This window comes from Sphingobacterium paucimobilis HER1398, from assembly GCF_000416985.1.
In the GTDB taxonomy this organism is placed as follows: Bacteria; Bacteroidota; Bacteroidia; order Sphingobacteriales; family Sphingobacteriaceae; genus Sphingobacterium; species Sphingobacterium paucimobilis.
In genome coordinates, this window is the sequence record NZ_ATDL01000007.1 from 57,672 (window position 1) to 115,342 (window position 57,671).

At 42.2% G+C, this 57,671-nt stretch carries 45 protein-coding genes (2 of these 45 cut by a window edge); 29 read left to right on the forward strand and 16 right to left on the reverse strand.

Features of this window, described 5'->3' with window-relative positions; translation table 11 throughout:
• Positions 1-786, forward strand: the 3' portion of a protein-coding gene (locus M472_RS29110) for a CapA family protein (protein ID WP_021069387.1). Its footprint begins 309 nt before the window's first position; 786 of the gene's 1,095 nt are visible here — the last part of the coding sequence; its start codon lies off the left edge, out of view; the stop codon is at positions 784-786.
• Positions 787-842: 56 nt separating this feature from the next.
• Here the strand turns inward: M472_RS29110 and M472_RS29115 are convergent, their stop codons facing one another.
• From M472_RS29115 to M472_RS44400, 5 genes are all read right to left on the reverse strand, one after another.
• Positions 843-1,586 carry a DeoR/GlpR family DNA-binding transcription regulator gene (locus M472_RS29115; protein WP_021069388.1) on the reverse strand — a complete coding sequence of 248 codons (744 nt, stop codon included), beginning with the start codon at positions 1,584-1,586 and terminating at the stop codon, positions 843-845.
• Between the two features lie 36 nt (positions 1,587-1,622).
• Complete coding sequence (locus tag M472_RS29120; protein ID WP_021069389.1) at positions 1,623-3,077, reverse strand: hypothetical protein; 1,455 nt, start codon at positions 3,075-3,077, stop codon at positions 1,623-1,625.
• A gap of 40 nt (positions 3,078-3,117) precedes the next feature.
• Positions 3,118-3,843, reverse strand: coding sequence for a YebC/PmpR family DNA-binding transcriptional regulator (locus M472_RS29125; RefSeq protein ID WP_021069390.1), 726 nt, complete (start codon positions 3,841-3,843; stop codon positions 3,118-3,120).
• Between the two features lie 2 nt (positions 3,844-3,845).
• Entirely contained in the window at positions 3,846-4,796 is a 951-nt protein-coding gene (locus M472_RS29130; protein WP_021069391.1) for an NAD-dependent epimerase/dehydratase family protein, read from the reverse strand.
• Between the two features lie 158 nt (positions 4,797-4,954).
• On the reverse strand, positions 4,955-6,610 hold the full coding sequence (locus M472_RS44400) for a lamin tail domain-containing protein (protein ID WP_081643106.1): 1,656 nt from the start codon (positions 6,608-6,610) through the stop codon (positions 4,955-4,957).
• Between the two features lie 296 nt (positions 6,611-6,906).
• Between M472_RS44400 and M472_RS29135 the strand changes: the two genes are divergently transcribed.
• On the forward strand, positions 6,907-7,896 hold the full coding sequence (locus M472_RS29135; protein WP_021069393.1) for an aspartate-semialdehyde dehydrogenase: 990 nt from the start codon (positions 6,907-6,909) through the stop codon (positions 7,894-7,896).
• A 304-nt stretch (positions 7,897-8,200) separates the two neighbouring features.
• Here M472_RS29135 and M472_RS29140 read toward each other — a convergent pair whose 3' ends face one another.
• On the reverse strand, positions 8,201-9,190 hold the full coding sequence (locus M472_RS29140) for a Kelch repeat-containing protein (protein WP_021069394.1): 990 nt from the start codon (positions 9,188-9,190) through the stop codon (positions 8,201-8,203).
• Positions 9,191-9,194: 4 nt separating this feature from the next.
• On the reverse strand, positions 9,195-10,475 hold the full coding sequence (locus M472_RS29145) for a DUF4270 family protein (RefSeq protein ID WP_021069395.1): 1,281 nt from the start codon (positions 10,473-10,475) through the stop codon (positions 9,195-9,197).
• A gap of 202 nt (positions 10,476-10,677) precedes the next feature.
• Between M472_RS29145 and M472_RS29150 the strand changes: the two genes are divergently transcribed.
• The 3 genes from M472_RS29150 (at position 10,678) to pncA (ending at position 13,496) form a co-directional block, all read left to right on the forward strand.
• Positions 10,678-12,102 (forward strand): sensor histidine kinase, encoded by a 1,425-nt coding sequence (locus M472_RS29150; protein WP_021069396.1) that lies wholly within the window; start codon positions 10,678-10,680, stop codon positions 12,100-12,102.
• Positions 12,099-12,776, forward strand: a complete 678-nt coding sequence (locus M472_RS29155; protein WP_021069397.1) for a response regulator transcription factor — start codon at positions 12,099-12,101, stop codon at positions 12,774-12,776. Before M472_RS29150 ends, M472_RS29155 begins: the two co-directional genes overlap by 4 nt.
• Positions 12,777-12,905: 129 nt before the next feature.
• Positions 12,906-13,496, forward strand: a complete 591-nt coding sequence (gene pncA, locus M472_RS29160) for a bifunctional nicotinamidase/pyrazinamidase (protein WP_021069398.1) — start codon at positions 12,906-12,908, stop codon at positions 13,494-13,496.
• On the opposite strand, the gene M472_RS29165 is transcribed toward pncA, so the two are convergent.
• On the reverse strand, positions 13,468-16,290 hold the full coding sequence (locus M472_RS29165; protein WP_022829284.1) for an outer membrane beta-barrel protein: 2,823 nt from the start codon (positions 16,288-16,290) through the stop codon (positions 13,468-13,470). The genes pncA and M472_RS29165 overlap by 29 nt on opposite strands.
• A 247-nt stretch (positions 16,291-16,537) precedes the next feature.
• Here M472_RS29165 and M472_RS29170 point away from each other — a divergent pair, with 247 nt between their 5' ends.
• The 11 genes from M472_RS29170 to M472_RS29220 all read left to right on the forward strand — a co-directional run bounded on the left by M472_RS29170 (position 16,538) and on the right by M472_RS29220 (position 32,387).
• On the forward strand, positions 16,538-17,080 hold the full coding sequence (locus M472_RS29170) for a TetR/AcrR family transcriptional regulator (protein ID WP_021069400.1): 543 nt from the start codon (positions 16,538-16,540) through the stop codon (positions 17,078-17,080).
• Positions 17,081-17,177: 97 nt separating this feature from the next.
• Positions 17,178-18,881, forward strand: a complete 1,704-nt coding sequence (locus M472_RS29175; protein ID WP_031301464.1) for a glycoside hydrolase family 3 protein — start codon at positions 17,178-17,180, stop codon at positions 18,879-18,881.
• Positions 18,882-19,195: 314 nt separating this feature from the next.
• Positions 19,196-20,623: an L-serine ammonia-lyase gene (locus tag M472_RS29180; RefSeq protein WP_021069402.1), complete on the forward strand. Its 1,428-nt coding sequence runs from the start codon at positions 19,196-19,198 to the stop codon at positions 20,621-20,623.
• Between the two features lie 253 nt (positions 20,624-20,876).
• Complete coding sequence (locus M472_RS29185) at positions 20,877-21,698, forward strand: MBL fold metallo-hydrolase (protein WP_021069403.1); 822 nt, start codon at positions 20,877-20,879, stop codon at positions 21,696-21,698.
• A 48-nt stretch (positions 21,699-21,746) separates the two neighbouring features.
• A complete protein-coding gene (locus M472_RS29190) occupies positions 21,747-23,063 on the forward strand; it encodes a chloride channel protein (protein WP_021069404.1) in 1,317 nt (438 codons plus the stop codon).
• A complete protein-coding gene (locus tag M472_RS29195; protein ID WP_021069405.1) occupies positions 23,060-23,611 on the forward strand; it encodes an RNA polymerase sigma-70 factor in 552 nt (183 codons plus the stop codon). The genes M472_RS29190 and M472_RS29195 overlap by 4 nt, the downstream gene beginning before the upstream one ends.
• Before the next feature lie 52 nt (positions 23,612-23,663).
• Positions 23,664-24,770, forward strand: a complete 1,107-nt coding sequence (locus M472_RS29200; RefSeq protein ID WP_021069406.1) for a FecR family protein — start codon at positions 23,664-23,666, stop codon at positions 24,768-24,770.
• Positions 24,771-24,920: 150 nt separating this feature from the next.
• The gene (locus tag M472_RS29205; protein ID WP_021069407.1) at positions 24,921-28,460 is read left to right on the forward strand and encodes a SusC/RagA family TonB-linked outer membrane protein; all 3,540 of its coding nucleotides are present in this window, start codon (positions 24,921-24,923) and stop codon (positions 28,458-28,460) included.
• 11 nt (positions 28,461-28,471) lie between these two features.
• Positions 28,472-29,791 (forward strand): RagB/SusD family nutrient uptake outer membrane protein, encoded by a 1,320-nt coding sequence (locus M472_RS29210; protein ID WP_158499879.1) that lies wholly within the window; start codon positions 28,472-28,474, stop codon positions 29,789-29,791.
• Positions 29,792-29,985: 194 nt separating this feature from the next.
• A complete protein-coding gene (locus M472_RS29215) occupies positions 29,986-31,173 on the forward strand; it encodes a TlpA disulfide reductase family protein (RefSeq protein ID WP_144062653.1) in 1,188 nt (395 codons plus the stop codon).
• Between the two features lie 434 nt (positions 31,174-31,607).
• A complete protein-coding gene (locus M472_RS29220) occupies positions 31,608-32,387 on the forward strand; it encodes a hypothetical protein (protein WP_021069410.1) in 780 nt (259 codons plus the stop codon).
• A gap of 52 nt (positions 32,388-32,439) precedes the next feature.
• Here M472_RS29220 and M472_RS29225 read toward each other — a convergent pair whose 3' ends face one another.
• From M472_RS29225 to M472_RS29235, 3 genes are read right to left on the reverse strand one after another with little or no spacing between them, the layout of a single operon-like run.
• Positions 32,440-34,152: a HEPN domain-containing protein gene (locus M472_RS29225; RefSeq protein WP_021069411.1), complete on the reverse strand. Its 1,713-nt coding sequence runs from the start codon at positions 34,150-34,152 to the stop codon at positions 32,440-32,442.
• 11 nt (positions 34,153-34,163) lie between these two features.
• The gene (locus M472_RS29230; RefSeq protein ID WP_144062654.1) at positions 34,164-34,715 is read right to left on the reverse strand and encodes a hypothetical protein; all 552 of its coding nucleotides are present in this window, start codon (positions 34,713-34,715) and stop codon (positions 34,164-34,166) included.
• A 29-nt stretch (positions 34,716-34,744) separates the two neighbouring features.
• Positions 34,745-35,965, reverse strand: a complete 1,221-nt coding sequence (locus tag M472_RS29235; RefSeq protein ID WP_144062655.1) for a hypothetical protein — start codon at positions 35,963-35,965, stop codon at positions 34,745-34,747.
• Positions 35,966-36,147: 182 nt separating this feature from the next.
• Between M472_RS29235 and M472_RS44405 the strand changes: the two genes are divergently transcribed.
• The 8 genes from M472_RS44405 (at position 36,148) to M472_RS29265 (ending at position 46,832) form a co-directional block, all read left to right on the forward strand.
• A complete protein-coding gene (locus M472_RS44405; RefSeq protein ID WP_021069414.1) occupies positions 36,148-36,552 on the forward strand; it encodes a hypothetical protein in 405 nt (134 codons plus the stop codon).
• 19 nt (positions 36,553-36,571) lie between these two features.
• Complete coding sequence (locus tag M472_RS44410; protein WP_021069415.1) at positions 36,572-37,036, forward strand: hypothetical protein; 465 nt, start codon at positions 36,572-36,574, stop codon at positions 37,034-37,036.
• Between the two features lie 26 nt (positions 37,037-37,062).
• The gene (locus M472_RS29240) at positions 37,063-38,295 is read left to right on the forward strand and encodes an SH3 domain-containing protein (RefSeq protein ID WP_144062656.1); all 1,233 of its coding nucleotides are present in this window, start codon (positions 37,063-37,065) and stop codon (positions 38,293-38,295) included.
• A gap of 156 nt (positions 38,296-38,451) precedes the next feature.
• Positions 38,452-38,973 carry an RNA polymerase sigma-70 factor gene (locus tag M472_RS29245; RefSeq protein ID WP_021069418.1) on the forward strand — a complete coding sequence of 174 codons (522 nt, stop codon included), beginning with the start codon at positions 38,452-38,454 and terminating at the stop codon, positions 38,971-38,973.
• Between the two features lie 84 nt (positions 38,974-39,057).
• Positions 39,058-40,182, forward strand: coding sequence for a FecR family protein (locus tag M472_RS29250; RefSeq protein WP_021069419.1), 1,125 nt, complete (start codon positions 39,058-39,060; stop codon positions 40,180-40,182).
• Between the two features lie 133 nt (positions 40,183-40,315).
• The gene (locus M472_RS29255; RefSeq protein WP_021069420.1) at positions 40,316-43,849 is read left to right on the forward strand and encodes a SusC/RagA family TonB-linked outer membrane protein; all 3,534 of its coding nucleotides are present in this window, start codon (positions 40,316-40,318) and stop codon (positions 43,847-43,849) included.
• Positions 43,850-43,861: 12 nt separating this feature from the next.
• On the forward strand, positions 43,862-45,631 hold the full coding sequence (locus tag M472_RS29260; RefSeq protein WP_021069421.1) for a RagB/SusD family nutrient uptake outer membrane protein: 1,770 nt from the start codon (positions 43,862-43,864) through the stop codon (positions 45,629-45,631).
• A gap of 175 nt (positions 45,632-45,806) precedes the next feature.
• A complete protein-coding gene (locus M472_RS29265; RefSeq protein WP_144062657.1) occupies positions 45,807-46,832 on the forward strand; it encodes a hypothetical protein in 1,026 nt (341 codons plus the stop codon).
• An 80-nt stretch (positions 46,833-46,912) separates the two neighbouring features.
• Here M472_RS29265 and lipB read toward each other — a convergent pair whose 3' ends face one another.
• Genes lipB through hflX form a run of 3 tightly spaced genes read right to left on the reverse strand, consistent with a single transcriptional unit; the run spans position 46,913 to position 49,232 of the window.
• Complete coding sequence (gene lipB / locus M472_RS29270) at positions 46,913-47,611, reverse strand: lipoyl(octanoyl) transferase LipB (RefSeq protein ID WP_021069423.1); 699 nt, start codon at positions 47,609-47,611, stop codon at positions 46,913-46,915.
• Between the two features lie 34 nt (positions 47,612-47,645).
• A complete protein-coding gene (locus M472_RS29275; protein ID WP_021069424.1) occupies positions 47,646-48,005 on the reverse strand; it encodes a four helix bundle protein in 360 nt (119 codons plus the stop codon).
• Between the two features lie 36 nt (positions 48,006-48,041).
• A complete protein-coding gene (gene hflX / locus M472_RS29280; RefSeq protein ID WP_021069425.1) occupies positions 48,042-49,232 on the reverse strand; it encodes a GTPase HflX in 1,191 nt (396 codons plus the stop codon).
• A 194-nt stretch (positions 49,233-49,426) separates the two neighbouring features.
• On the opposite strand from hflX, the gene M472_RS29285 reads away from it, so the two are divergent.
• The gene (locus M472_RS29285) at positions 49,427-50,413 is read left to right on the forward strand and encodes a hypothetical protein (protein ID WP_021069426.1); all 987 of its coding nucleotides are present in this window, start codon (positions 49,427-49,429) and stop codon (positions 50,411-50,413) included.
• A 47-nt stretch (positions 50,414-50,460) separates the two neighbouring features.
• Complete coding sequence (recG, locus tag M472_RS29290) at positions 50,461-52,566, forward strand: ATP-dependent DNA helicase RecG (protein ID WP_021069427.1); 2,106 nt, start codon at positions 50,461-50,463, stop codon at positions 52,564-52,566.
• Here the strand turns inward: recG and M472_RS29295 are convergent.
• Positions 52,563-53,270 (reverse strand): hypothetical protein, encoded by a 708-nt coding sequence (locus M472_RS29295; protein ID WP_022829287.1) that lies wholly within the window; start codon positions 53,268-53,270, stop codon positions 52,563-52,565. The genes recG and M472_RS29295 overlap by 4 nt on opposite strands.
• 131 nt (positions 53,271-53,401) lie before the next feature.
• Positions 53,402-53,788 carry a RidA family protein gene (locus M472_RS29300; RefSeq protein WP_021069429.1) on the reverse strand — a complete coding sequence of 129 codons (387 nt, stop codon included), beginning with the start codon at positions 53,786-53,788 and terminating at the stop codon, positions 53,402-53,404.
• Positions 53,789-54,594: 806 nt separating this feature from the next.
• On the opposite strand from M472_RS29300, the gene nagA reads away from it, so the two are divergent.
• The 3 genes in view from nagA to M472_RS29315 are tightly spaced (at most 31 nt apart) and all read left to right on the forward strand, a layout consistent with a single transcriptional unit that may run on beyond the window.
• Positions 54,595-55,707, forward strand: coding sequence for an N-acetylglucosamine-6-phosphate deacetylase (gene nagA / locus M472_RS29305; RefSeq protein ID WP_021069431.1), 1,113 nt, complete (start codon positions 54,595-54,597; stop codon positions 55,705-55,707).
• Positions 55,708-55,738: 31 nt separating this feature from the next.
• Entirely contained in the window at positions 55,739-57,403 is a 1,665-nt protein-coding gene (locus M472_RS29310; protein ID WP_021069432.1) for a glycoside hydrolase family 10 protein, read from the forward strand.
• A 27-nt stretch (positions 57,404-57,430) separates the two neighbouring features.
• On the forward strand, positions 57,431-57,671 hold the beginning of the coding sequence (locus M472_RS29315) for an N-acetylmuramoyl-L-alanine amidase (protein ID WP_021069433.1). 467 nt of this gene lie beyond the right edge of the window; 241 of the gene's 708 nt are visible here — the first part of the coding sequence; the start codon lies at positions 57,431-57,433; its stop codon lies beyond the right edge, outside the window.

The window sequence follows — 57,671 nt, forward strand, 5'->3', positions numbered from 1 at the left end:
GGACCAGAGGAAGAAGCGTATGCCCTACTGGTAAGAACAATTGACGGCGTTCGATATGGGTTTTTAGCCTATGGAGAAAATGGATATGGTGCACTGAATGGAGACCGATCGGTCGGACACGCATGGGTCAATAGGCCCGGATTGGATCGGGATATCCAAGCCTACAAAGAGCAGGTAGATATCCTAATCGTACAGGTCCACGCCGGTGTAGAGCTGCTGGATGTGCCGATTCCCGAGTGGAGAGACCGATTCCGACAAATTATAGATAGCGGAGCTGATTTACTGGTCGCCCATCACCCACATGTGGTACAGGGGGTCGAATACTATAAGGATAAAGCAATCTGTTACAGCTTGGGCAATTTCTATTTTGACTATCCTAATAATCATCCCGAATGGAATAAGGGCGCTATATTGACGGTGGATGTGGCAGATAAAAAAATACAGACCGTTCATTTCGATATTGTCGAAAAGAAGGGAGAACATATTGGCTATTGTACAATCGAACAATCGAGCAAGAAGATGAAGACATTGAATGAAAGATTGTTGGGAGAGGGGTACCAAGACTATGTCGATCAGCAGGCGGTCGTGTTATGGAATCGCTATCATAAAGCTTATTATGCGAAAGTAACGAATGGACTGGTCGACTATTCGCTAAAGGGTATACTCAAACATATTAAAAGGGTCCTCTTTAATAGACAGGTAGACTATAATATGCTATGGCACAATCTTTTTATTGAGAGTAATATTTGGTTGGTACAGCGTGCTGGCAATCTACTGAAGAAATAGTAAAAAGGCATCAATTTTCTATCAATTGATGCCTTTTTTATAGTGAAGTATAGTTCTTAAATAACTTTAATACTACTTGCAAAATCTTTTAGCGATCTGTCATTTGGCGCAAGATCAGTAATAAGGTAGGTTACTTCCTTAAGCGGAACTACCCGCATTTTTTGATTGGAATTAAGTTTCTCTGCTATGCTTAAGATAGCGAGACTCTTGGAGCATTTGATCATCGCTCTCTTGATTTGTACAACTTCCCAATCCGAATCTGTAATTCCCTCCTCAATAGAGAGACTATTTGTCCCCAATAAGCAAAGGTCTACACGGATATCAGCCAGCTCATTGACTACTTGTGAACCCGTTACGATATTCGTGTTACGGGATAATTTTCCACCCAGTAAGAATACATCAATATTGTCTTTCTCTGCTAATTCGAGAGCGACTAACGGGCTTATAGTAAAAAAAGTACACTGTAGGTCATTAGGCACAAGGCGGGCCAATTCGATCATGGTTGTCCCACCTCCAATTAATACACTCATTCCGTTTGCGATCAAAGAAAGGGCCTTACTGGCTATTTCTTTTTTCCCTTCTTTGGCATATACGTTTCCCTCTTGAAATGGGAATTGGAAAGATTTTGATAAGGCACCGCCATACACTTTGATAACTTGGCCATTTTCTGCAAGTTCATTCAGGTCGCGGCGTATAGTATCCTCAGATACATTTAATTGTATGCTCAGGTCTGATGATAATACTTTGTTGTGAAGGTTTATTTGATGAACAATATAAGCCTGTCTTTCTTCTTTTAACATAATTTTAGCGAATTATATGAGGTTGCTTGTTTATTGCTATGCGTTGTCAGTAGGAGGGATGTTTTTAGTAACTCCAGCCTTAAACCTGGGCTTGAATCCTGTCGGTTTGTTGCTCGGCTCAGGCGTAGTTTTGACGCCCTCAGGAGTTTCCTCCTGTGCTTTTTGATCAGTTACCGCAGCCTCCGTTGGAGCTGTTTTGGTAACTCCAGCCTTGAACCTGGGTTTGAATCCTGCCGGTTTGTTGCTCGGTGCTGCTGTACTTTCTGCGTTCTCGGGAGTTTCCTCCTGTGCTTTTTGATCAGTTGCCGCAGCCTCCGTTGGAGCTGTTTTGGTAACTCCAGCCTTGAACCTGGGCTTGAATCCTGCCGGTTTGTTGCTCGGTGCTGCTGTACTTTCTGCGTTCTCGGGAGTTTCCTCCTGTGTTTTTTGATCAGTTGCCGCAGCCTCCGTTGGTGCCGTTTTGGTAACTCCAGATTTGAACCTGGGCTTGAATCCTGCTGGTTTGTTACTCGGTGCTGCTGTACTTTCTGCGTTCTTGGGAGTTTCCTCCTGTGCTTTTTGATCAGTTGCCGCAGGCTCTGTTGGAGCTGTTTTGGTAACTCCTGCCTTGAACCTGGGCTTGAATCCTGCCGGTTTGTTGCTCGGTACTGCTGTACCTTCTGTGTTCTCCGGAGTTTCCTCCTGTGCTTTTTGTTCGATCGGCGCAGCCTCTGTTGGTGCTGTTTTGGTAACTCCAGCCTTAAACCTGGGCTTGAATCCTGCCGGTTTGTTGCTCGGTACTGCTGTACCTTCTGTGTTCTCCGGAGTTTCCTCCTGTGCTTTTTGTTCGATCGGCGCAGCCTCTGTTGGTGCTGTTTTGGTAACTCCAGCCTTAAACCTGGGCTTGAATCCTGCCGGTTTGTTGCTCGGTACTGCTGTACCTTCTGTGTTCTCCGGAGTTTCCTCCTGTGCTTTTCGTTCGGTCGGCGCAGCCTCTGTTGGTGCTGTTTTGGTAACTCCAGTCTTGAACCTCGGCTTGAATCCAGCAGGAGCAGAAATCGATTGGCTTTCCTGTGTTTGTTCCTCGTTTGGTTTAGCGAAAGATTTAGAAATAGATTTTGGTTTGAAACCCAAAGTACTCACCTTGGTTGTCGGTTCCGCTGTTTTAGCGGTGCTCTCTTCGCGTACAGCAGTAGGAGCAGCTACAGTGTCCGTGAGTAAGTAACTTTTTCTGAGTTTGTTGAACCAAAATTTTTTGGTGTGGTCAAAACTCTTTTCACCCATGGAATTATAATGAACCCTAAATTCATTATACAGCTCTTCGTTTGCAGATTTCAATGCAAAAAGATCTATTTTCTTTTTTATAAAAAATTCTTCAAAACTGAGCATATTCAAACTTAAATAAAATGCTTTGCATTCGCACAATGTATCCTCGAAAAAATACCATAACCTGATCGCTGTCAGCAGTTCAATAATTGAAGTAGCATTGGCTAGGTAATTAAAAACCTTCATACGTATGAAGGTTCATATAATACAATTTTATTGCCTCTGCTTATTCCATGTTGTGATACACGGCTTGCACATCATCGTCTTCTTCGATCTTGTCGATAAGTTTTAACACATCGGCTGCTTGTTCTTCGCTGAGTGCGGTATGTGACAGGGAGATACGCTCCAGCTTGGCTGATGTTGTCTCGATGCCTTTCTCCTCTAAGAGGCGTTGCATATTACCAAAATCTTCGAAAGAAGTCTGAACGACAAAAACATCATTACCTTCTTCGTCAGACTCTACATAGAGTTCTTCCAGTCCACCATCGATAAGTTCAAGTTCCAACTCTTCCTCATTCATCTCATCAGTAGCCAGAAAGCGAAAGATAGATTTACGTTGAAATATAAAATCTAAGGATCCCGTTTTACCCAATGAACCACCCGATTTAGTGAAATAACTCCGAATGTTTGCAACCGTTCTATTGGTGTTGTCTGTAGCGGTTTCGATCAATACAGGAACACCGTGAGGGCCATACCCCTCATATACATATTCTTCATAACCTTTCGAATCCTTCTCAGAAGCACGTTTTATAGCTGCTTCTACGCGGTCTTTAGGCATATTTACAGCCTTTGCATTTTGGATGGCAGTACGTAAACGTGCGTTGTTTTCAGGGTGAGGGCCTCCTTCTTTTACAGAAATTGCGATTTCTTTCCCTAAGCGTGTAAATTGAACGGCCATTTTGGCCCAACGCTTAAATTTTCTTTCTTTTCTAAATTCAAAAGCTCTACCCATTTTTAATTGTTTGTTTTAAGATTTTTGATCATGTCCTTAGTCATGGCTTCCAGGTCATAAGCTATGTCCCAGTTCCAATCCTTACGGGCATATTCATCGTCAATACTTTGCGGCCAAGAGTCGGCAATAGCTTGGCGAGGATCTCCCGAGCTGTAGGACATCCCAAAATTAGGAAGAATTTTTTTAATTTCTTCGGCAATCATCTCTGGAGTGAAAGAAACACCTGCAAGATTATAACTTGAGCGGATACTCAGACTCTCTGCAGGAGCGTCCATAAGCTTTATGGTGGCGCGTACGGCATCGTCCATATACATCATCGGAAGTGCTGTCTGTGCAGAGAGAAAACTTTCATAGCTGCCTTTTGCCAATGCTTCAAAAAAGATGTGCACAGCGTAATCTGTAGTACCGCCGCCTGGAGCTGTTTTCCAGGATATAATACCCGGATAGCGGATGCTGCGGATATCCAGACCGTACTTCTCATGATAATATTCACAAAGGCGCTCGCCAGCTAATTTACTGATACCGTAGATACTGTTGGGATCCATGACACAATACTGAGGGGTGTTCACCTTTGGAGAGTGTGGACCGAAGACAGCAATGGAGCTCGGCCAAAAGATTTTCTTGATATTGCCCAGTTCGACAGCTAGATCCAACACATTCAACAGACCGTTCATATTCAAGTCCCAAGCTTTTTGCGGATATTGTTCGCCTGTCGCGGATAGCATAGCCGCTAATAAATAAACCTGTGTAGGCTTATGTTTCTCAAAAAGTGATTTCAAGGCTGCTTTATCAAGAACATTGATCGTCTCGAAATTTTGAATAGGAGATGGCGTCTGAGGCTCTCTAATATCAGTTGTGATAATGTTCTCTGCACCAAATTTAGTTCTTAAGGCTTCGGCTAATTCTGTGCCGATCTGACCGTTGGAGCCTAAGATTATAATAGTTTCTTTCATCAAATAAATATTTACGAGGGCATAGCTTTTAGTAGGATCTATGGTACTCGGTTTTCTGTTTAAAGCAATTAAGAGATTTGTGCTGTTTTCCTTTTTTTTATTCCAAATACAACCGCTCTGTTCTTGCCTTGCAAAGATAGGTGTTTTATAGCGTTTTTTTAATATTGATGTGATTTATGAACAATAACAAAAGCTCCCTTAAAGATCTCACGAAAGCCGTTTTCTCGGTATATTTCCGCCCAATAGATATAGTGACCGGGAGCTGCTTTTTGTGTGTTTTCATCCCTACAATCCCATTTGATTTTTCCATCAAAACCTACACTCTGTTGTTGAATCAATCGGTTGACTAGGGTTCCTTTTTCAGCGTAAATATTAAGGTTGAGCATGTAGTCCGCTCCGTTCAATCTATAGTTTATTTCCAGCTCATCTTCGAAGCCATCATCATCTGGAGAAACAGTTTTTGAAGTTAAAAACAGATCAATTTTTTTATTTGGATTGTCCGTATGTGTTGAATTTCGAAATCCCGGTGTCGATCCACCTGCTATTGTGGCTGCGGATTTAAAGTTTTCCGGAAGATTGCTGTCTTCTTCATACGATTGACGCTCCAAAGATATTCCCTTGGGATTTTTGATCCAGGAGGAGTGCATCGCGGCATGATAGTATACCGAGTCCACCAGACCCCCAGGCGAATATAAAGTGACGACTCCCTGTTGGTTGGGGTAGGCAGGGAGACTCGTCATCTCATAGACCCGATCAACAACTGCGTTAGCGTGTGTACGAATGATTTTTTCCTTCTCGGCCGTCAATACCAAAAAATCCTGAGACTCCAGCAAGAGTAGTTCGTCCGATATCGTACGATTGCCCAGAAGCCATCCCTGGAGGTTGATCGGTAGGTCCGTCCGGTTATAGATTTCAATAAAGTCGCTGCCTTCCTTTTGCGGGTTAAAGAGAATTTCATTGATTACAATATCATTATAACGTACCTGCGGCTGATCGAATAACAAATATTCGGGAACCTGAAGGAGCTGTCCGCACAGTTCGATTTCGTTGACGGTCAATGTGTAAATCTCTTGCGGGTTGATCGTTTGATCGAAATTCAGCAGAAGGAAATCCGAATCTTCCATCCAAGATATGGATACCGGAGTATTTACCCCGTGGTCGATGCTAAAATCTTCTTTTTGAAATTCAGGAAGAAACTGCCGTTCTATGTTAAAGCGCATACGGATTGCTTTTTCTAGTATTTCCATTTGAGCAATTGCTACTTTCGGCAAGTAGGTCTTATCCGTTATGGAGTTTGGACTCCCGGGTGTTCCTCCTTTACGCGCGATAGAAGAGGACCAATTGGATTTCATATTGCATGTCCAGTTCGGGTTTATTCGTTCCAGACTCCAACCGCCGCTTTTTTTTGAACTGTTTTGGTGCCAACTGTCTTTGTAGACAACTTCGTCCAGCAGCGTATTGCCCCGATACAATTGTATCGTAGCTCCTGAATTGTTTAACTGAGGCCAGTTTACCAATGGAATGACATTGCCATAGATAGCCAATTGCTCCTCTCCATCCTGTGCACATAGAATGACAAACTGCTGTGGGGCGAGTAGGTAGGTCGGAATCTGTAGGTTTTTCTTGTTGATATTTAAACTTAGTTTTCCGAGATCTTGAACCGATGTAGAGTTGTTCATGAGTTCGATATATTCCACGGCAGGAAGCTCACCATTTTTAGGGTTAGCCATTATTTCGTTGATCATGACATCTTGGCTATACGTATTTGTTGTTACTATTAGCCACATGCACAGTGCATAAAACTTGATTTTCATCCCGTTTATAATTGGTTCTCCTTACGAAGGTATAACTTCGCTATCTTATGCAATATAAAGAATATATTTTGCCTAAAGGCCGTATATGTATAGCAAATATTCGGTTCGGTAGCTGTTTGTATTGATAATTTAGTAATTTAAACAGGTTAAATATTGGTTTTGTGTCAATATTTAGCGCTATAAAATGATAAAAATGTAATTTTTGTATAAAATACTCCTGTTTATTTGTTATGTTTGGCATCGTGAAACTAAAAACAAGAATTCACGATACATACTAAACAGTAAAATTATATACAATGAAAGTAGCAGTAGTTGGCGCAACAGGTCTTGTTGGGTCCGAAATTTTGACGGTATTAGCGGAAAGAAACTTCCCCGTGACAGAATTGATTCCTGTAGCCTCCGAAAGAAGTAAGGGGAAGGAAATCGAATTCAAGGGTAAGAAGTTTAAGACGGTGACACCAGATGAAGCTATTGCAATGCAGCCAGATGTAGCGTTGTTCTCGGCAGGAGGAAGCGTGTCAACTGAATATGCGCCTTTGTTCGCATCTGCCGGAATTACCGTAGTTGACAACTCTTCGGCTTGGCGGATGGATCCATCAAAAAAACTTATCGTACCTGAAGTCAATGGAGATGTGTTGACGTCTCAAGATAAAATTATTGCGAATCCAAACTGTTCGACTATTCAGATGGTAGTGGTGTTAAAGCCTCTGCATGAAAAATATAAGATTAAACGTGTAGTCGTGTCTACCTATCAGTCGGTAACAGGTACTGGTGTTAAAGCGGTACAACAATTGAAAGATGAACGGGCTGGGGTAGAAGGAGAGAAAGCTTATCCTTATCAGATTGATTTGAATGTGATCCCTCATATTGATGTATTCCAGGAAAACGGATATACCAAAGAGGAAATGAAGATGATTCAGGAAACCAATAAAATCATGCAGGATGATGCTATTAAGGTTACCGCTACCACTGTACGTATTCCGGTGATGGGTGGACATTCCGAGTCTGTCAATATAGAGTTCGAAAATGATTTCGATGTACAGGAACTGCGTCAAGCGTTAGCCGCTCAGGAAGGCGTAATCGTAGTGGATGATCCGAGCAACCTGGCCTATCCAATGCCTAAAGATGCACACGGTAAAGATGAGGTCTTTGTAGGACGTATACGTAGAGATGAATCGCAAGCGAATACCGTAAACCTTTGGATTGTTGCGGACAACTTGAGAAAAGGGGCAGCTACCAATGCTGTACAAGTTGCTGAACTGTTGAATAAAAAAGGATTAATATAACGAACTAACCGTAATCATATATATACCAAAAAACGTCCTCCCAGGAGGACGTTTTTTATTGCAGTTAATTGGCGAATATAGAGTGCTTATTCGTTTCGAAAGCCTTCTGGTTTTAATCTTTACTCTGAAATGAGGCCGATTAGGAAACTACCTGTACAATATGCTTCAGGTCATCATAGCTCCCTAATACAAAGCTTAGGGATACTATATGTAGATGCAGTTATGTATTCGCAAAACCGTATCTTCATAAAAAAGGCGGATACTGCATGCAGTATCCGCCTTTTAAAGAATATTGTAATGTTAACTATCTGACTTGCGTGAATACCCAAGTATCGTCAAATTTTGTAGCACTGTTCATACCTGTTGTCAGGTAGCCTTTACCACCGATAGAAAATGAAACGGCACCTTCTCTTGCGTTCTGAGGCAATGCTTGGTGTTTGCTTTCCCATTTGTTAGCAGCTACATCGTATTTCCATACGTTACCTAATACAGAGCCTTTTTTACCACCTACTACATAACCGAACTTACCGATTACAAATGTAGATGCTGATTGACGAGTCAGGTCGTATGTATTAGATGCATCTTTCAAAGGAGCAACACCTTCATTCCAGTTACTTCCGTCAAAAGAATAGAAGTCTTCTGGGAACTGGTTGTTGTCCATACCACCACCGATATAAGCTTTACCGTCTACAACAAAAGCAAATGCGTTTACGCGTTTGTTTTTCAAAGGAGACGTCACATTCGTCCAAGTGTCTGTTTTAGGATCGTATTTCCAAAAATCCTTTAATGTTTTCTGTGTTTTAGTCGCTCCTGTACCTACGTAACCAAATCCATTTAATGTAAACGCAACTGCACCGTAACGAGCTTCTCCAGGGAAATCAGCGATTGGTGTCCATTTATTAGCAGCTGGGTCATACATGTAGAAGTCCTTCAACACGTCTGTACCGTTGAATCCTGTACCCACATATCCTTTGCCATCGATTGAAAAGCCTACAGCGCCATTACGTGCTTCGCCTTCAAACTCTGCAACTTCTTCCCATAAATTGTTTTTAAAAGACCATGCATCTTTAGTTCTTTCGTTTGTTGATAAGATACCTGTTGCCAAATATCCCACTTCGCCGATCTGGAAAGATGCAGCAGCAGATCTTGGATCTCCGTCAAAAGCTGAAGCTTTTACCCACTCCGTCGGGCCAGTATCCTCGGTGTCATTATCTTTGCTTTTTTTACAAGAGTTGAAAGCAGTTAACGAAAAAACACAGGCTACAACTACCAAAAGCCAATTTTTCTTATTCATACGATTATTTGAATTTAGTATATACAATGTTTAATTTAATTTTCGGTTTGCCATTTTCTGTCGCAATAATAGTATTATTTACAGTTCCAAACAAGGCTGGCGATGCAACTGACAACAATAATGAAGTGCCACGATAATCGGATTGATTGATGTTTTTGGTATAATCGATCAGATTAAAGATATAACGGCCATTTGTTCCGGAGTCGTTCCCTGGAATAAAAGTTGCCTGTTGAATCGTAGTAGCGAACGGTGCACGCACATAAGAGATTGGAACTCCATTGCTGTTTGCAATAAGTAACATCAACGCATTAGGGACAGGGTAATAACCATAATTATGTCCCTTTGTCTCTACGATCAGCTCCACTTTATTTATCGCTAAATTTTCTTCATGCATAAAATCATTTAACGATGGAATGTTGATTTTTGCTACAAGTCCCGAGCCAGCTTGCAATAATACTTCTCCGTTAGTTGCAGCACTTTTGAGCTCTCTGTTGACAGCATCAATACTCGCATATGCGGTACCTGTACGATCGTACTCAATATTGTTGTACTGAAAGGCTTTATGACTGGATGTTATTACTTTTGCGCCTTTCTTCATGAAACCATCCGATCCCATATAGGAGTAGTTAACATTGACTTGTACAGTGTCGTTCAACCCTAATATGGCGGTGTTTTGGTTCCCTGGAGTCAGTACCAAGCCTTTTAAGTATTGTTGAAAAGACTCGTTGGTCGTAACATTGTAGTCATTTGCTTTAACCATATCATAGATTTCTTGCCCAAAAGCATGATCAAGTTTGATACTGATACTATCTAGAGAGTTGACTCTAGGAACAAATGAATGTACACCAAGTGGAGTGCTGTCAAACGTAAACTTCTTGTCGTTGAAAATCGTAGGGCCAGTTACATATATTGGCGTATTGTATGGCTCTATGCTATTTGTGATATCTTTAAGAACAATCTCCTCGGTCACGCGGTGAACCGATATGGTTTGCGTTTTAGTGGTGTCGCCATAAAAATATTTATTGCTGCTGGGGCGTACGACCAGATTGATCGAGTCAAATGCTGCATTGGCAGGGATATCATTGATTAATGTTTGCAACTGTACGCGGAAGTAAGACGAAGAAGTGATCGATCCGCTTTCCGCTTGCGTAGACTTACCAACTAAAAAAGAACCCGTACCAGTGGACGGTAAATTCAGAAGTTGATACGTAGAGGTGTTGATGGTCATTGAATCAATAACAACGACCCCTAAATTATCATTGGAATTATCCAAAGAAACACTCATATCTTTATCACAGCTATAAAAGGAAACTGTTGTAGCAAGTAAGGATAAAAAGAAAAGGTATCTAAAATGTAATAATTGCCTCATATATATTAGTTGACATGCAAATGTAAGTAATACGTATTGTTAATATGTGTTATAATTTGTTAAATATGACCCTAAACAATTCGTCGTGCAAATCTAAGAATTTAAATTTGTTTTAATCATGTTAAAAAAGTATAAAATATTGGTGCTTATGATTGTTCTGTCCCTCGTGGGAATTGGAGGAATCGTGGTCGTTTGGTTGTATGGAGGATATGTAAATAAGCGCGAAGTTTTCGTAACAGAAGTCGAACGCAGCCTGTTTAATGCCATACAGGCTTATTATGATGAGCATCAGAATATGCTCAACGAAAAACGTGATCAGAACATTTCTAAAGAAGGAGCATTGTTTGCTGCACGCATCAAGACACTATATAATAATGTCGATGAAGACCGCATACAGACTCTTTGGGATAGCTTGGCACGAGAGCGGATGTTGCGGTATGCCAAGCGTAGGGAGGCTAAGAAAGAGGTTGGGGAACCGATGGCCATTATGCCTTCTTTTATGCTCCAAAACATTACCTTTAGTAAGGAGACCCTTGCAGAAATCAATATATTGTTGGCCGATATTTTGGAATCAAAAGGTATAACTACACCGGTACGGATTACGATCAAGACCATAAAGGAGGGGCATCGTGGGAAAGGGAAATACCAGCTCAGTGTCGGTTCAGATGGCACGATAGCCACGCGTCCCATACTGGTCAACCCCACAGAAGACGAATATCTTGTTGCTCAGTTTGAACATCCCGTTTTTTATCTCTTGAGCAAAATGGTAGTCCAGGTATTACTTTCGATTTTCTTGATTTTGGCGCTTATTGGTGCTTTTATATACTTGTTATGGACGATCAATCGACAGAACAAGTTAGCTTTGTTGCGCAAATCTTTTGTAAACAACATGACCCACGAACTGAAGACACCTGTCGCTACGGTGATGGCTGCATTGGAGTCTATTCAGCGTTATGGTGCGAGGGACGATAAAGAGAAGATGGAGCAATACTTGCGTATTTCTCATCGAGAGCTGGAGCATCTGGCCAATATGATAGAAAAAGTGCTGCAGCTTGATATCGATGAGGTGACAGGAGTGAATCTAAGAAGGGACCCCATAGACATCGTACAGTTGTTGGAAGAAGGTGTCGAAATTGCGCAATTGGGAGCCAAGAAAAATGTAAGTATTGATTTTGTGGGTAGCTTGCCGAGACTGACCCTTGTCGCTGATGCCGCTCATCTCAAGAATGTGATCAGTAACTTATTTGATAATGCAATCAAGTATTCTGGAGATACCGTCAAGATACAAGTCGGATTAAAGGAAGAGGCAGGAATGGTTATACTTTCGGTTTCTGATAATGGACATGGTATAGATCCCATTTATTTTAAAGATATATTCGAGGTGTTCTTTCGGGTGCCAAACGGAAATTTGCATCCTGTCAAGGGGTTTGGCCTAGGTTTGGCATATGTCAAACAAGTGGTAAAACAGCATCGTGGTACTATTAGAGTGGATAGTGTCTTGGGAAAAGGCACCGTATTTATTTTATCAATTCCAAAACAATGAGCAAAGTAAAAGTACTATATGTCGAAGACGAACTGAGTTTAGCCTTGATTGTTGCAGACAGTCTTGAAGACCACGGGTTTGAGGTGGTACACCGGGAGAACGGACAAGACGCATTGAATTATTTTAAAAAGGAAAATGCAGACGTTATTATTCTAGATGTGATGATGCCATTGATGGATGGTTTTACTGCCGCGGCTGAAATTCGAAAGACCAATCCCCATGTACCTATATTGTTCCTTTCGGCACTCACCCAGACGGAGGATGTAGTCAAAGGGTTCCATTTAGGGGCCAATGATTATATCCGTAAGCCTTTTAAGATAGAAGAACTCATCGTACGCATCGAAGCACTTTCTAGGCGAGTCAAGAGGCCTGTTCACGCGACGTATGTAATCGGGGACTATGTGTTGGATACGAATAAAAATGTCCTGAGGCATGCCGATGCTGAGGAAAAGCTGTCCTATAGAGAGATAGAGCTGGTTCGTAGGTTGTTTGAGAATAGGGACAACGTGGTGCCACGCGAAGATATTATTAAAGCCTATTGGGGAGACGATACCTATTTTACAGGACGTAGCCTCGATGTGTTTATCAGTAGAATACGCAAATATTTTGCACGAGATGCACGTATCAAGATTACCAACGTGAGAGGAATTGGCTATATTATGAATATTGACTAACTTAATGTTTTGAAATAGGAGTATATGGTGCTAAGGGGGCATGTACTTTGAGAACAATTATGGTATAAAATTTGGATGCCATTCCTGGTTAATATCTCCTGAATAGGAGATCCGTTAAAAAATATACAAATGAAGGCATTATTAATTGTTGATATTCAGAACGATTTCCTGCCCGGAGGAGCACTGGAAGTTCCCAATGGAGATCAGGTCATAGAAGTAATAAACAGCGTCCAGTCCAAATATGATTTGGTCATTGCAACCCAAGATTGGCACCCCTCTTTACATCAAAGCTTTGCCTCCCAACATATAGAGCACAATGTCTTTGATCAGATTGATCTAAATGGTTTGGAGCAGGTGCTATGGCCAGATCACTGTGTACAGGGGACCAAGGGAGCCGAATTGTCGGATAGTCTTGAACAGAGAACCATAGAAGCAGTGTTCCGAAAGGGCGTAGATCCTTTAATTGATAGTTACAGCGGATTTTATGACAATGGACGACGTAAAAACACCGGGTTGCATGGTTATTTGCAGGATCGATCCATAGCAGAAGTTCACGTGTGTGGTTTAGCAGCAGATTTTTGTGTACACTTTACCGCAATGGATGCGCTTAGTCTAGGGTATAGAACCGTTATCCTCTCGAAAGCGACAAAGCCTATAGATAGAGAACAATACATGGATAAAAAGCAAGCTTTTATTCAAGCAGGGGGGCTTTTTTTCTAGAATCCTTTTTTCCACCCATTGCATTATTGCCAAATTGACGTAGATTATAAGTGAAGGACAGTAAGAAATAGCGGTTTAATGTATTTGAGGTCACATCCGAAATGTTATCGATATTGACACGTCTACTGACATTTTGAGCATTGTTTAGCAAATCAAAACCCTTTAGTGCCAGTTCCGCATTTCTGCGTTTAAGAAGTTTGTAGCCTATAGAAGCTTGCCATAAGGTCGTTTCTATAGCAGAGGCGCTCCCTATTCCGCCGTTCAGCAAATATGTAAGTTGAGAAGACAGTACAAGTTTCTTGAGGAGTTCGATGGTAATATTGTTGTTGAGCCTATGCGTAAAGACCTCATATCGCGGTAACGTACCCAGGGGGTTGCGTGTGTATCTGCCATTGATATTGTAGCTTAGGGAAAAGATATATTCCTTGCTAAAGTTCGAGTTGACCCCGATACTCTGTCCAAATCCATAAGACGTACTATTGACCAGTTCGCCATTGCTTTCAGCGAGATCGTTGTCAAAAAACACTCTTGTGTTGGCATGTACATTGACTTTAAGCGGTTTTATGGGCAATCCGTAACTGTTCGTGAGTTTGAAGCTATAGGCGCCGTTGATATTGATGGGCACGGTGTATTGCCCGCCAGCACCCAGTCGGAAAGATGTATCTTTAAAAACCAGTGTCGTATCCCGGTTGGTCGTTAATATGGAATTTGTGATTTTGTTATTAACATACTCAAAGTTTACATTCGTCGTTAGTGTACGCCCCGAATTCTTGTTGACATCTTTATATTGAAGCTTTAAAGTATGCGCATATTCCTGATTAAGGTTAGGGTTGCCATTAGTAATGCGTAGTTCGTTGCTATTATTGACAAAATCCTGAAGCTGGTTGATATTCGGTGTATTGGTTTGGGTGTTATAATTGAATTCCACATTTCTGTCCTTGGAAAACTTATACACGGTGGTGAATTCAGGGAGTAAACTGTTAAAATCTGCAGTCGTCCGAAGGTTGATAGGGACAGTGCGATTATTAATGCGGATACCATTCTGATAGTTCAGCCCCATTTGTATACGTAATACATCTTTTCGGTTGTAGGAATAGGACAGTCCGCCACTGTGGTAATTGTAATCATTTCGGAACTCGTTGGAAAGGCGATCTCTTAATTTGCCCAATTGTCCCGTTTCGGCCAGAAACTGGAACGTCTCTCGATTGGAATAGTTTGCTGTGTTCCTAAAGTTATAATTAGCCTGCAGCCGACTGTATCGAGAGATCGATTCTGTAAAGGAAAGACGGCTATTTATACCGGATCCGTACCCCTCTGTCAAACTGCGGTTGTTGTTCGTGTCAATTCGACTTATAGTGGGGTCTGTATCGCCCCAACCTCCTGTGGGCGCATTTTTGTAGTAAGACGTGGTGGCGAGTGTAAGTCCCAGTGCATCGTTATTACTTTTGTTGCCGCTCATACTCAACGATAGTGAACGTCCCTTTTTGGCAAACCGATGCATGTAAGTGAGAGATCCGCCGATATTAAAACTTTTATTGTTACTATCGCCCGAACGTATAGAATGGTTGATCGGGTCGGTGTGATAACGATCTGTTCGGTTATCCGAACTATTCTGTTTGTGTACTTCGGTGTACCGGAAGTTTGGTGAAAAGTCAATCCGATTAGTCGAATCGATATTCCATTTTAAGCGAGCGTTAAACTTATGCTCCTTGTTCAGATCGTCGGATAGATTTTTTTGTTCACCAAATTGGTTTGCCCGTTTTTCACTCAGGTATTCAATATTTGATATCGTGTTGGTCAATGTGGAGAGCGAGCGAAAGTTGTAGTCCCCACTGACTTCCATTTTTTTATGCAAGTAGGTATTGGTAAAGTTAACGGCACCAGCGTAGGTCGTGGAAAGACCTCTTTCTGTATTGTTGTTGGCTCGTCGGTTACCACCGCGACCTTGTTCCGCAAAGTTGGTTTCATTAATATTGTTGGCCATCAGGTTGACGGCGTATTTCTTGTCTCCGTCAAATGTGTTCAAAGATGCGTTGATACCAAATTTATTACGATCCCCCTTTCCTCCGTTCAATTTTCCGAAATGCCCATGTCGCTTGTCCGGTTTAGTGACAATGTTGATTATCTTATTGCGTTTGCCATCATCAAAGCCTGAGAATCGAGCTTGTTCTGACTTCTCGTCAATCAGTTGGATTTTGGCAATGATTTCTGCAGGAAGATTCTTTAAGGCAATCCGGGGATCCGAACTGAAAAACTCCTTCCCATCTACTATGATACGTGTCACTTTTTCTCCATGCGCCTCTACATTACCTTCTTCATCAATCATCACACCAGGGATTTGAGCCACCAGTTCATCCGCCTCGGCATATTCTCGAGTAGAAAAGTTCTTGGCGTCAAACTCCATTGTATCTCCTTTTAAAACAATAGCAGGGGCGGCAATGATTTCGACCTCTTCAATCGCAATTTCTGAAGGCTCAAGTCTAAAAAAGAGGTAGACAGGTTTACCTTCAATAGAAATCGATCTGGATTCCGTCTTAAAGCCGATGATGTTGGTGCTGATCGTGTAATCTCCTTTTTTGAGATTCTGTTGCGAAAACACACCTTTTGCATTGGAAGATATACTGATAGTGGAGGAATCCTTTTGGTTTATTGCCCGTACCGTCACACCTGACAAAGGCTTGGATGTGGTCTTGTCCACGATATTGCCCGACAATACATGCTGAGCCCTTACGGCAAAAGCGTTGAGTATAAGACAGAGCAAAGCTGTCAAAAGAGTGAAGGTATTAGATTTCAAAAGGTTTAGTGTTTAATACTTTATCTCAAAAATAGCTAATTTTTGGGATAAAAAGCATAGCTGGATATTAAATATATATTAATTGTTGTTCTTGTAATAGATTCAATTAAATAAAGTCTCCATATTTGTATCTTTTGATAGGAAAACGCAGATTTCAGATGACGTCTCGAAAATGACATTTCGGTTAAACCCTACTATCGTATTCTGGGTCTAAAATCAATATCTTTGTACCGTTCTAAACTGTAATATGAAGGAGACCACATTAAGTAGAAAGGAAAAAATACTGCAGACAGCCTTGTCTCTGTTTGCTGAAAATGGGTATGCGGCTACTTCTACCAAGGAAATCGCTGCGTTGGCAGGGGTGTCAGAAGCTTTGATTTTCAAGCATTTTGGGAATAAGGATGCGTTATTGGCACACTTGATAAAATCGGGGTATAGAAGAGTATTGCAACACCATAGAGGGATGATGACCTACAAAAATGCAAAGGACTTTTTAAGAACGATGATATTTCTCCCGAGCAAATTGGTCTCGGACGAGCCTTTGTTTTGGAAATTACAGGAAAGATTGTCCCACACACCATTCTCCAGACAGCAGCACGAGCAGTTCATGAAGCCCGTACATCCCATCATACAGCGTGCCTTTGAGGAGCTGGGATATAAAGAACCCGAGCTAGAAACACAGTTTATGCTGCTTATTATCGATATGCTTTGGAAAAAGGAAGCCTGTGGTGATATCACAAACGCCATGGATCTGGCAATCATGCTGGAGGATAAGTATAATTTGATTTAATGCGTTTTTATGCATTATTGTGTAAAAGTTTTGCATATTATGCTTTACTTCTGCATATAAAGTGTTATTTTAGAGCCTTAATTATAAAACAAATAATATGCTAAAGTCAATTATAACCAGTGCATTTTTGTGCGGTTTGACAATGGCGGGATTCGCACAGAAGAAACCAGCCTTTGTCCCTTTTATCAATCAGCAACACCAATGGGTGGACTCGGTTTTTAATAGTCTAACCCCCAAAGAGCGTATTGGACAATTGTTTTTGGTACGTGCACATACCAATTTGGGACAAAAATATATCGATTCTGTAGCGACCGTGATCCAAAAAGAGCAACTTGGTGGATTGGTCGTTTTTCAGGGGGGTCCCGTACGGCATGTTGACATGTACAATCAATACCAAAAACTCACGAAAGTACCATTATTAATCACATTCGATGGGGAGTGGGGCTTAGGGATGCGTCTACCAGACTCAACACAGTCTTTCCCTTATCAGATGACATTGGGCGCTATTCAGGACAATAGCCTGATCTATGACATGGGGCGCGAAATCGCCAAAGATTTTCTACGCATGGGCATGCATTTTAATTTTGCTCCTGTGGTAGATGTGAACAACAATTCTAAAAATCCAGTGATTGGATTCCGTTCTTTTGGAGAGAACAAAGTGAATGTTACTAACAAAGCCAAAGCCTATATGGATGGAATGGTTGATGGTGGTATTATTGCTTCATTAAAACATTTTCCAGGACATGGCGATACGGATGTGGATTCGCATCATGATTTGCCACAGCTTAATTTCTCTAAAAAACGGTTGGAAGAACTAGAGATGTATCCTTTCAAAGAATTGATCAAACAAGGCGCACCTGCGGTAATGGTAGCCCATATGAACATTCCGGCCTTGGATAATACGCCTAATATGCCTTCTTCTATTTCCCGTAAGGTCGTTACAGATTTGCTTCGTAACGAGTTAGGGTTTAAGGGGCTTGCTGTGACTGATGCGATGGATATGAAAGGTGTTAAGAAGTATTTCCCCAATGGAGAAGCCGATGTAATGGCAATCGAAGCTGGACACGATTTATTGGAAGTGTCTGAGAATAGTGGCCGTGCTATTGATCTTGTAGAAAAGGCCATCAAAAGTGGAAGAATTAAACAAGCTGAGCTTGATGCACGTGTCAAACGTGTCTTAGCTGCAAAATACTGGTTGGGATTGAACAATTACCGTCCCACCAATCGTAACGGACTGATCAATGATCTGAACAGACCAGCGACAAAGTCTTTGATTCAACGAATGGCAGATGCGTCAGTGACCGTTTTGAAATCAAACAAACGTATCCAATCATTTGATCCTAAGCAAGAAACTGCTGTGGTCAGTATCGGTATAGATCAAGGTCAGGATTTTGAAAAAGGATTGAGTTTACAGCTGACACAGGGAACAAACTTTTACATTAAAGGCAACGAGACACAAGAAGAGTTGGATAGTTTAGTGAAAGTTATCAGAGATCATAAGCAGATTGTATTGGCCATACACGACAATCGCTCCCGTCCGCGTAGTGAATTGGATATAAAAGAACCAGTCAAGAAATTCATAGATAAAATGGCAGGGAGACGTACCATAACCGTCATGTTTACCAATCCATATGCCATCAATTCCGTTGACGTAGCACGTAGTGCATCGATCATTCTAGCTTACCAAAATGATGATTTTATGCAACGTGCGGCATTGAAAGTATTGTTGAAGCAGATCAAAGCAACAGGAAAATTGCCCGTTACAGTTAGCAAAGAATTCGCTTACGGAAAAGGTGTTTAGATCGTAAAAACGATAGTTTATTGAAACCGTAAAATTGTTAAAAGAATAACAGTTTTACGGTTTTCTTCTTTTACCCCCTAACCTAATCCAACTTCTTAACACCATCACTGCATAATTTCCATAACTCGATAACTTGTTAACACAATCACTCGTTAACATGATAACTTACCTCCCTACCGAAAGAATTCCCAAAGATCGGCTCCAAAGGCATCCGAATGTAAACATTTTCTTCTTTTGTGAGCGCTTCTTTTTATTTCATTCATATTAATGATAACTTTGAACCTGATTTATAAAATAGACTTAAGTTATCGGTAATGGCACAAGAGCAAATTTCTGTATTTGATATGTTTAAAATAGGTATCGGCCCTTCGAGTTCGCATACCTTGGGCCCCTGGAGGGCGGCGCAGCGTTTTGTACAGAAACTTGTAGATACCGCTGTTTTTGAAAGCGTGCAACAGGTCAATATCCTTCTGTATGGCTCTCTAGCCAAGACAGGGGTGGGGCATGGTACAGATATTGCCGTTTTGTTGGGCCTCAGTGGGGATGATCCTGTGACTTTTGATGTATCACAGGTGATGCCTAAAGTAGAGCATATAAAAACTGCTGGAAAGCTAGTTTTGGGTGGCAGCCATCAAATAGATTTTAGTTACGAAGAGCAGCTTCTTTTCCTATTTGACCAGAGCTTGCCATTTCACCCCAATGCGGTGACCTTCCAAGCCTTTTTGGCGGATAGTAAGGCTATTTCTGAAACCTATTATTCTATAGGTGGAGGCTTTGTCGTGCAAGAAAATGATTCCGAAACCGTGCTTTCCGAAGTTGATCTCGCTTTTCCGGTTGATACTGCGCAACAATTGATGAGTGCCTGTATGCGCACAGGATTGAAGATTTCGGAGATCGTATTGGAAAATGAGTGTGCTTGGCGTCCGGAGTCGGAAACCAAAGACGGTATTTTACGTATTTTCCAGACTATAAAAGAATGTATTTATAAGGGCTGTCATACCGATGGCGTCTTGCCAGGAGGATTGCATGTCGAACGTCGTGCCGCTAAGATGAACAAGCGCATGCTCAAAGGACGTGAATATAAAGATTATGACACATGGATTGACGCTATTCGTCAAGGTGGACGTGACTTTGGTTATATCCTAGACTGTGTGAGTTGTTTTGCACTCGCGGTCAACGAGGAGAATGCGTCTTTCGGACGTGTTGTTACTGCGCCGACCAATGGGGCAGCAGGGGTTATACCGGCTGTACTCCAGTATTACATCACTTTTCACGATGCCTATGAGGACGATAAGGTGATACAGTTCGTAGCGGCAGCGTCAGAGATAGGATCTATTTTTAAGAAAAATGCGACTATTTCAGCAGCTATGGGAGGCTGCCAGGCCGAGATCGGCGTATCTTCAGCTATGGCCGCAGGCGCGCTGACGGAGTGTTTGGGAGGATCCCAGCGACAAGCATTGATGGCTGCAGAAATCGCTATGGAGCATCATTTGGGACTTACCTGCGATCCGATCGGCGGATTGGTACAGATACCATGCATCGAACGTAATACCATGGGGGCGATTAAAGCTATTACAGCAGCTCAATTGGCGTTACAATCCAACCCCGATAAAGCAAAAGTTAGTCTAGATGCGGTAGTGTCTGCAATGTGGGAGACTGCTCAGGATATGAATGTCAAATACAAAGAAACAGCCGATGGCGGTCTAGCGGTAAAAGTACCGTTGAGCTTACCGGAGTGTTAATATAAGAGGTTCAAAAGCCTTAGCCTAACAAGCTAAGGCTTTTTTCTTTACTTTTGCAACTATGAAATACTCATGTTTAGCGAAACACAAACACCCATGAGTATTCCGTATGGCCATTAAAGAAAAAATTAAATACATATGAAATATCTATGTAGCAGAACTGCACAAACACTACTGATGTAATTTGGATATTCCATATGACAGATAAAAGACAAACCGAGCTTGCGAGCTCATCGAAGATAATTAAATACATATGAAATATGCCGCAATAGCTTCAGGGTCGAACGGGAACTGCTACTATGTAGCCAAGGGAGAGGATGTTGTATTGGTTGATATAGGAATCAATACCAAGCATGTGGAACTGCGTATGGCCAAGTTGGGCTTATCTCCTGCTGGGATCAAAGCTATTTTCATTACCCACGAACATGGTGACCATATCCGGGGACTCTCGGTATTCTGTAAGCGGTATCAAATACCAGTCTATCTGACAGAAGGAACATACAAAGGGACCAAGCTCAGGTTGCCAGAGCATTTAGTGCATATCATCAATGCCGATGCGCGAACCGCCGTCGGAGATCTGACAGTAATCGGTATTCCCAAGTATCACGATGCCAAAGAGCCTTGTAGCTTTGTGATTACCGATGGTATGACCAATGTGTCCATTTTAACTGACTTAGGGCGAGGTTGTGACAATGTGAAGCATGTCATACAGCACTCGGATGTATTGTTGTTGGAGTCCAACTATGACGAGGAGATGTTGCGTACAGGGCGTTATTCTTATTACCTCAAAAATAGGATCAGCTCCGGTTGGGGCCATATATCCAATAGAGAAGCACTGGAGTTACTGTTAGAGAACAGAAGCCCACGACTCCGGCACCTTATCCTGGGGCATCTGTCCGGCGAGAATAATACCGTGGATATCGTTGAACAGACCTTTGCACCACATTGTGAAGAAATTGAACTATCCATTGCGTTACGGACAGAAGAAACACCGCTGTACGAATACGTGCCGGCCATGCAGACTATATCCAGGTTTGTGTATGTAGAACAGCAGATAACGTTGACACAGTTTTAAAAAAGTCCCCAATAAGTTTTAACTTTGCACGGTCATTTTCAACGCAATATGTTAAAACAACAAACATTTCGGAAGCGTGTCATTCGTTACAACTATTTCAAGCTTTTTCTTTCCGTCGTCCTTGTTAGTCTAATATCCTGTATATTGGCTTTTAGTCTAAAGCATCTGACCGAGTTTTTTCAACACTATATCTATCATTATATTCAGGGGCAACAGGCCGCTCTATTTATTCTGTTGCCGTCAATCGGGATTACAAGCATCTACTTTCTGCGTAAGTATGTGTTTCAGAATCGTAAGAACAAAGGAATTAAGGAGATCTATACCACGTTAGAAACGCGAAAAGATCACCTGCCGTTCTTTAAGATTCCGTCTCATTTTATCAATGGTTTTTTAACCGTCATCTTTGGTGGATCGACCGGAGTGGAGGTATCTACGGTGGTCGCTACTGCGACAGTAGGCAATCAGGCCTATAAGCGGATACATTCAGCTTGGGCGTTTAAGACCGAACTGATTTGTGCTGCGGTTACGGCCGGTGTTACCGTACTGTTTGGAAGTGGCATAGGTGGTCTGCTCTTTGCTTTTGAAGTGATCGCACGCCGGTTCAGCAAAACACTTTTATTCAGTGGTATGGTGTCGATGATTTTAGCCTATGCATTTGTCTATTTTTTTGATGGTAAGCCGATCTTACCTTTTGAGGTGACACATTGGAACTTATCAGCCTTGCCTTATATATTTCTGTTGGCGATATTGGGAGGGATTTTAGCGCTGTATTTTACCAAGTTGGTCATCTATGCCAAGCACTATTTTGGGACGATCAAAAGCAATTTTATCCGGGTCAATCTGGGGGCGATAACGGTAGGTGCTTTAATATTCTTCCTGCCTCAGCTCTATGGCGACAGCTATGTTGGGTTGCATGAATTGCTCACCTTGGGGCAGCTCTATCCGATGAGCCAACTGACATGGCTGCCTTTGATGCTGTTGCTATTTCTTAAGCCACTGGCCGCATCATTGACACTGGGTGTTGGTGGAGACGGCGGGGTCTTTGCACCGAGTATCGTTGCGGGAGCCTTCTTGGGGATGTTATTTGCCCAGCTGTGCAACCATTGGTTCGGTACAGAGTTAATCCTGCTTAATTTTGCACTGTTTGGTGCTGTGGCGATGCTTTCTGCCGCTATACATGCACCGTTTGCGGCTTTGTTTATCATCATGAGTGTAGTACCTAATGGTATTCAGTTGTTTATCCCTTTATTGATCGCCAGTTTTATTGCTAAAGTCTTTGCCAAATGGGTATACCCCTATAATGTGTATACCTATAAAGAGGAACATTCCTTATCTTTACCTACTGGATTTCCTCTGAAGCAATGAAAACCTATAGCGGATATAGCGACGAATACCTGTTCTCCTTGGTTCAAAATGGAGATAATGTCGCTTTTGATGTGCTTTACGAACGCTTTTTTCCTTTATTATATGTACACGCCCTTCGCAAGTTAGACGATGCACAGGAAGCCAAGGATCTGGTACAGGATACATTTACAGCTTTATATCAGAAAAGAGAGATCATTGGAGAGTTACAGAATTTTTCCGGATACCTATATGTCTCGTTAAAGAACAACATTCTAAATTTCTTAGAAAAGAAAAATGTACGTAGCAGCTATTTAGAAACTTTGGATCAGCAGCAAAGCTACAGCTCCGTTGAGGGGTATGTGTTTGAAAAAGAGTTGAAAGCGCAGATCGAGGAGGGAATAGACCTTCTTCCCGAGAAGATGCGACTGGTGTTTGAGCTGAGTCGATTTGAGCATCTCAGCCATAAGGAAATAGGTGAACAGCTTAATATCTCCGATAAAACTGTAAAAAGACAGATTGTTAATGCCTTGAAAATCATACGATCCAAAATAAATTTACTTTTTTTCTAAAAATATCTACACCCCTTGTCCGAGCTACCTGTCTTATCTCAAAAGACAAGTTATGGACCACAACTTCCAAGATTTACTAAAGCGATATAACGAGGGCAATGTCTCTGAAGAGGAGAGAGAACAAGTCGAACGTTGGTACCTGGCTGTTGGAGAAAAGCCTAAGTCAATCCATCAAGATATTTTACAGGACCATTATACGCAGGGACGCGAAGAGATAAAGCAGTTGTACAAGGTTCGGAAGCTAACCCCTGTGTGGAAGCAGATTGCCGCCGCCGCTGCAGTATTGACACTTATAGTTGGTGTTTACCTTATGAGGACTACCACTCAAGACGCACAGCAGCAATTAGTTTCCCTAGACAGCATTCTGCCTGGAGAGGAGACAGCTGTTCTGCGGACAGATAATGGGCAGGAAGTCGATTTGAAGGCTATGCTTGTTGGTGCTAGACTCAACAAAGGAGGAATGGAGATTATTAAGCTGGCTACAGGAGGAATACAGATTCGACAGTTAGAAAATGGAGGCGAGAGTGTCGAACCTAGTGTGATAAAGACCCCTAAAGGAGGTGAGTTTGAGGTCACTTTGCCGGATGGCTCTTTGGTAAAGCTGAATGCTGATTCGGAGTTGAAATTATTGGCCGGCTACAATAAAAATGAGAGAAACGTTGATCTTTTGGGTGAAGCCTTTTTTGATGTGCAAAAATCAAGTAAACCTTTTGTTGTGGGTACAGCGAAGCAAAAAGTAACCGTGTTGGGGACACAATTTAACATTAAAGCTTATCCGATCGAGTCGGAAACCACAACCAAATTATTGCGCGGAAGTGTGAAGGTGAGCAATAAAGAAACAGGTAAGGAGATTATGATGAAGCCAGGAGATCAAGTCGTCAACAAAGGAAATGAACTGCTGCTGACATCAAGAGAGACACAGCAGGTCGATTGGGTGAATAAAGAATTCGTGTTCAATGAAAAACCTGCTGAGGAACTGATGAATGATATTGGGCGATGGTACAATCTAGAGGTAGAGTTTGAGCGTGAAGACCTAAAAGAGAAACGTTTTACAGGAAGTATCCCCCGATATTCAACATTCACTAAGGTTATAGCGGTATTAGAGGCTACAGATGTTTTAAGCTTTAAAATCGAAGGAAGAAAAATAATTATTAAATAACAATAAACTAACCATTGATAGACAAAAGAAGAGGCCAAATATGCTCGAACATATCTGACCTCGATGGCTGTCAATATTTAATACTATGTCGTGAGAACTAAATAACTAACAAAACCAATCAAATTTATGAATTACAAAAGAGGAATACTAATGAAAATCCATTTAGTATGTGTCCTTATTGGAGCTGCACTTTTGCAGACTAAGGCTGCTGTGTATGGACAGTTGATCAATGTTAGCGCCAAGAATATATCATTTAAGGAGCTGATTCAGAAAATTGAACGACAGTCTAGTTATAGATTCGTTTATGAAGACGAACTCATACGCTCCATGCGGGCTCAAGATGTCAGTTTTGAGCAGAAGGACGTTCGAGAAGTGCTGAGCACATCGATCGGAGATTTACCTATCCAATACGAGATAATCGATAATACCATCATTCTGAAAAAAGGAGCTAACCAACAGCAAACCAAAGAAATCGTCGGGTTTGTGTTTGATAAAGAAGGTGCGCCTGTTCATAATGCTACAGTACGTGTGAAAGGCACATTTCGGGCTTCTGCTACCAATGCGCAGGGGCGATTTGCTATCGGCGTGCTTCCGGGGGACAAATATATCGAAATCTCCATGTTGGGGTATCACACCAAAGAGTTGAGTGTCAGTAGTAATCTGTCGCATGTCGTTCTTGATGCCGTACAATACGCATTGGACGAATCGGTTGTTACTGTACAGACAGGTTACCGCGCATTGACCGATGCTCAATTGACAGGGGCCGTCGCTAATATTAACCGGGAGGATTATGATCAGCGTGTTGCCGTATCAGGCAATTTCTTGGAGAACCTCGAAGGTAAGTTAGCTGGGTTGGTTTACAATCCCCAGTCCAATGACCTTTCCATCCGTGGCGTGTCGACCTTCGATGCGGTGCGTAAGCCATTGATCGTATTGGATGGATTTCCGACAGAAATCGATATACAGAACATCAATCCAAATGATATTGTGTCGGTCAACGTGCTGAAAGATGCTGCTGCAGCTTCCATCTACGGTTCACGAGCTTCCAATGGGGTTATCGTTATCGAAACCAAACGGGGTAAAATGGGCGTAACAAAATTCAATCTACGTGCTACAACAGCCATACAGCCACGTCCGGACTTTGGCTACATGAACTATGCTGGTTCAGGAGCATTGGCATCTATCTTAAAGGACAATCTTTTGATCGACAAAACAGCTGTAAGGACGGAATATACCGGAAAGCTAATGGCGTCGACCCCTGTGCATGAGGCGGTATTTGATTTCAAAGAAGGTAAGATTACGCAGACCGAAATGAACGCACAGGTAGCTGCTTTGGGAGATTTTGATAATCTACAGCAGTACAAAGAACTATTCTATAGGAATGCATTGACCAATCAAATTGATTTTGACCTGAGCGGAGGATCGGATAAACATACCTATCTCTTGGGCGCTAACTACCTGGGAGAGTGGGGTGATTATATCGAGACGGATAACAAACGTATTTTGCTAAACTTTGCCTCAACACATAGTTTAAACCGATTGATGTACCTGGACTTCAAAGGAACCTATCAAAATCGAAAAAGTAACAGTCCTTATCGACGGGTGGGGATCAACGATTTCCAACCCTATGAAAGATTAGTGGATGAACATGGTGATGCATTACCAGTAATATGGGGCGTAAATACTTTCGGTGGCAGTAGCCGGTTTTCGAGTATCATTTCCGGTAATAATGATTTGAACATAGAGAACGGGCTCTATGATCAGTTGTATTACCCCTATGCCGATGTCTTTAGGGCAAACAATAAGACCAATACTTCGGCTGTCCGCTTTCAGGCGAGATTGAATACCAAGATCACCTCTTGGTTAGACTTTGATTTTGGAGGAGCTTACGAAGATGAACGTAATTTGGTCAGTAGCCTGAAGCAGGAGGATTTTTTTGATATGCGACGGTTAATGAATTATAGGGCATCCAAGGCCCCTGTTACTGGACGCCCTATATTTGACCAACTTCCAAAGGGAGACCTGCTATCGAGAGACAATGAATCTATCAAAAGCTATACCGTACGAGGACAGTTTAATTTTAACTACAGCAGTCCTTCTAAAGACCATCAACTGTCTGGAGTTGTAGGTTCTGAGATTCGTCGGATCGAAAATAGTAATTACCTGACCTCCGTATTCGGATATGATGGACAGACATTGATATATACGCCTATCGACTTTACGGCATTCAATGCCAGCCAAAAGCCTGCTTTCGATACCACATTGCCAAATACTTCGATACCTAGTGTAAGTTACCAAAATTATTTTGGTGAAAATTACGATGACAGACGTTTTGTATCCTTCTATGGCGATGCGACTTATTTATACAAGAACCGTTACGCATTGACGGGGAGTATCCGTACCGACCAATCCAATTTATTTGGGACGGATCCACAATATCGGTACAAACCTTTTTATTCCCTCGGAGCGAATTGGAGTATACATCAGGAGGAGTTTATGAAAGATCTAGATTGGGTTTCATTGTTGAAAATCCGTACGGCTTATGGCGTGAATGGAAATACACCAACATCAGCTAATGGCAAATACCTTATTCTCAATTCAGATATAAACTATACTTATTTTCCGTTCGAAAAATATTACGATGTACTATCACCAGAAAATAGCTCTATGCGTTGGGAGAGAACAGCCACCTACAATGTAGGTTTGGATTTTGCGTTATGGAAATATCGCTTGTCAGGAAGTTTAGATTACTACCGGAAAAACTCTACTGATGTTATTGGTCTATTGAGCTCAGATCCGACTTCTGGATTCAACTCCTACAATGCTAATACGGCGACTATTGTCAATAACGGCTTTGAGATGCAAGTGACATCAGCGAATATCCAACATTCTGGTTTCTCGTGGAAGACACAGCTTACAGGCTCTTTCAATTTTAATAATGTGAAAGAGGTAATGACCGCACAGCCTACAGGTATTGAGGCTCAGGTACCTTTGGTATCACAGATTGAATATGTGGCGACTAGGCCTATAGGTGCATTGTTTGCCTATAACTATGTAGGACTAAATGAGAAAGGGCAGCCCGAAATTATGGATAAGAACGGCAATCGCCGTATGGTAAGTACTTCGGCGAGCGGAGGAAATACGGAGATTACTATCGAAGATATGCAGTATATGGGGACTACTGCGCCGAGACATGTGATCGGGTTGAACAACCAGTTTAGTTTAGGACAGTTTGATCTATCTTTTCTGTTAATGTACTACGGTGGCCATGTCATGCGTACGCAGGCTCCGGATCCTTATGTCACCAATAGATCATTCCTAGAAGAAGGATTGAATTATTGGAAGCAGGCTGGTGATGAGGCTACTACGGATATACCTGGATTTATGGTGGTGGGATCACCCAATTATTTTAATACCTATGCGAAGACAGGGTATACGTATGCCAACAAATTCGTGAAGAAAGCAGATTTTATACGGTTACGGGATATCGTGTTGACCTATCGGCTAAAGGAAGATTTTACAAACAGATTCAAACTGTCTAATACGATGGTTCGTTTTCAGATTCAAAATCCACTCAAGTATACCTTTAGTGATAATAGTATAGATCCGGATGCCATAAATAGAGCTACCGGGGCTCGCTCATTGCCGAGGCAGGCGATGTACAGTATTTCTTTATACACTAATTTTTAATGGACCAACACATGAACTTTAAATATATATTAGGATTGATTTTCGCAGTAAGCTTGTTCTCTTCCTGCGATAAATATTTGGATGTCGAGCCCAAAGGTATTGTGATACCAAAGCGTTTTGAGGAATTCAATGGGATATTAAATGCAGCAGTCAATACCAATTGTTATCCCGATTATTTGGTATACGCTACGGACGATATCAATGCCTCTTATTCTCCGGTAGCACAGGACCCAATTGCAAACGCTTACTTCTGGAAATCAATTATCGATGTAGATAATGATGCAACACCTGCAATCTGGGGATCGCTATACCGACAGATTTATAACGCCAATATTATTATTAATAATATCATGGCTGTAACCGATGCCAGCGAAGCACAAAAAAAACGTCTATTGGGGGAAGCTCTTGTCGAACGGGCAAATGCACACTTTGTACTTGTTACTGCTTTTACCAAAGCATACGATCCAGTCACAGCAGGTAGCCTGCCAGGTATTCCTTGGGTGACCTATACGGATGTGACTACAAAGACTCCAGATCGTTCGACCTTGCAGGCTACCATGGATAAGATTGTCCATGATCTCAAAGAAGCAGAAGGCTACCTTGATGCGAATCGGCTGAACAAAGTACGGATTAATAAGGCCGTAGCTCAAGCCATATTATCCCGGGTAAATCTGTATATGGGAGATTTTCCTGAAGCAAAAAAATATGCAACACTAGCGCTGCAGGAACCACACGAAATCCTAGATTATAATGCGTATGAGTACCCAAGCCAGGAAGAAGATCCAGAAATGCTTTGGTTGAGGACTGCTACAGATTATACCATGAATTATTATGTGTATTATTCCAATGATCTGCTCCATCTTTTTGAAGGAGATGATCTAAGATTGTTGTTACTAGCGTATGATCTTGGTGATGGTCTTTACATGCGTGGAGAGAACGGTTGGGGAATGTATGGCATACGTTTTTCCGAGTTAAAACTCACCCAGGCGGAAGCGCTGGTACAGGATAATGATCTTGGAGGTGCCTTGGATATCGTTAATGAGCTCAGGGCTTTGCGGATAGCCGACTACGCCTATGAGCCATTGGTATCGTCCAGCAAAGCTGAGGTCATGAATTGGGTGATTAATGAGCGTAGAAGGGAGTTGGCATTTAGTTCTGCACGTTGGATGGATATGAAACGTCTGGCAAAATTGGGACTAGGATCAAAAGCTACACGACAGTCTTCCGATCATGAAGATCTGTTAAGTATTGATCCGGCGAACTACAGTTTCACGTTTGAAATTCCATCACGTGTATTGATGCTCAATCCGGGGATGCCAAAGAATTTTTAAACTGAAGAGAGTGGTCTACCAAGAAAGTAGACGTCATTCAGACCGTAGTGGAGGAATCTATGGACTAAAAAGAGTTAGCTCCTATAAGTTTTTAGATTTCTCCACAAGGTCGAAATGACGGTGCAGTTTACAAATTTTTTGCTGCTTTACTTCTTGGACGCCTTTTGATCGAAGAAATAAAAAGAAAAATACAGATGAACAAATTAATAACAGCAGCATTACTTCTATGCAGTATTGCTACCATTGCACAAGAGAAATATACAATTACAGGAACTATCGCTGGAAAAACAGAAGGTAACAAGGTGTATCTGTACAAAAATGATTATGCCGAAGATGTTAAGGTGGATAGCTCAGTGATTAAAAAAGGGAAATTCAAATTTGTGGGTTCTGTGCCTTCGCCCATGTACTACCGTGTCGTGATCGATCGTACCCCAAAAGGAAAAGAATCTTCACCTCGAAATTGGACGAGTACACATTTTTATTTAGAAAATTCGCCAATTACAATAGAAGGACACATTGATAGCATTAGTACCTACTACTATACTCCGCAAAAAAAGGCAGCTATGGTTAGAGGTTCCAAAACGGAAGATGAATACACAGCCTTTAAGGAGTCTTTAAAAGAGAAAAGAGTACAGATAGCCGCTTTAGATAAAGAATATATGGAAAAGTACCACCTGCCAACGATGGATGGTATTTATAATACGGAAGAGGGAATACGCCTTACGAAGGCAATGGAACCTCTTGCAAAGGATATCAAAGCCGCCACTTTCGAATATATACACAGCAATCCAGCCTCGATAGTAGCCTATGACCAAGCGCGAATGAATTTCTTGGGGATGTTTGTGGAATTGACTGAAGAAGAGATAACGGATCTGCAACAAATCATTAAAAAAGGATGGTACGGTACAGAACGCTATACGAGCTTTATGGAACTCTCCGAAAGGGCTAAAATGACGGCTTTGCATACCAAATACCAAGACTTTGAGTTATTAACACCAGAAGGTGGTAAAGCGAGGATATCATCCCTGGTACCTAACGGAGAATATTGTATGTTAGAATTTTGGGCTTCTTGGTGTGGACCTTGCCGTGGCGAAATCCCACATTTAGTAAAAATCAATGAGAAATATAAGGACTCCGGTTTTAAAATCATCAGCATTTCTATCGATGAAAAGGATGAGCACTGGAAGAAAGCAATGGAAGAGGAGAAGATGACCTGGACACAGCTCAACGATCCTAACGGATTCAAAGGAGAAATTTCTCAAGCTTATAACATTCAGGGTATTCCTTTTGCAATACTACTGGATCCAGAAGGGCGTATCGTAGATTTCAATATGCGGGGAGCCAAGTTGGATGCCGCATTGTTAGATATTTACGGATTTTAGTTTTGACATACGAACACACAAAAACAAACATACATGTAACAGCCTTAGATAAAGTATTATCTAAGGCATTTTTTTATGTACTGGTTTACGCTATGCCCTTCGGTAGTGCTTGCATGATGCTTCGAGAATGCTAGGGCACAGGTTCGAGACAGGTTCGGGTTATGGTCGCTTGTTCTTCGGCTGTCGTTTGCCTTCGAGCCAAGGCGTAACCGAAGAATCATCGAAGGGTAGTCGAAGCTGTCCCGAAGGAATCCCGAGGATGGTACGGAGGTGTATCGGAGCGTAGTCGAAGCTATAACGGAGTTGAGGGGACTTGAGCAGACTTAAGGAGACTTGAACGGACTTTGTGAGTGTTATTTGTTCTGCTGTCTAGTTTTTGTTAACTTGTAGGTTTTAAGTTTGTTATAGTTTTTTTTAAACCAATTGTCTCTTTTATGGACGAAATTATCAAAGAAGTTGTTTCCCAAAAATTGCGTAAGCGCGGTGCAGACTATAATCTTGGTGAAAATAGCAAGCTTGCGAATGTGGATTTTACCTATGCTAGCAGGGTGAGTTCTAAGATATATCAATACAGTAAAAAAAATTGGCGTGAGATGACCAGCCGATCTGTTTTTAATCGTTTGACGAAGAAGGTAAGTCAACTCGTTCGGCTGGACGAGGAGCATGAGCTAGGGCAGTTACGGATAGGGTACGGTAATAGCTCCACTTTGAAAGAGTTCCGTTGGAATAAGAAACGAACCTTCTACGGACTTGTTCCGTGGCAAACGGAGATTCGGTATAGAGAGGATCAAAGAGATATTTTAGTGAAAATTCTAGACGACAAGCTGTGGCGTGTTGCAAGCACTGATAAGGGGATAAGTTCGCTATGCATTCGTTATCATGCTTTGAAAGTGCCCTTTGAATTGGATGATGAAATTGACTTTCTCTACTCGAAGGAACTTCATGTGTTTCCAGGTAAAGAGCCGCCGGCAAAAGAAACAGAGTTTTCAGTGCCAGATTGGGACAATTGTTTGATTGTTGTAACAGGGGTGGTTCGTTGTCGTGTATGGCATGCTGGTGGTAAGGAAGATTATTTGTCCAATAGTCAGGCTTTTATGGCAGCGGATATACTGGAAGTTTTTCGGATCCGTAATGGAAAGTTGATGAAAGATGTGGTCCGCGAATCAACACCCGTGCAGAAATCTACTCAAGAAGGGGGAACAGAGTGGGTGTAATGCTGCAAAAAAAGCCTCGATGCGAAGATACACCAAGGCTTTTTAGTCTCTATTATGCGCATTGTTCGATGTTTTCGGTTTTATTGACTTCTTGTAGCTGTTTTTGTTCTTGGAAATAGTCTCTCATAAAGTAATCTGTGTCCTCTGAAAACTGTGTTATATTTTTGTTTAGTATTTCTATTTCTGTGACCCCACCAAAGAAACAATCGGAGTGCTTATATTGGCCTTGAGCTTCTGCTAATGCGGAGAAGTAAATTTGATTATGCTTATTGTGACGGACAAAAACTGAGCATAAATTGGGATAGAAAGCTTCGCAAAGATCCATCATGTAGTTTAGGTTGGTGCTACGTGGGGCATAGCGTAGGTGAGTGTTTAATAATCCTAAACAAATTTGTTCTAGCGAGAGAGCTAGTAGAAAGATAGTGGCTTCATATTCTACTTCATAGGCAAATTCGTTAGGTAAATATTTTAAATCGTGTGCTTTCTTTTGATGATTTTTCCATTTGTTTTCCAGTTTTAACCAATCTATAGTTTCTATTTCAAGATCTCCTACATCTTTTATATATTCCCTATCCCTATCCCTATTCCTATACCAACACTCTCCAGCTTGCATTAGGTTCGTACGAAATACATCACCCTTTTTCAGTTTCTTTTCAACCTGCTCCGGTGTCTCTTGGATTAAAGTCACTTTAATCTTCTCCGGTAGTAACTGCATAACACAGTTTTGAAGATCCATAATCGGTCTGTTCTGATTGGACATAATCGCGAAGAGATAATAATGATGAATCTCCTGGTGTGACTGCTGAACATTCAGTAGGTTGCACATACTGTCCTGACGTGTCACATAGGCAAAGCAGTAAAGCCCATGTACCTGTCCATAGGTTTCCAGCGCATTGTGGATAAGGTCGCGGTGGTTGTTGTTGATGTTTGTTGACTTTTCCATATCTATTTTGGTTTTAATAATGTTGCTTTGTTGATGAGGTTCCTGGATAGATGAAAACTTTTCCTCTATTTCTTGCAGTAGCTCCTGTTCGTAGTCCACTATCCAAGTCATTGTTCGGTCAGCTATGTCTTTGCAGAACGCGATTTTCTGAAGATCCATCGTAAAGTTGTTCTTGTAGCGGGAGCAGGTATATGACTCCGTTAATTTATGAACAGCGAGTTCCTCCTCTTTGGTGCTGATCAGCGTACTCAAGACGGGGTCATAGGGTCTGAAAAAATCTATGTTCTGCTTCAGGGAGTGCGAGCGCTCCTCGACACCTAGTAACAATTTCTGTGCTACGCGTAATGATATTTCAAGCGCTTGATGAAGCATAAATGCCGCATTGGGATAGTTTTCCTTGCTATAATAAAGATGGTATCCTTCCATAAAGGCGGTGATTTTGTCCTTTTCTCTTTTTATATATGATCTTGTTTGCTCAAGAAGCTCGTCGGAACCAAGCACCGGAAGGATTACTGTATTTATCGGTTCGGGATTTACATAAATCCGGTTTCTAGACTGACAGTTGAGGTATAAGCGGCCAAGTCCATCGTTGATTCTGGACTGTACTTCTTTGGTATTGTAGAAGGTAAAATAGTGGTCTTCCATGGGCTGCAGTGCACGTTGGCATCTTTCCCTTAGGGTGCTGCTGCGTTGCTTGTTGTGCGTATGTACTTGTACGATTGTTTGTACGATTCCGTTGCGGTTGTAGGTCCATAAGAATATCTCGTCGACGGTGAGATGTTTGAAAATGATCTCAAAATTGCTTTCTAGTGTTGTTGTCATGTCCAATAAGATTAAGGGTGAAAATAGGTTACATTGTCTTTGTGGATTTGTAGAAGAGCATCGGGAAGTAGGAGGATGAATTCGCGGGCTATCAGGAGCTCCTGGTCAATTTCATAATCCTGTTGCCTTTTATTGTTGATATCGCTGGATAGAAGTAACTCATCGAGGAAATTGTACCAACCGCTTAAGCTCATAAAGCCAAAGAAATCGCAGATGATGCGTTGTGCATCTACTTTTTCTTTCTCTAATAGTAATGCGTTTAATTCTCCAATATCTTTATACTGAAACAGTTTTTTCTTTGATGTCGGTTGCCAATTCCGCATTTTAAGTATAGTGTAGGCTGCTTCTATCATCTGCGCCAAATGAAGGTAGGTAAAACCATAATCGAAGACACGGTTTCTGTCCAACATGGGGCACATGGAGTAACTGAATAGAAATCCAAAATTAAGAGACCAATTGGTACCCCAACCGTGTACAATCTCCTTAAGAAATCGATTGGGTTCGCTTGCGTATTCTGGAGCGAGATACCGAAGCTTTTTGATTTTGTGTGTTTTTGTTTCCATTGTTGTGTGTGGTTTGTGATTGTTTTGTGCTACATTTCTAGTTTCTCTGATTCAGTTGGACTTATGAATTCTATTTCATCTTTGAAGGCTATAATGAAGCTGAGTTCAATGCATTTTTGGAGCTGTTGTAAGAACTTTAAATAGCCTCCATTACCTTCAAAACTTTCGTTATTATCTAAAGAGAGATAGATTTCTATAATTTCATTCAATTTGTCCTCCCACTCATATCCTGGAAGCTCTTCGAAAAGTTGGTATAAATAATATTCAGGTTGTGATATCTCAGAGTAAGATAGATACTTTAATGTAATGACTCTTCCTTCGTGAATGAACTGTTGGCAAGATTGTAGAGTGGTAATCGATTTAAATTGAAATTTATCAGGATCACATATATTCCGCACATTCTCATCGATGAATTTTATTATTTTATGAATACACACACAAAAGTAAAAGGTAGTTCCTGGATGGGATTCTTTGAATGCCTCATTCCAGTCATCGTGTTCTGTATGTATGCTTGTATGGAGGATTTGACATTCACTCTGCCATCCTTCTAAATCATTGTAAAGGAGTATCTTTCTAAGCTCCTCTAGGATCCTATCTCTATGAGGGTCACCAATCTGGGGTTTCCTGATTTCAGGGCTGGACTGGGTATCCAAGTCGTTTGAATCAGTCGCCGCGTTGGTGTTTTGATTGTTGTTTTTGGATACTACATTCTCTTCGAGCTGATCGTTAATTTCATATTTAGGGAACTCTCCTATTTCGTAGATATGGTGGAGAGAAATTGTCAGTCGCATGAACAGCTCTCTGATTGCGAGTACGTAGTCTTCGCCTAGAGCTTCGTGCATATCGATTTCTTCTCTTCTATCTATCATGTTTATCCACAGGGTATCAAGTGTGTCATACCATTTTTTTAAACTTTGAAAGGAAAAGAATTTACTGATGGAGTCGTAGGGTGTTTCTTCATTGTTTTTGGTTATGGATTTGTTCTCTCTAAAGTTTACATAATCCTGTCGGTTGTAGAAAAAGTCTAAAGGCTCCTTCTGTTTTGGGATATTGTACTTTTTGTAAATAACGTATGCAATTTCTACCCGACGGATGAGTTCTATAATGTTGTCTCCAAAGAACATCGATTTAGAACTCCTCATTTTTTTATTTATAGAGGCATTGATGATGGTATCTATATCCGCAAGGCATCGATTGAAATCTGATTCATGGGAGAAAAAATCGACGAGATATATCATCGGATTCTTCACGGTATCTTTATTTAAATACCTAAAGTGTTTCGCTTTTAGTTTCTTTTACGTATTTTTCATAATGTAAGTTTTGGGTAATTAACGCTTGTGTTTATAATTTACTTCTTTCAAAATCTAATATAAGAATTAATTATCTTCAAAACAAAGTTGTTGACGAAAAATATATTTGTATGAGCTCTTTAATGAAGAGAATTAAGATTTTGGCGGATAATGAAGGGATGAGTGTAACAGCTTTTGAAGCGGCAATTGGTGCGAGTAAGGGCGTTTTTTCAAGAGCTTTAGCTAATGGTACTGATATTCAAAGTAAATGGTTGTTGAATGTGGTGGAAAATTATCCGCAGTATTCTACGGATTGGTTATTGACAGGCAAAGGAGAGATGTTGCAGGGGGCGAATAAAACGGAAGATCGTGCAGAAACCTATTTAAATGCAGAGCTGGAGGGGGTGAGTAATGCGGTCATTCATTCTATGCAGCGCGTTATATCTTCTCAAGAAGTGACGATTAGATCACAGGAGAAGACAATTGTCTCTTTGGAGAAACAATTAGCGCTGTTGGAACGCGAAATATCGCTGCTAAGAAAAGACTAATTATTAAAAACCAAATTATATGGACAATCTATCACTTACTGTTAAAGAGCGTATATTGCTGATTGCAGGACACGCGAAGATGAGCAAAATTGAGTTTTTTAAGGACCTGGGGATGTCCTATGCTAATTTTAAAGGTGAGCAGAAGAAATCAGGTTTGAGTTCGGATGCGTTATTGAAAGTATTTTCTAAGTATCCTGAAATAAATCCATCATGGCTATTGCTTGGCGAAGGCGAGATGGTACGTAACCAATCGAGGAAAGAAGCTATTGTTGACGTCACGGAATCAGCGCAACAGGGACAAAAAATGATCGGTGCCGAAATGTCATTTGTAGGGATACAGACCCAACTTATCAAGGAGTTTAAAACACTTTTGAAGTTAGTTACCGAGCAGACATTATATATTATGGAACTGGAGAAGAGAGTGGAAATACTCGAGAAGAAGGGAAAGGACGAGAAAAAGAAGAAAAAGAAAAAGAAAAAGTAAAGATCGGCAGGCTCGCCGATAATCGGATGATGCGTATCAGTAAAAGAATTTTTGCAGGAATGGTAACCTGCGTATTGGCTGTGTTTTTAGGAAATGCACAGACTAAAGAATGGAGGCCGGTATATACTTCGAAATGGGATCACCTGCTGTCTTCACCGGACAATAAAAACTCCATATTAGGTGTCCTTTGTACCGAAGCATCGATTACGGTGCTGGATTCGACACGTACGCATTACAAAATCAGGGTCAGCAATGGCGATGTAGGCTATATAGCCAAGCAGCCGCTGGATACGCGGATGTTCAGTAAGACGTCTGCTGGTGAGCCGGCTCAGTATTTCTACCGGGGACCTGAAGGTCAGCAGGGGCCGCACCTCTATGTGCAGGTGGCCGAACTGCGTGTGCGTAATCAGCCTTCGACCGAAGGTAAGATCGTACGTAAGGCTAGGCTCAATGAACATACTTTGTTGGATTATTATCCACTGTATAATGATGGATGGGTATATATAGGTGATCATTTTCATGAACAGCCGGAGTATATACAGGCCAAGTACCTGGGAATGGAACTGACCTATTCAGAACTTTTGAAAGCGTATCTGAAAGTTAAAGATAAGGATATCACAGAAGAACTGAATGCGGCTAGCCGTCTGCGTGAAATCGGATGGTCGAGCAACAAAGCAGATATGTTGCAGGCGCTACGTTATTACAAAGAGTCTTGGGAGCGATCGGGACAGGCTAACCCCAAGGTGGATATCGAGTTTGAGCTCCTTCTAGCCTCTAAGCTCGAGAATCTGGACTATGAGGTTTATGAAAAGGAAATGCGTAAGCTTTCTATGTACTACCTAATACATGGCAGAAGGCTTTGGGATGGTAAGATTTCCGAAAGGGAAGCGGCTGATCTGAATCTGAAAAAAGTTAAAGATATTCCCGATTCACCGGAATGCGGTTGGGAACCGTTGTTCTTCTACCGATCGGCAGATTTGATTCTGGCATTTGAAGAGAATTATCCTGCAAAGAACAAAATGGTGGGTTCGGTGTATTCGATTAACTTTGCGGAGCAGCATGCTTTGGTGCTTGGAAAGGAAATTATAGATGGCAGCTATAGCGAGAAAGATTTCGTGACTAAATTTGGACATCTCCTGACGGTAGATTGGGCTGCGAACCCCCACTATTACCGTATCGCCAATGGGGATGCAGGCTTCTTTGCCATCACCTTCAAAAATGGTCTGCCTGTAACCTTCGAGTCGGTATATTACTGTTAAGGGAAGTTGAATAGCCCTATTGGTTATCAGTAAAGATTCTTGTGTGCCTTTGCAGATTTGATAATCAGATGCTTGAAATCGATAAAAAATTTATAATTTGGCATGTCTTGGAAACATTCTCCGAGTTCAGTTTTTGAAAATCTTAATTGATTGGGCATGTCGGGAATAGAAACGCTTTTCAAAGAGTATTTTGTACGGTTGACGGTTTATGCGTACCCCTTCGTAGACTCTGAAGAAGTCGCTAAAGATATAGTACAAGAAGCGTTTATTGTCTTAATGGATAGAACGGATATTCTTGCTCGTCCTGAGCGGGTTATCAAAAGCTTTCTGTATAGTACCGTCAAAAACCAATGCCTAAATTATAAGCGAAGACAAGCCACTGCAGAGAAGATACATGTTGAGTTGAAGGGAGAGGAGGAGAGTGAAACAGATCAACTCACTGATTTAATCCGTGCCGAAATAATAGGGGTTCTTCACAATGAACTTTCTACATTGCCCGATAAATGCCAGCACGTATGTAAACTCATCTATTTTGATGGAAAGAAATATGAAGAGGTTGCTAGGTTGTTGAATATAAGTCTAAATACAGTAAAGAGCCAACGGCAGCGGGCCCTCCGCCTGTTGAAAAGCAAACTTCTTCTTTATCTTGTTGCTTTCTTAAAAATTTTATTTATCTAATAGTCAGTTTGTTGAAGTTTTATTGTGAATAAGATAAACTTTCGCTCACCCTTTTTTGATTTTCAAGTTACTTAGTTACAAATTATGATAGAAACCGATAAAATTATATTTGCCGAGCTTGCCTCTATGTTGGTTGCAGGTGATAGTCTAAATGCTGAACAAGAAGAATTGTTGAGCAGCTTACTGGAAAAATATCCAGCGGGCAAGGCCTATCTGCAGCATATAGTGGAAAAAGGGGCAATCGAAACTCCAGTGGATTTAAGGAATATAGATTCCGATAACGAATGGGAGCGGTTTCAAACGGCTGTTTCTAAAGAGGTAAAGCCCTCTGCTGTTTTCCAATCCTATTGGAAGATGTATACATCTGTGGCTGCAGCACTGGTTGCTGTTTTACTATTGGGACTGTGGTGGTATACCAGCAGTGAGCAGCTCAGCTATATTGTTGAAGATAAGGTTTACGGGCAAAAAAATGACGTCCTCCCCAATGACGAACAAGCAATCTTTGAGGTCGATGGTAAGCTTTTTCAACGGCTGGGAAGGAAGGAGCTGGGACAGCGGCCGAGCACGCCGGATGCAGGTAACCGTAGACATAAGATTATTACACCGACTCGATCATCGTATTCTATTGTCTTATTGGATGGGACCAAAGTATGGCTTAGTCCAGAATCTGAAGTCGAATATTCAGCAGCATTTTCTTCGGCAGAGCGTCGGATAAGGCTCAAAGGAGAGGCTTTTTTCGAGGTCGCTAAAGACACAGTGCGACCTTTTATCGTAGAGGTAGACGGCTTGCAAGTACGTGCTCTGGGGACAGCTTTTTCGGTCAATAATTATGATAATAAAGAACCACAGGTATTGTTGACAGAAGGACGACTGCAGTTGACAGCCGAACATGGTGAGGCGGTTATAGAAGCGGGATATCAGGCAGATGTAATCGAGGGAAAACTGCATGCTGGGGTATCAAGCCATCTAGAGGACGCGCTGGGTATAAAAGATGGATTCTTTAATTTCAATAATAAGGATATCGAAACGATTCTGGAAGAGGTGAAACGATGGTATGGTGTGGATCTGGATGTCGAACGTAAACTGGAGCAGAAAAGATACTCGGGTAGTATCGAACGTAATGTGACGCTCGGGAGAGTGTGTGCTGTGCTGAAAGACCTTACTGGATATCAGTATCTAATAGATGGGAATAAACTAATTGTAAGATAATAAACCTAAAACATGGAGGGCGCTATATGAGATAGAAAACACTACCGATTGAAAAACTAAGCGAAGGTACTGCCATACCTCCGCTAAAGATGAATTCAAATTTGTTATAAACCATTAAATTCTTTACAAATTTATGAATATTAAAAAATATTCAAAAATCGACGTGTCCCTGACCAAGAGGGAAAGACGGTTTTTGAAAACGCTGATTAAGATGAAATTGACAGGTTTAATTTTAGTAACCTCAATGTTCACTAGCTTCGCTACGACCAATGGTCAGGTAACGTTAAATGTTAAAAACGGTAAAGTTGAGCAGGTTTTGGGTGCAATATCCAAACAGACAGGGGTACGTTTTGTGTATGAGCACGGATTGTTGGCTGCCGAGCGAACTTCCGTAAGCGTTAAGGATGAAACCTTGGACCAGTCGCTTCTGAAGGTATTGGGCGAACGTAACTTGATCTTTACCATACACGATAACACAGTAGTGATAAAAAGAGATGAACGGTCGACTGCTACTACTAAGTTGCAGAAGCCGATCTCTGGCCGTGTAGTGGATGCTCAGGGCAACCCGATATCTGGAGCTACGGTAGCCATACAGGGAGGCAAGTCGACGGCCTCTTCTGTAACAGGTGATTTTGCTGTGGCTGGTAAGCTGGGGGATGTTATTGAGGTACGGTACTTTGGGTTTAAGACGCAGCTTGTGACTGTAGATAAGATGGATGGGGTGCAGATTACCCTGGAAGAAGAGATCGATGCTTTGGATGAAGTGGTCGTGGTGGGGTACGGACGGCAGCGTAAAGCTAACTTGACAGGTCCGATAAGTTCGGTAAATGCGGATCAACTGAAGAATATCGCGCCGTCGAATCTGTCAAATACACTGGCTGGACGTGCACCTGGTGTAAATGTGACCAACACATCGGGAATGGCTGGCGCATCATCAAGCCTGCGTATACGGGGCAGTTTTGCGGAACCTCTGTATGTTATCGATGGTATCGTGAGGGATAAGGCTGCTTTTGATGCGCTCGAAGCGAATGAAGTGGATCAGATGAGTTTCTTGAAAGATGCGGCAACGGCCGCTGTATATGGAACGAGAGCGGGTAATGGGGTTGTTGTCGTGACGACTAAAAAGGGGACGAATCAAGCGCCGGTATTCAATGTGCAGAGTAGTTATAACTTCAGTGCGCCCACACAGACGTTGCTAGCGGACATTACGACTGCTGCCGATGAGCTGACCTATCAAAATAGGGTTGCTCAGTTTAACTGGGAGCAGGGGGATCGTAAGAATCCTTTTGTCGCACCGAATGGAAAGGAAGAGTTTGACTACTTTCTGGACAAGAAATATAGTGTCAATGATGTGATATGGCGTAATCCTTTCAGTCACCGACAGTCTATCTCAGTGAATGGTGGGGGCGATAAAATCACCTATTATAATCTGGTGAGCTATCGTAAAGAACTGGGATCCTATAAGACATTGGAGCATGAAAAGTTCAATCTGCGAAGCAATATCAGTGCGCAGCTTTCGGATGACTTTAGTGTGGATGTGAATGTTGCCATGAACCAGACGAATTCTGATCGTTTCTTTTGGCCGTTTAGTACGTCGGCTGATGATGACGATTTTGATGTGGCAGATTTTTATCGGGTGACGTTCAACTGGCCGAAGATGTATCCGTTTTATCTAAATGCTGATGGAACACCAAGCAATACGCCTACCGAATATCCGGTGCAGACACCGATGGGGTCTTGGCAGGCTTGGAATGTGATCGATCAGGTTATTGGAGATCGCTACGTTAATCGTAAAGTCAGACAGGTGAATCCGATTCTTACGCTGAATTATAAGTTGGATAAATTGATCGAAGGATTGTCAACAAAAGTGGTTGGTTCGTACGTCGCGGAAGACTATATGAAAAAACAGTTTATGACATTCCAGAAGAACTATACTTTTACTTCTTTAGATCCTAACGGAAATAGATTTATTCCAGCTCCGCCTTCGGAGGATAAAATCAATGTATTCACCTTCAGTCAGGCGCAGCCTTTTATGGATTACACACCAGAGCGAACCTGGCAATATCAGGTCAACTGGTTTTTGAACTATAGCCGTAAATTTAATAAACATGGTATCGATGCCGTATTGGTATATGAGCAGTTCAAGGAGGGCGGCACTTTTATCAATTCTCGCGCAGAGAGCCCGATTGTAAGTTTAGATCAGATGTTTATCTATCCAACGGATCGTAATTTTAGGTCGACGACGGCAAAAGAAACAGTGGATTCGCGCAGAGGGATAATTGGACGTGCAAATTATAACTTTGCCGATCGATATATTGCAGAGTTTTCTTTTAGATATGACGGTTCGCCATTATTTCCAAATGACAAGCGTTGGGGATTTTTTCCATCCATGTCGGCAGCTTGGCGTGTGTCGGAAGAAAGCTTCTTTGCTGATTTAAAAAATACGGTGAATGACCTGAAACTGCGAGCTTCTTATGGTTCGACGGGGAATGATTTGAATGTTGAGGCTAAGCGAATTGGACAGTTCCTGTATCGGGAGAAGTATACGCCAAGTGGTGGCTCTGTATTCGGAGACCGTTATTACAACGGGATTGCTTATGGAAATAATCCGACGCAAAATCTGACCTGGACGACTTCTAAAAGTTATAACCTCGGGATAGATTTTGCGATGTTAAACAGTAGGCTTAGCGGTTCATTGGATGGATTTGTGCGTAAGGAGACCGATATTCTCGGTCGTAGGCAGAATGCTTTGCCGGACACGTATGGGCGTGAACTGGCACCTGAAAACTATGCGGCCCGGAGTTATCGAGGTGGGGAAGTATCACTGAATTGGAATGACCGGATTGGTGAGGTATCCTATGGTATCACAGCAAACATGGGCTATGCAAAAGATAGGTGGGATATCTATGATGAGGAGCCTTCTTATGGGGCCGGTGGTGTTCAAAATTTCAGATCTAGAGTGGGTCGTGCGGAGAATAGAATCGTGGGACTCGAGGCTGTGGACATCGTACGTACCCAAGAACAATTGGACGCACTGAAAACACAGGGATTTAAAACATATGGAAGGGATCCTTACCTGGGAATGATCCTGTACAAAGATCAGCGCGGGTCAAATTACTCGGGCGGACCAGACGGAAAGATTGATGACAATGATATGGTCTTATTGTCTGAAAATAATACACCACGGATCAACTATGGCTTTGGTCTGAATGGGTCGTGGAAAGGAATCTCGGTGTCGGCATTGTTCCAAGGGGTATTGGCTTATGATCGTATTATCAGTAATCTGGATGGGCCTGGTATGCGTCAGCATGGAGGTGGGTTTAGACCGTACTATCCGATATGGGCAGATGATGTATGGACTGCCGAAAATCCAGGAGCCAAATATCCGCGTGCGGTAGGTGCCAATTGGGTCGAATCAGGAACTAATGCTTCTTCTTTCTGGATCCGTAATGGGGCTTATCTTCGTCTTCGTGATTTGAATGTCTCTTATAGTCTACCTCTGGCAATAACAGATCGTATGAAGATTAAAGGGGTGAATGTTTTCTTTAATGGGACGAATCTATTCGTCTTCTCTAAGATGACCGAATTCCACGATCCGGAGCAGAAAATGTATGATTCTTATCCGGTCATGAAAACGTATGCGGTAGGTATTGATGTTAAATTTTAAATGTGAACGACAATGAAGAAGATATTTTATATAATTATAGCATCGTTTCTAACTATTGCCTCTTGTAAAAATGTACTCGATATTGATGACTTGAACTCGCTGGATGAGGATAAGGTATGGAATGATCCGAATCTTGTGAATGCCTACTTGGCCAATCTGTATGGGGTTTTTGGTAATTGGTCAGTTAGTGCGGATAGGTATTCGGAGCAATTGATCGGAATTAATTTCCCCTTGGATGCGGTGACCGTAAATGATACCACATTCAAGTCTTGGAACTATACTAATATACGTAAAATTAATACGGCTATTCATAAGATCAATGAGGGGACGGGACTGGTTGCGGAGGTGAAGAATGACGCCTTGGGACAGTTGCTTTTTATGCGGGCATACCTGTATTTTGATATGGTGAAGCATCATGGTGGGGTTCCCTATATTACCACACCTCAGGATCGCTCTAAGGATGACCTACAGGTCACCCGTAACAGTACCAAAGAATGTTTTGATCTGATGATCAAAGACCTGGATGAGGCTACGGCCCTGTTGCCGAAAGTAATTGCCAAAAGCAGTGATAACTATGGGAAAATTGACGGTAACTTTGCGATAGCTTTTAAAGCTAAGGTACTGTTGTATAAGGCGTCTCCGCAGTTCAATCCCAGTAACCCTTTCGGGAATGCTTATTGGGCAGAAGCCTATACTGCCAATAAAGCGGCTTATGATCGTTTGAAGGCTGACGGCTATGCGTTGACGCCAGATTATCAGAATATTGCCTTACAGGAGAAGGGACCCGAAGTCGTATTTGCAGTAATCAACAAGTATCCAAATAAAGTGGCCAATTGGGATAATGGGGTACGCCCAGGGTCAGAAAGTAGGGGGCCGGCGGCAGCTGTGCCTTCTTGGGAATTTGTGAAAGCTTTTCCGATGAAGGATGGCAAGTTGTACAATGACCCTACGAGTACCTATTTTAAAACAGATGAACAGTTTTTACAGTCGTATTGGGAGAATAGAGATCCCCGTTTTGATAAGTCCATTGTCTGGAACGGTAAGATCTATGAAGTGTCGGGCAAGGCAGGCAAGCGTCAGTATACTTCGGTAGGCGTGGCTCCAGCACTGGATGACTTTGGTGTGAATCCAAAGGCCAATACGCCGTCAGAGAACCTGAATAGATATAGTGGCTTTTTTATCCTCAAGAACTCCAAGTTATCGCTGAAACAGACGGAGGTGCAGACGCAGTATGACGTGGATTATGTGGTAATGCGTTTTGCTGAGGTCATGTTGAACTATGCAGAAGCGGCCAATGAGACTGGTGACTTCAATACTGCAATGGATATTTTGAAAGAAATACGGATGCGTGCAGGAATAGAGGTTGGTAATGATGGCTTGTACGGAATAAAAGCAGTTGACAAGGCTGATCTTAGAGATGCAATCTTGGCAGAAAGAAATATTGAGTTCTGTTTTGAGGGACATCGATTCTGGGATCTGAGAAGAATGAGGAGATTGGACGTGCTGCATAATAAGACAAAATACGGGGTGGAAGCGATCGCCATCAATACGGACGGAACAGAAATGGATCTGACGGTTGCGGGAGGACTGGCTAAAACCTATCAACTGCAGGAGAATCAGTTTAAATATGTCCTGAGACAGGTACCTAACACCGGAGCAAAGGAGAATATCGTACCAGACAGTTATTACTTCTTTCCTATTTTACAGACATCGATTGATAAAAATCCCAAATTGTTGCAAAACAAAGATTGGGGAGGAACTTTTAATCCTACATTGGAATAACTGGTTCAAAATAAAGGCACCTCTCTGGGGTGCCTTTATTCATTGAAGGGAAAAGAGGGCTATTGAAGGAGGGGGGATGATAGGAAAGGTCTTTTTATTTTTTTAATAAAATGGAACAGAGGGGTAACAATCACGGAGTACTGTTGATATCTAACTGAACCAACAATTAAATGACATGAAAAGATTTACATTGAACTCTATTTTAATACTCTTATTGGGTATGGCATCCGTGGGATGCTCTAACGAAGGGGTAGAGCCCGAGCAACCAGCTGATGCGTGTGTGCTGAACAATCTGGTTATGCTCCGCGTGGCTTTTGATGGCAGTTATCAGGCCAGTGTTGCTTACAATAAGTTTGCGGTCAACGGACTGAATCCATCGTCGGGATCGCTCTTGGGTACCGTGGGCACGGACCATAGGCTTACCTTTGAACTTCCAACTAATGGCTCTTTTTACAATAAGGCTACAGGGGTACATGGTATGTTGATATCACGTGCAGAAGCCTATCTTAAATTTGATGTGAATACTGGAGTAGGACAAGCCTATGCGGTACAAACCAACTTTGCTGCACCAGCGCTCAGTAACGGGAATGCTTATGTGATAGCAGTGGATCAGAGCTATGCCTCTTCAGGAGTAGGGGAGCATTATATGATAAATAGCTTCAATATGCAAAACGGTACGACGGGTGCTGCACTACCTATACCAGTAGCGGATAGGACTTTTGATAATCATAGTTTCTTCGCAAATGAGAGTATGTCGTCGACCAGTAATGGTGTTGACAAGCTTTATTTCTTATCCGGAACTAATTTGATTACAGTCAATACGGCTACGAATACCGCAAGTCATATCGATCTATATCCATCGTTTTCACAGGCTAATGATTGGGTGGCTTTTTATGGAGTAAAGTATTCGCAGAGCCTTGGCTTAATCGCCCTAAAAAGGGATGCCAACGGATTTTCGTTGGTAAAGATAAATCCTAATACGGGAACCCATACCACCCTATTGGCGATCAATGCAGCAATCAATACGGAGTTTTATTCAGCGGCTTATCGCGAGTGTGACAAGACCTATTACCTGACGAGCATGAGCCAGAGCACTCCAACCGTGGAAACGAGCTATTACGAGTTTGATCTCAATAGTAATACGCTGGTGAATACGCAAGTGCTGACAGATTATGGCTTTGGAATTGAGGTGATACAATAGAACATCTTGAATAATGTTCAACTTTTAAAAATCAATATATTTCAACGCGAAAGGCACCGTTACGGGTGCCTTTTTTTGTTCTAATCCTGCAGTTCCATATGGAACAGGTCAGCGATGTGTTGTTTAAGTTTATCCTTGACCTCACTCATGTCGAGTTTACGTCCCAGCTCTCGCTCCATGGAGGTTACATCCTTGTCATCAATACCGCAGGGGATGATGTTGCCAAAGTATTCGAGATCGGCGTTGACATTGAAGGCAAAACCGTGCATGGTGACCCAGCGGGAAGCTCGTACGCCCATCGCACATATTTTACGGGCTTTATCATTGTCCGCATCAAGCCATACGCCTGTAAAACCGTCGTACCGTCCGGCTTGTATTCCGTAATCGGCCAATGTCAGTATAATGGCTTCTTCCAAAGTGCGCAGGTAGAGGTGGATGTCGGTGAAAAAGTTGTCCAAGTCTAAGATCGGATAACCGACAATCTGTCCAGGACCGTGATAGGTGATATCTCCACCGCGGTTTATTTTATAGAATCTAGCGTCTTTTGCTTTAAGTTCCTCCTCATCCAGTAAGAGGTATTCTGGATGTCCACTCTTTCCCAGCGTATACACATGAGGGTGCTCTGTGAATATAAGATGATTGGGGGTAGGGTGTTTGGTATCGTTGACCCGATTGTCATGCTTAATAGCCAATGTGTCCGCAAAGATTTTCTCTTGCCTGTCCCATGCCTCTTGGTAGTCTACCAAGCCCCAGTCGGTGAATTGTACTTTTTTGTTCATTGTAAAGTGATGACAGTTATAGAGGTTATGAAAGTTATGTTGTTGAGTTGTCTAGACTAGCTATCAACTTTGTCGCCATAATTCGTATGAACGTAACTCTGTCTATAATGATTTTATTTTCCTCTATGAAGCCTAGCATTTTGGCTATATCAATTTGGGTTTCGAGTTCTGAAAGAGAACCCAATGATATGTAGATAAATCGAACCCACTCTTTGTTCCCGCGTCTCCCAGCCCCCTCGGCTATATTGGAAGGTATAGAAATTGCTGAGCGTCGCATTTGCTGACCTAAAGTAAAACGCTCGTCTGGAGGAAAAGAATTGGTCATTTCGTATACATCTTTTACAAGAAGCATGCTCTCCTCCCAAACTTTTAAATCCTTATGTGACTTTACCATACCTATATAACTTCTTAACTCTTATAACTCTATAACCTAATATAGCAAATTATTATACGGATATCGTTTGTTATGTAAGTCTGAAATGACTTCGTAGAGCTTCTCTTTGAATTCCTCTATATTCGTTTTGTTAGTCGCTGATAGGAAAATCGCTGGATCGGAGTTCTTGGCCATCCAGGAGTTCTTAAAGTCGTTTAATGTTACTTTTATTTCTTCTCCGTTCTCGTCAAATTCTACCGCAGGCTTGAACATGTCGATTTTATTGAACACGGTAATTGTCGGTTTGTCCAACGCATTGATGTCTTTCAAGGTCTCATTGACTGCAATGATATGATGCTCAAAGTCGGGGTGAGAGATGTCAACGACATGGATCAGCACATCAGCTTCGCGAACTTCATCTAATGTGGATTTGAAGGATTCGACCAGGTGATGCGGTAGCTTACGGATAAAACCAACTGTATCGGACAGTAAAAAAGGAAGGTTGTCGATGACCACCTTGCGCACTGTTGTATCTAATGTTGCAAAGAGCTTGTTCTCAATCAGGACATCCGCTTTGGATATCATGTTGAGAATAGTCGATTTGCCCACGTTGGTATACCCCACTAACGCCACACGGATCATTTCGCCGCGATTCTTGCGTTGGGTCTCATTCTGTTTATCGATGACTTTTAAGCGTTCTTTTAGCAGAGAGATCTTATTTAAAATAATCCGTCTATCGGTCTCTATCTGTGACTCACCAGGACCACGCATACCGATACCACCTCGTTGGCGTTCCAAGTGGGTCCACATCCGGGTTAGACGGGGCAATAGATATTGCAGCTGAGCCAACTCCACTTGTGTCTTCGCTTGAGCTGTCTGTGCGTGTTTGGCAAAAATATCCAGGATCAGACTGGAGCGGTCCAATATCTTACGCTTCAATTCTTTTTCAATATTCCGCAGTTGAGAAGGAGTTAGCTCGTCATCAAAGACAATCATATCAATATCCTCGGCTTCTACATATTCTTTTATTTCCTGCAGCTTGCCAGTACCGACAAATGTAGCATGCTCTGGTTTCGCTAATTTTTGAGTGAATACACCTCTTGTATCTCCTCCTGCAGTCTCTACCAAAAACTGTAATTCCTCTAAATATTCCTGCGCAGTTTCTTCCGAAATGTCGGGTGTGATGACTGATACCAATACGGCGGTCTCTTGTTTTATGGCGGTGTCGTATATCTTCGTTTTTCCCATATATATCTTTTAGTACTTGTCTTACTGTCTACTAAGAACAAGGAAACAAAGATAATGGTTTTTTTACGGAGCTATTGAATAATTAAAAGATGAATGTTTTTTATAAAAAAATAAAATAGGGGGTAACATTTCAAGGGACGGGTTTATATCATAATACAAACAGAAGGAATGACAATATTTAAACTTATAATGATATGAAAACAAACTTTACTTCCAGACTATTAGTGGCATTGCTGGCCGTATCTTTTATCGCATCTTCATGTAAGAATGATGGTGCTGACCCGGCTCCGACCATAGCGGCACCATCTACAGCGAATTTTAAAGATATGAGAGCTAAGGCTCTGGCTGATCTGACACAGAAAAAAGATTTTAAAGTTGCTGATGGACTTGATTTTACGACAGCTAAAGGGGCTAGGATACAGATCAGTGCCAATTGTCTTCGTGATCAGAGTGGTGCTTTGGCGACAGGCGATGCGACATTGTCATTCGTCGAAATCTATGACCGTGGTAATATGGTTGTAGCCAATAAGCCTGTGATGGGTATCAATGCCGACGGCAAGAAAGAGCCGCTGGTGACTGGCGGGCAGTATAACCTCAAAATTACACAGGGGGATAAGGAGCTGACTTCAGGTTGTGTCTTTAGCGTATCTCTGCCTGCTTCACATACCGGAGGATTGGATAATGACATGAAACTTTGGAATGGTATTATCGATCAGGATGGAAACTTGGCCTGGGATGAAATCGAACCGGGAGATAAAGAAGGCGGTCTGAATATGAATGGTGAAAATACAACTTATTCGATATGGGGCACTGCGTTTGGTTGGACCAATGTAGACCGTTTTTATAGTGATCCGCGGCCTAAAACAAAGATTAAAGTGACTCTTCCGGCAGGATATAATAACGACAACACAGGTGTGTATCTTGCTTATGAGGATCAACCTAATCTGTTGGCTCAATTGGATACTTGGGATTCGGCAGGTAAATTTTTTACAGAGCACTATGGTTTTGTGCCTATCGGTATGTCTTTGCATGTGGTTTTTGTCTCAGAGAGTAATGGAGCGCTGGCTTACAGTATTAAGAAAGTGACTATTGCAGCCGATGCGGTTATTCATATCGAGCAGCAAGATATAGCTACCTCGACGAAACAAGAATTGATCAATCGGATTAATAGCTTGCAGTAGACCATACTATCCTCTATATATTTTTTGTAAATTAGCCGTTCTTAGGAATGGCTAATTTATCGTTAATAACTCCCATAGAATACCTCAAAGGGGTAGGTCCGCAGAAAGCTGATGTGTTAAAAAAAGAGCTGCTGCTCTTTACTATTGGTGACCTGTTGCAGTACTATCCATTTCGCTATATAGACCGTACCAAATTCCATAAAATCCGACAAGTACATGCTGATCTCATTGGAGCACAAGTGTTGGGGCGTTTGATTTCACTGAAAGAAGTAGGCGAGCGACGTGGTAAGCGGTTGGTCGCGGAGTTTCGGGATGAAACGGGTAGCATGGAACTGGTGTGGTTTCAGAGTATACCATGGCTCCGGAAAAGCCTCAAAATCGGCAGTCCTTATATTATTTATGGTAAGCCGACTGAGTTCAATGGAGCTATTTCGATGACACACCCCGAGATGGAGCTGTACAGTTCTGCCGAGAAGAAAGTCGGCAATATGACGATGCAGCCGGTGTATTCATCCACCGAAAAATTAAAGAAATTCAATCTGGATACGAAAGGTATTCAAAAGCTTCAGCAGACAGCGCTGGAAGCCGTATATCATAGTATTGAGGAAACCCTGCCTCCTTATATTCTGGAAAAGCATAGTCTTATGGGGCATAAGGAAGCGCTGCTGGCTATACATTTTCCCCAACAGGTCAACGATCTGAATGCAGCTACGAGGAGGTTGAAATTCGAGGAGCTGTTCTTTATACAGTTGCGTCTGCTGCGCAATAAGCAACTCAATACCCAAAAGTTTAAGGGACATCGCTTTGATAGGGTGGGCGATCGGTTCAATACTTTTTTTAACGAGCGACTGCCCTTTCCGCTGACGAATGCGCAAAAGCGGGTGATCAAGGAAATCCGGCAGGATACGAATACTGGTGCACAGATGAACCGTCTGGTACAGGGGGATGTAGGTTCTGGTAAAACGGTGGTGGCACTGATGAGTATGCTTATCGCCTTGGACAACGGTTGTCAGGCCTGTATGATGGCACCGACGGAGATTCTGGCAACGCAGCATTATAATGGTTTGAAAGAGCTTGTCGGTGATGATATCTGTTCCATTAAGCTGCTTACGGGTTCTACTCCTGCCAAAGAGCGGCGATTGATACATCAGGGCTTGGAAGAAGGGACATTGGATATTCTTATCGGAACCCATGCCTTGATAGAAGATAAGGTGAAGTTTAAGAATATAGGTTTTGTCGTGATCGATGAGCAGCATCGATTTGGTGTGGAGCAGCGGGCGAAGCTGTGGCGTAAGAATGTGATTCCGCCGCATATGCTGGTCATGACGGCGACTCCTATACCACGTACGCTGGCGATGACGCTGTACGGTGATCTTGATATCTCTATCATTGACGAACTGCCTGCCGGACGTAAGCCGATTAAGACGGTTCACTTTTTTGAAAATCAGCGCTTGCGTGTATTTGGTTTTATACGGGAAGAGGTGGCAAAGGGCAGACAGGTCTATATTGTATATCCACTGATTAAAGAGAGTGAAAAAATGGACCTGCTTTATCTAGAAGCAGGGCTGGAGGGATTGATGCGGGAATTCCCCCTGCCGCAATATCATATCAGTATTGTGCATGGAAAGATGCCCGTAAAAGATAAGGATTTTGAGATGCAGCGATTTGTAAAGGGAGAGACTCAGATCATGGTGGCTACGACGGTGATCGAGGTGGGGGTCAATGTACCCAATGCATCGGTTATGATCATTGAAAACTCGGAGCGGTTTGGCCTTTCTCAATTGCACCAGTTGCGTGGGCGTGTAGGCCGGGGGGCAGAGCAGTCCTTTTGTATCCTCATGTCGGGCAATAAACTGAGCAAAGAGGGACGTAAGCGCCTAGAAACTATGGTACGTACCAATGATGGTTTTGAGATTGCTGAAGTCGATCTGGAGCTTAGGGGGCCGGGTGATCTCTCTGGAACACAGCAGTCGGGCGTGTTGGAAATGAAAATTGCAGACCTGGCGAAGGATCAGGCTATATTGAGCGAGGCTCGCAGTCGGGTGATTGAAATCTTTAAAGAAGATGCGCAATTGCTGGCACCACAGCACCAGCAATTGGCAGCGTATCTGAATCAACGGGCTCCAGGGATATCCTGGGATAAGATTTCTTAATAAACAAGCGTAGCTTTTCCGTCTTTACAAATAACTTCTTTTGCAGGGTTTGCATTGCTGCTTGGACAATCCATTTCTGTGCGGTATTTTTTAACCTGATAAAGGTGGCTGTATTTGGTCGCTAATTCTCCGAAAGCACGAGAATCAGGGGTGTTAATAACGGGAAATTGTATAAATTCACAGTCCTTGAGAATAGTAGCGATAGACCATTTACTGGCATCGGTACAAGGAACATCATTAAAATAGCCAACGACTTGTGGAAATAGTTCATCTAATAATTGGTCAATCTCGGTGAGTTCAAGGTCCGTTGCGTTGGCCACAATCATTTTACCTTCTTTGCAGCGTAATCCAAAGTGGGGAGCCAACTCAACTGGTGTAGTGTTATATACTAAAGGGTCATTTTTTCCAGGTTTGTAAGCTTTGTATGCCTGCTCGGATAGTTCCCGGTATTCTTTGATAAGGCTGTTGTATTCTTTTTCAAAACTGGGATGTACGGGCACATATCGGTAGGGGAGTGTGTCTATCCGCCATTCTTCTATCGGTTTACAAGGTTGATTTTCCGCTAACTTGATAGCTTCTTGCAATTTGAGGTCAGCAAGACGAATGAGTTCATGGTATTTGTCGTTATTGTCGTCTTTGTTACAGGCAGCAAATAAGGTGATAATACCCAATAAGCAGCAAAATAAGAGGTTAGTTCTTGCCATTTTTTTTGAATTTATAGTTGTATTATAACTAGTACGGTGATCGGTATGAAATCGCTACAGCTATTTCTAATAAAAGAAAAGCCCTGTCTGGACAGGGCTAAAATTCGGTTGTAAAGATTGTGGTATTGGAGCTATGCCTTCCAGGCGATAACCGAAATCTCGACATTTACATTACGGGGCAATGTTTTTACTGCTACACACTCACGTGCAGGCTGGTTCTCGTTGAAGTACTGCGCATACACTTCATTGACTGTAGCGAAGTCATCCATGCTGGATAAGAAGATGGTCGCTTTGCAAACATCTTTGAAATCGTAGCCGGCATGATTTAAGATGGCGCCTACATTTTTTAATACCTGATGGGCTTCATCTGCTACGCCCGTAGTGACCAACTCCATCGTTTCTGGATTGAAAGGTACCTGACCGGATACATATAATGTTTTGTCTGCTTTGATAGCTTGGTTGTAAGGTCCGATCGCTGCAGGAGCCTTGTCTGTGTTGAAGATTTCTTTTTGTGACATTATTATTTAGCTATAAATATTTTATAAAGGATTCCTAAGACAAAAACGCTAATAGCAATGGTATTGATAATACGCATGGCTTTTATGCTGCCGTTTGTATGCTGTTTTGATTTCTCCATAGTCTGCGGTTTCGTGTGAAACGAAGTTACAAACTTTCTGTATTACTTTTGAACAGATGGTAAATTGATAAGGTCAAAGTTTTAAGAAGGTTTAAAATCAACATCTTCTTGTCGCTCGAGCCGCGACAGGGCTCTTCTTTCTCCTTGAACGAGAAAGAAGCAAAGAGTCAAGACTGTGTAACCTATGTTCATCATGGCACATAAAGCTATACGTGCGGTTTCCTAGGTCGCGACAACACTGCCCCGCCCATAGACTGGAAATCCTTGGTTACTGCAATATGTACGATAATCTGTGTGATAGCTTTACGGCCTTAGTCTCCATATGTTACAAGGTCGTCTTTTTCACGTGTAGATTATTGATTGCTTATTCCTTTTGCTATCCACAGGCTCCAAACCGGCCTAGGATGTTGTCGCGTTAAGAAAACAGAAGAAATCCAACGAGAATGGATTTAAGAAGTGAAACGGCTCAAATACATTCTGGATTTCGAACTGTTTTTAGCGTAACAATATCCAAGCCTTGACTTTTTTGCTTCGTTTTTGTGTCAAGACAAAAATGAAGGTCCCGTCCTGACAAGGACTATTTTAAACCTTCTTTTTTTTCTGAAAGTGTCTGTCTTTAATGGACATCAAGAACTTTCATGTCTGTTGGTGAACAGAAGGAATCATGAAAGTTTTTTATATTGCACTATGGAAAGAAAGCTGGCTTTACATAACGGAACAATCTATTCTGATTATGATATTATAAAAGATCAAGCGCTGTTGATTTCGGGCGATAAAGTAATGGGAACAGTGCCTGTCAGTGAGGTCTCTGATGAATTTGAAAAGGTGGATGTGGAGGGGTGCCATATTTGCCCTGGCCTTATCGATTTACAGATTTATGGTGCCGGGGGGAATCTATTCTCTGAGACTTTGAGTGCCGACGCATTGGATTATATCGAGAAGACCCTATTAAAACAAGGTTGTACTTCTTTTTACCTGACACTGGCAACGAATACCATTCAAGTATTCGATAAGGCTATTCGTGTTTTTAAAGATGCTTCGCCTCGTGTAGCACTAGGACTGCATTTGGAAGGCCCGTTCTTGAATCCGAAGAAGAGAGGTGCCCACCCCGCAGAATTGATTGTTAAAGCTGACCTGTCTACATTAAGACATCTGTTTGAAGGTAATGAAGATGTTGTCGGGATTATAACTGTTGCTCCCGAATTGTTGGCGCAGGAGTGTCTAGATTACCTGCTGTCGAAAGGCGTTTTGATCAGTGCCGGTCATACGGATGCTACATTTCAAGAAGCTTCGAAAGCATTTGACAAGGGGATAAAAGCGGCAACCCACCTTTGGAATGCCATGTCGTCCTTGCACCATCGACAGGCCGGAGTGCCTGGGGCAGTATTTAACCATAAGGCGGTGTGTGCTTCGATTGTGGCAGACGGTATCCATGTGGATTATGAGGTGGTCAAGATTAGTAAAAAACAATTGGGAGAACGTTTGTTTTTGATCACTGACGCGGTTACTAACTGTAATTCGGGAATTTATCAGCACCTGTTCAATGAAGACCATTACGTGCTTCCCGACGGAACCCTGAGTGGTTCGGCTTTGAGTATGTTGGCCGCTATTCGGAATTGTGTAGAGAAAGCAGAGATCCCATTGGATGAGGCTATTCGTATGGGGACTACTTATCCTGCTCGATTGATTGAACGAAAAGATATTGGACACTTAAATAAGGGAGCAATGGCAAATGTGCTGATTTTTGATCAGCAGTATAAAGTGAAGGAGGTGTATTTTGAAGGAAAGAAAGTTGAGTAGGGCTAACGAAAAAAGTGTAGTTTTGCATACTATGACTTTAAAGACGATTAAAAGCGCAGCGTTCGCTGCAATGTTAATTTCGGTATTTATGTTTTCTTGCGGTTCGCGTAAGAATAAGAAAACACAGTATACAAAGAAAGCCGAGACAGAAGTATCAAATCCACAGGCGCCTGTCGTTGTGCAGAAAGATACACCCAAGAAAGAGGCAAAGCCACCATTGGTAGCAACGTCTGCAGAGATGGCGCCCCCCGTAAAAGTGGTGAAAGAAGAGTCCCTCGTTGTTGACTTGCCGGTAATTCCACGTGAGTTTCGTGCTGCTTGGGTAGCGACTGTCGCTAATATCAATTGGCCTTCAAAACGTAATCTGACTACAGAGCAACAAAAACAGGAAGCGGTCGCTTTATTGGATATGCTCAAGGAGAATAATTTCAATGCAGTTATTTTTCAGGCGCGCCCTTCGGCGGATGCGATGTACAATAGTCAGTTCGAACCTTGGTCTTACTTTCTGACAGGTGAGATTGGTAAACGTCCGGAGCCTTATTATGATCCTTTAGAATTTTGGGTACAGGAAGCGCATAAACGTGGGCTCGAGTTGCACGTATGGTTGAACCCTTACCGTGCACATCACTCCAATGGTGGTGTAGTGACTTCGGAGTCGATGGTCAAGCGTACACCTGATAATGTCGTTCGGTTACGTAATGGTATGTATTGGTTTGATCCTGCCGATCAGCGCACTCAAGATCACGCAGCTAAGGTGGTCAACGATATCGTGAAACGCTATGATATAGACGGCGTCCACTTTGATGATTATTTTTATCCTTATGCCAGTTACAATGGTGGAGCTGATTTTCCAGATGATAAAACATGGAACGTCTATAAGAGAAATGGCGGGAGCCTGTCGCGGGCAGATTGGCGTAGAGATAATGTCAACCGCTTTATTAAACGTGTTTACGAAGAGATAAAGGTGGAGAAGAACTTTGTGAAGTTCGGCTTGAGTCCATTTGGAATATGGAAACCGGGATACCCTTCAGGTGTAACGGGTTCTTCTCAGTATGATGAGCTGTATGCTGATGCGAAGCTGTGGCTTAATGAGGGATGGATCGATTACTTCACACCGCAGCTGTATTGGCCTATAGAGCCACAGAGACAGAGTTTTACAGCGCTGCTAAAATGGTGGCAGTCGGAGAATAGATATAACAGACACCTGTGGCCAGGTCTGAATACGGTAGAGGTCAGAGCAGCAGATAAGACAAAGGAGATTGTGAATCAGGTTGCTGCATCTCGGGAAATTGTCCCGAACAGTCCTGGGGCTGTACACTGGAGTATAGCGGGGCTGACGAAAAATCCAGCTATGCTTCCTGCCCTAAAGAATGGTCCATATAAGGAAAAAGCGTTGATACCGAAAAGTCCATGGTTGAATGCAAATCCATTGCTGCGTCCAACGTTGTTGTTGACTAATCAGAAAAATACGGTATTTGCAAAATGGCTTCAAAAGCAACCGGATCAAGTGATGCATTGGGTAGTTTATACGAGGTATGGAGAGGTGTGGACTACTGATATCCTTGATGCTTCCGTAACTTCGTTAGAATTGCCAAAGCAAAAAGATGGAAAAACGCTGTATGATGTTGCCGTACGTGCGATCGACCGTCTTGGTAATGAGAGCGAGTATATTGCCAAGAGTGTACAACACAATTAAGAATAGCTTTTTTTAAAACAACGATACATGGGAGTAACTTGGAATATTAAGAAGAAGATACTTTCATGGATAATAACAGCAGTGATAGGCTTAGTCTTCGGAGGGGTATCTGAACTCTCTGCGCAGACTAAGCCTATTGTTGTAAAAAGACCTGTTCAATGGGATGCCGATCGAGAGCGTCTTTCGTTGGAATACCTGTTAAAGAGACATGGTATCCGCGCGGATACCGCCCTTATCGAACCACGCATAGTCGTAGTCCATTATACCG

Excerpts from the sequence above, each read along its gene's own strand:
- M472_RS29285 (WP_021069426.1), top strand. The coding sequence starts at position 49,427 with ATGAAAACAAACTTTACTTCCAGACTATTAGTGGCATTGCTGGCCGTA.
- M472_RS29300 (WP_021069429.1), bottom strand. The coding sequence starts at position 53,788 with ATGTCACAAAAAGAAATCTTCAACACAGACAAGGCTCCTGCAGCGATC.
- M472_RS29245 (WP_021069418.1), top strand. The coding sequence starts at position 38,452 with ATGTCGGGAATAGAAACGCTTTTCAAAGAGTATTTTGTACGGTTGACG.
- M472_RS29310 (WP_021069432.1), top strand. The coding sequence starts at position 55,739 with ATGACTTTAAAGACGATTAAAAGCGCAGCGTTCGCTGCAATGTTAATT.
- M472_RS29170 (WP_021069400.1), top strand. The coding sequence starts at position 16,538 with ATGAAGGAGACCACATTAAGTAGAAAGGAAAAAATACTGCAGACAGCC.
- M472_RS29200 (WP_021069406.1), top strand. The coding sequence starts at position 23,664 with ATGGACCACAACTTCCAAGATTTACTAAAGCGATATAACGAGGGCAAT.
- M472_RS29190 (WP_021069404.1), top strand. The coding sequence starts at position 21,747 with ATGTTAAAACAACAAACATTTCGGAAGCGTGTCATTCGTTACAACTAT.
- nagA (WP_021069431.1), top strand. The coding sequence starts at position 54,595 with ATGGAAAGAAAGCTGGCTTTACATAACGGAACAATCTATTCTGATTAT.
- M472_RS29155 (WP_021069397.1), top strand. The coding sequence starts at position 12,099 with ATGAGCAAAGTAAAAGTACTATATGTCGAAGACGAACTGAGTTTAGCC.
- M472_RS29195 (WP_021069405.1), top strand. The coding sequence starts at position 23,060 with ATGAAAACCTATAGCGGATATAGCGACGAATACCTGTTCTCCTTGGTT.
- hflX (WP_021069425.1), bottom strand. The coding sequence starts at position 49,232 with ATGGGAAAAACGAAGATATACGACACCGCCATAAAACAAGAGACCGCC.
- M472_RS29255 (WP_021069420.1), top strand. The coding sequence starts at position 40,316 with ATGAATATTAAAAAATATTCAAAAATCGACGTGTCCCTGACCAAGAGG.
- M472_RS29180 (WP_021069402.1), top strand. The coding sequence starts at position 19,196 with ATGGCACAAGAGCAAATTTCTGTATTTGATATGTTTAAAATAGGTATC.
- recG (WP_021069427.1), top strand. The coding sequence starts at position 50,461 with ATGGCTAATTTATCGTTAATAACTCCCATAGAATACCTCAAAGGGGTA.
- lipB (WP_021069423.1), bottom strand. The coding sequence starts at position 47,611 with ATGAACAAAAAAGTACAATTCACCGACTGGGGCTTGGTAGACTACCAA.
- M472_RS29125 (WP_021069390.1), bottom strand. The coding sequence starts at position 3,843 with ATGGGTAGAGCTTTTGAATTTAGAAAAGAAAGAAAATTTAAGCGTTGG.
- M472_RS29230 (WP_144062654.1), bottom strand. The coding sequence starts at position 34,715 with ATGGAAACAAAAACACACAAAATCAAAAAGCTTCGGTATCTCGCTCCA.
- M472_RS29240 (WP_144062656.1), top strand. The coding sequence starts at position 37,063 with ATGATGCGTATCAGTAAAAGAATTTTTGCAGGAATGGTAACCTGCGTA.
- M472_RS44405 (WP_021069414.1), top strand. The coding sequence starts at position 36,148 with ATGAAGAGAATTAAGATTTTGGCGGATAATGAAGGGATGAGTGTAACA.
- M472_RS29130 (WP_021069391.1), bottom strand. The coding sequence starts at position 4,796 with ATGAAAGAAACTATTATAATCTTAGGCTCCAACGGTCAGATCGGCACA.
- M472_RS44400 (WP_081643106.1), bottom strand. The coding sequence starts at position 6,610 with ATGAAAATCAAGTTTTATGCACTGTGCATGTGGCTAATAGTAACAACA.
- M472_RS29145 (WP_021069395.1), bottom strand. The coding sequence starts at position 10,475 with ATGAGTGTTTCTTTGGATAATTCCAATGATAATTTAGGGGTCGTTGTT.
- M472_RS29115 (WP_021069388.1), bottom strand. The coding sequence starts at position 1,586 with ATGTTAAAAGAAGAAAGACAGGCTTATATTGTTCATCAAATAAACCTT.
- M472_RS29220 (WP_021069410.1), top strand. The coding sequence starts at position 31,608 with ATGGACGAAATTATCAAAGAAGTTGTTTCCCAAAAATTGCGTAAGCGC.
- M472_RS29120 (WP_021069389.1), bottom strand. The coding sequence starts at position 3,077 with ATGAAGGTTTTTAATTACCTAGCCAATGCTACTTCAATTATTGAACTG.
- M472_RS29265 (WP_144062657.1), top strand. The coding sequence starts at position 45,807 with ATGAAAAGATTTACATTGAACTCTATTTTAATACTCTTATTGGGTATG.
- M472_RS29260 (WP_021069421.1), top strand. The coding sequence starts at position 43,862 with ATGAAGAAGATATTTTATATAATTATAGCATCGTTTCTAACTATTGCC.
- M472_RS29185 (WP_021069403.1), top strand. The coding sequence starts at position 20,877 with ATGAAATATGCCGCAATAGCTTCAGGGTCGAACGGGAACTGCTACTAT.
- M472_RS29205 (WP_021069407.1), top strand. The coding sequence starts at position 24,921 with ATGAAAATCCATTTAGTATGTGTCCTTATTGGAGCTGCACTTTTGCAG.
- M472_RS44410 (WP_021069415.1), top strand. The coding sequence starts at position 36,572 with ATGGACAATCTATCACTTACTGTTAAAGAGCGTATATTGCTGATTGCA.
- M472_RS29250 (WP_021069419.1), top strand. The coding sequence starts at position 39,058 with ATGATAGAAACCGATAAAATTATATTTGCCGAGCTTGCCTCTATGTTG.
- M472_RS29135 (WP_021069393.1), top strand. The coding sequence starts at position 6,907 with ATGAAAGTAGCAGTAGTTGGCGCAACAGGTCTTGTTGGGTCCGAAATT.
- pncA (WP_021069398.1), top strand. The coding sequence starts at position 12,906 with ATGAAGGCATTATTAATTGTTGATATTCAGAACGATTTCCTGCCCGGA.
- M472_RS29140 (WP_021069394.1), bottom strand. The coding sequence starts at position 9,190 with ATGAATAAGAAAAATTGGCTTTTGGTAGTTGTAGCCTGTGTTTTTTCG.
- M472_RS29150 (WP_021069396.1), top strand. The coding sequence starts at position 10,678 with ATGTTAAAAAAGTATAAAATATTGGTGCTTATGATTGTTCTGTCCCTC.
- M472_RS29210 (WP_158499879.1), top strand. The coding sequence starts at position 28,472 with ATGAACTTTAAATATATATTAGGATTGATTTTCGCAGTAAGCTTGTTC.
- M472_RS29225 (WP_021069411.1), bottom strand. The coding sequence starts at position 34,152 with ATGACAACAACACTAGAAAGCAATTTTGAGATCATTTTCAAACATCTC.
- M472_RS29215 (WP_144062653.1), top strand. The coding sequence starts at position 29,986 with ATGAACAAATTAATAACAGCAGCATTACTTCTATGCAGTATTGCTACC.
- M472_RS29295 (WP_022829287.1), bottom strand. The coding sequence starts at position 53,270 with ATGGCAAGAACTAACCTCTTATTTTGCTGCTTATTGGGTATTATCACC.
- M472_RS29175 (WP_031301464.1), top strand. The coding sequence starts at position 17,178 with ATGCTAAAGTCAATTATAACCAGTGCATTTTTGTGCGGTTTGACAATG.
- M472_RS29275 (WP_021069424.1), bottom strand. The coding sequence starts at position 48,005 with ATGGTAAAGTCACATAAGGATTTAAAAGTTTGGGAGGAGAGCATGCTT.